This window comes from Paenibacillus sp. LjRoot56 (assembly GCF_964253335.1).
Classification (GTDB): Bacteria; Bacillota; Bacilli; order Paenibacillales; family NBRC-103111; genus Paenibacillus_E; species Paenibacillus_E allorhizoplanae.
In genome coordinates this window covers 827,501-885,171 of the sequence record NZ_CAXURV020000003.1, presented here as the reverse complement: position 1 = coordinate 885,171, position 57,671 = coordinate 827,501, and the positions used below count along the sequence as shown (strand labels likewise).

At 46.2% G+C, this 57,671-nt stretch carries 44 protein-coding genes, 8 tRNA genes and 3 rRNA genes (2 of these 55 running past the window's edge); 45 read left to right on the top strand and 10 right to left on the bottom strand.

What is annotated here, in order from left to right; translation table 11 throughout:
• Window positions 1–205, bottom strand: the start of a protein-coding gene (locus ACSQ8O_RS23065) for a helix-turn-helix domain-containing protein (RefSeq protein WP_436243513.1). The gene continues 566 nt to the left of window position 1, outside the view; 205 of the gene's 771 nt are visible here — the first part of the coding sequence; the start codon lies at window positions 203–205; the stop codon falls past the left edge of the window.
• Window positions 206–348: 143 nt separating this feature from the next.
• Here ACSQ8O_RS23065 and ACSQ8O_RS23060 point away from each other — a divergent pair, with 143 nt between their 5' ends.
• Both ACSQ8O_RS23060 and ACSQ8O_RS23055 read left to right on the top strand, forming a co-directional pair.
• Window positions 349–1,116 (top strand): phytanoyl-CoA dioxygenase family protein, encoded by a 768-nt coding sequence (locus tag ACSQ8O_RS23060; protein WP_436243512.1) that lies wholly within the window; start codon window positions 349–351, stop codon window positions 1,114–1,116.
• Window positions 1,117–1,585: 469 nt separating this feature from the next.
• On the top strand, window positions 1,586–2,260 hold the full coding sequence (locus ACSQ8O_RS23055; RefSeq protein WP_436243511.1) for a hypothetical protein: 675 nt from the start codon (window positions 1,586–1,588) through the stop codon (window positions 2,258–2,260).
• Between the two features lie 410 nt (window positions 2,261–2,670).
• Here the strand turns inward: ACSQ8O_RS23055 and ACSQ8O_RS23050 are convergent, their stop codons facing one another.
• Window positions 2,671–3,282: an SGNH/GDSL hydrolase family protein gene (locus tag ACSQ8O_RS23050; RefSeq protein WP_436243510.1), complete on the bottom strand. Its 612-nt coding sequence runs from the start codon at window positions 3,280–3,282 to the stop codon at window positions 2,671–2,673.
• Between the two features lie 20 nt (window positions 3,283–3,302).
• Window positions 3,303–4,715: an FAD-dependent oxidoreductase gene (locus ACSQ8O_RS23045; protein WP_436243509.1), complete on the bottom strand. Its 1,413-nt coding sequence runs from the start codon at window positions 4,713–4,715 to the stop codon at window positions 3,303–3,305.
• 236 nt (window positions 4,716–4,951) lie between these two features.
• Here ACSQ8O_RS23045 and ACSQ8O_RS23040 point away from each other — a divergent pair, with 236 nt between their 5' ends.
• The 16 genes from ACSQ8O_RS23040 to ACSQ8O_RS22965 all read left to right on the top strand — a co-directional run bounded on the left by ACSQ8O_RS23040 (window position 4,952) and on the right by ACSQ8O_RS22965 (window position 28,525).
• Window positions 4,952–5,992, top strand: a complete 1,041-nt coding sequence (locus ACSQ8O_RS23040; protein WP_436243508.1) for a LacI family DNA-binding transcriptional regulator — start codon at window positions 4,952–4,954, stop codon at window positions 5,990–5,992.
• 112 nt (window positions 5,993–6,104) lie between these two features.
• Window positions 6,105–7,721 carry a response regulator gene (locus ACSQ8O_RS23035; RefSeq protein ID WP_436243507.1) on the top strand — a complete coding sequence of 539 codons (1,617 nt, stop codon included), beginning with the start codon at window positions 6,105–6,107 and terminating at the stop codon, window positions 7,719–7,721.
• Between the two features lie 17 nt (window positions 7,722–7,738).
• The gene (locus tag ACSQ8O_RS23030) at window positions 7,739–9,616 is read left to right on the top strand and encodes a cache domain-containing sensor histidine kinase (RefSeq protein WP_436243506.1); all 1,878 of its coding nucleotides are present in this window, start codon (window positions 7,739–7,741) and stop codon (window positions 9,614–9,616) included.
• Window positions 9,617–9,690: 74 nt separating this feature from the next.
• Window positions 9,691–10,530, top strand: a complete 840-nt coding sequence (locus ACSQ8O_RS23025) for a helix-turn-helix domain-containing protein (protein ID WP_436243505.1) — start codon at window positions 9,691–9,693, stop codon at window positions 10,528–10,530.
• Between the two features lie 108 nt (window positions 10,531–10,638).
• A complete protein-coding gene (locus ACSQ8O_RS23020) occupies window positions 10,639–11,901 on the top strand; it encodes a hypothetical protein (protein WP_436243504.1) in 1,263 nt (420 codons plus the stop codon).
• 15 nt (window positions 11,902–11,916) lie between these two features.
• On the top strand, window positions 11,917–13,203 hold the full coding sequence (locus tag ACSQ8O_RS23015; RefSeq protein WP_436243503.1) for an FAD-dependent oxidoreductase: 1,287 nt from the start codon (window positions 11,917–11,919) through the stop codon (window positions 13,201–13,203).
• A gap of 213 nt (window positions 13,204–13,416) precedes the next feature.
• Window positions 13,417–14,382 carry an ABC transporter permease gene (locus ACSQ8O_RS23010; RefSeq protein ID WP_436243502.1) on the top strand — a complete coding sequence of 322 codons (966 nt, stop codon included), beginning with the start codon at window positions 13,417–13,419 and terminating at the stop codon, window positions 14,380–14,382.
• 12 nt (window positions 14,383–14,394) lie between these two features.
• Window positions 14,395–15,270, top strand: a complete 876-nt coding sequence (locus ACSQ8O_RS23005; RefSeq protein WP_056623537.1) for a carbohydrate ABC transporter permease — start codon at window positions 14,395–14,397, stop codon at window positions 15,268–15,270.
• A gap of 75 nt (window positions 15,271–15,345) precedes the next feature.
• Window positions 15,346–16,902: an extracellular solute-binding protein gene (locus ACSQ8O_RS23000; RefSeq protein WP_436243501.1), complete on the top strand. Its 1,557-nt coding sequence runs from the start codon at window positions 15,346–15,348 to the stop codon at window positions 16,900–16,902.
• Between the two features lie 714 nt (window positions 16,903–17,616).
• Window positions 17,617–19,902, top strand: a complete 2,286-nt coding sequence (locus tag ACSQ8O_RS22995; protein ID WP_436243500.1) for a helix-turn-helix domain-containing protein — start codon at window positions 17,617–17,619, stop codon at window positions 19,900–19,902.
• A gap of 245 nt (window positions 19,903–20,147) precedes the next feature.
• Window positions 20,148–21,116, top strand: coding sequence for an ABC transporter permease (locus ACSQ8O_RS22990; protein WP_436243499.1), 969 nt, complete (start codon window positions 20,148–20,150; stop codon window positions 21,114–21,116).
• A gap of 12 nt (window positions 21,117–21,128) precedes the next feature.
• Entirely contained in the window at window positions 21,129–22,016 is an 888-nt protein-coding gene (locus tag ACSQ8O_RS22985; RefSeq protein WP_056623546.1) for a carbohydrate ABC transporter permease, read from the top strand.
• Window positions 22,017–22,073: 57 nt separating this feature from the next.
• Window positions 22,074–23,711 (top strand): hypothetical protein, encoded by a 1,638-nt coding sequence (locus tag ACSQ8O_RS22980; RefSeq protein WP_436243498.1) that lies wholly within the window; start codon window positions 22,074–22,076, stop codon window positions 23,709–23,711.
• Between the two features lie 105 nt (window positions 23,712–23,816).
• Window positions 23,817–25,700, top strand: coding sequence for a heparinase II/III domain-containing protein (locus ACSQ8O_RS22975; RefSeq protein WP_436243497.1), 1,884 nt, complete (start codon window positions 23,817–23,819; stop codon window positions 25,698–25,700).
• Window positions 25,701–25,740: 40 nt separating this feature from the next.
• Window positions 25,741–26,412, top strand: a complete 672-nt coding sequence (locus tag ACSQ8O_RS22970) for a hypothetical protein (RefSeq protein ID WP_436243496.1) — start codon at window positions 25,741–25,743, stop codon at window positions 26,410–26,412.
• Between the two features lie 61 nt (window positions 26,413–26,473).
• Window positions 26,474–28,525 carry a CBM96 family carbohydrate-binding protein gene (locus tag ACSQ8O_RS22965; protein ID WP_436243495.1) on the top strand — a complete coding sequence of 684 codons (2,052 nt, stop codon included), beginning with the start codon at window positions 26,474–26,476 and terminating at the stop codon, window positions 28,523–28,525.
• Between the two features lie 75 nt (window positions 28,526–28,600).
• On the opposite strand, the gene ACSQ8O_RS22960 is transcribed toward ACSQ8O_RS22965, so the two are convergent.
• Entirely contained in the window at window positions 28,601–29,959 is a 1,359-nt protein-coding gene (locus ACSQ8O_RS22960; protein ID WP_436243494.1) for a PLP-dependent aminotransferase family protein, read from the bottom strand.
• Window positions 29,960–30,116: 157 nt separating this feature from the next.
• On the opposite strand from ACSQ8O_RS22960, the gene ACSQ8O_RS22955 reads away from it, so the two are divergent.
• From ACSQ8O_RS22955 to ACSQ8O_RS22900, 12 genes are all read left to right on the top strand, one after another.
• Window positions 30,117–31,058 carry a DMT family transporter gene (locus tag ACSQ8O_RS22955; protein WP_436243493.1) on the top strand — a complete coding sequence of 314 codons (942 nt, stop codon included), beginning with the start codon at window positions 30,117–30,119 and terminating at the stop codon, window positions 31,056–31,058.
• 373 nt (window positions 31,059–31,431) lie between these two features.
• A 16S ribosomal RNA gene (locus tag ACSQ8O_RS22950) occupies window positions 31,432–32,973 on the top strand.
• A gap of 213 nt (window positions 32,974–33,186) precedes the next feature.
• Window positions 33,187–36,101: ribosomal RNA gene (locus ACSQ8O_RS22945) — 23S ribosomal RNA — on the top strand.
• Window positions 36,102–36,172: 71 nt separating this feature from the next.
• Window positions 36,173–36,289 (top strand): 5S ribosomal RNA (gene rrf, locus ACSQ8O_RS22940).
• The 16S, 23S and 5S rRNA genes sit together here with 8 tRNA genes alongside, the layout of an rRNA operon.
• Window positions 36,290–36,377: 88 nt before the next feature.
• A tRNA-Glu gene (locus ACSQ8O_RS22935) sits at window positions 36,378–36,452 on the top strand.
• Between the two features lie 14 nt (window positions 36,453–36,466).
• A tRNA-Val gene (locus tag ACSQ8O_RS22930) sits at window positions 36,467–36,542 on the top strand.
• A gap of 17 nt (window positions 36,543–36,559) precedes the next feature.
• Window positions 36,560–36,636, top strand: a tRNA-Asp gene (locus tag ACSQ8O_RS22925).
• 36 nt (window positions 36,637–36,672) lie between these two features.
• Window positions 36,673–36,748 (top strand) — tRNA-Phe (locus ACSQ8O_RS22920).
• 17 nt (window positions 36,749–36,765) lie between these two features.
• Window positions 36,766–36,841, top strand: a tRNA-Thr gene (locus ACSQ8O_RS22915).
• Between the two features lie 44 nt (window positions 36,842–36,885).
• Window positions 36,886–36,958 (top strand) — tRNA-His (locus ACSQ8O_RS22910).
• Between the two features lie 63 nt (window positions 36,959–37,021).
• A tRNA-Leu gene (locus ACSQ8O_RS22905) sits at window positions 37,022–37,101 on the top strand.
• A 6-nt stretch (window positions 37,102–37,107) separates the two neighbouring features.
• Window positions 37,108–37,186, top strand: a tRNA-Leu gene (locus ACSQ8O_RS22900).
• A gap of 60 nt (window positions 37,187–37,246) precedes the next feature.
• On the opposite strand, the gene ACSQ8O_RS22895 is transcribed toward ACSQ8O_RS22900, so the two are convergent.
• Window positions 37,247–37,954, bottom strand: coding sequence for a FadR/GntR family transcriptional regulator (locus ACSQ8O_RS22895; protein WP_436243492.1), 708 nt, complete (start codon window positions 37,952–37,954; stop codon window positions 37,247–37,249).
• A 159-nt stretch (window positions 37,955–38,113) separates the two neighbouring features.
• On the opposite strand from ACSQ8O_RS22895, the gene ACSQ8O_RS22890 reads away from it, so the two are divergent.
• Together ACSQ8O_RS22890 and ACSQ8O_RS22885 are read left to right on the top strand one after the other, a co-directional pair.
• Window positions 38,114–39,529: an FAD-linked oxidase C-terminal domain-containing protein gene (locus ACSQ8O_RS22890; protein WP_436243491.1), complete on the top strand. Its 1,416-nt coding sequence runs from the start codon at window positions 38,114–38,116 to the stop codon at window positions 39,527–39,529.
• 31 nt (window positions 39,530–39,560) lie between these two features.
• On the top strand, window positions 39,561–40,859 hold the full coding sequence (locus tag ACSQ8O_RS22885; RefSeq protein ID WP_436243934.1) for a (Fe-S)-binding protein: 1,299 nt from the start codon (window positions 39,561–39,563) through the stop codon (window positions 40,857–40,859).
• Here ACSQ8O_RS22885 and ACSQ8O_RS22880 read toward each other — a convergent pair.
• Window positions 40,856–41,725: a helix-turn-helix domain-containing protein gene (locus ACSQ8O_RS22880; protein ID WP_436243490.1), complete on the bottom strand. Its 870-nt coding sequence runs from the start codon at window positions 41,723–41,725 to the stop codon at window positions 40,856–40,858. The two genes, ACSQ8O_RS22885 and ACSQ8O_RS22880, sit on opposite strands and share 4 nt — an antisense overlap.
• Window positions 41,726–41,872: 147 nt before the next feature.
• On the opposite strand from ACSQ8O_RS22880, the gene ACSQ8O_RS22875 reads away from it, so the two are divergent.
• Together ACSQ8O_RS22875 and ACSQ8O_RS22870 are read left to right on the top strand one after the other, a co-directional pair.
• The gene (locus ACSQ8O_RS22875; RefSeq protein ID WP_436243489.1) at window positions 41,873–42,703 is read left to right on the top strand and encodes an amidohydrolase family protein; all 831 of its coding nucleotides are present in this window, start codon (window positions 41,873–41,875) and stop codon (window positions 42,701–42,703) included.
• Window positions 42,704–42,745: 42 nt separating this feature from the next.
• On the top strand, window positions 42,746–43,759 hold the full coding sequence (locus ACSQ8O_RS22870) for a zinc-binding alcohol dehydrogenase family protein (RefSeq protein ID WP_436243488.1): 1,014 nt from the start codon (window positions 42,746–42,748) through the stop codon (window positions 43,757–43,759).
• A gap of 46 nt (window positions 43,760–43,805) precedes the next feature.
• Here the strand turns inward: ACSQ8O_RS22870 and ACSQ8O_RS22865 are convergent, their stop codons facing one another.
• Window positions 43,806–44,690 (bottom strand): LysR family transcriptional regulator, encoded by an 885-nt coding sequence (locus tag ACSQ8O_RS22865; RefSeq protein ID WP_436243487.1) that lies wholly within the window; start codon window positions 44,688–44,690, stop codon window positions 43,806–43,808.
• Between the two features lie 114 nt (window positions 44,691–44,804).
• Here ACSQ8O_RS22865 and tkt point away from each other — a divergent pair, with 114 nt between their 5' ends.
• The 3 genes from tkt to ACSQ8O_RS22850 are packed head-to-tail and all read left to right on the top strand — an operon-like array spanning window position 44,805 to window position 48,068.
• Window positions 44,805–46,832 carry a transketolase gene (tkt, locus tag ACSQ8O_RS22860; RefSeq protein WP_436243486.1) on the top strand — a complete coding sequence of 676 codons (2,028 nt, stop codon included), beginning with the start codon at window positions 44,805–44,807 and terminating at the stop codon, window positions 46,830–46,832.
• Window positions 46,833–46,866: 34 nt separating this feature from the next.
• Window positions 46,867–47,523 carry a fructose-6-phosphate aldolase gene (fsa, locus tag ACSQ8O_RS22855; RefSeq protein WP_057314236.1) on the top strand — a complete coding sequence of 219 codons (657 nt, stop codon included), beginning with the start codon at window positions 46,867–46,869 and terminating at the stop codon, window positions 47,521–47,523.
• 53 nt (window positions 47,524–47,576) lie between these two features.
• The gene (locus ACSQ8O_RS22850) at window positions 47,577–48,068 is read left to right on the top strand and encodes a YhcH/YjgK/YiaL family protein (protein ID WP_436243485.1); all 492 of its coding nucleotides are present in this window, start codon (window positions 47,577–47,579) and stop codon (window positions 48,066–48,068) included.
• 61 nt (window positions 48,069–48,129) lie between these two features.
• On the opposite strand, the gene ACSQ8O_RS22845 is transcribed toward ACSQ8O_RS22850, so the two are convergent.
• Together ACSQ8O_RS22845 and ACSQ8O_RS22840 are read right to left on the bottom strand one after the other, a co-directional pair.
• Complete coding sequence (locus ACSQ8O_RS22845; protein WP_436243484.1) at window positions 48,130–49,524, bottom strand: MATE family efflux transporter; 1,395 nt, start codon at window positions 49,522–49,524, stop codon at window positions 48,130–48,132.
• 95 nt (window positions 49,525–49,619) lie between these two features.
• Complete coding sequence (locus ACSQ8O_RS22840) at window positions 49,620–49,904, bottom strand: DUF3817 domain-containing protein (protein WP_436243483.1); 285 nt, start codon at window positions 49,902–49,904, stop codon at window positions 49,620–49,622.
• 179 nt (window positions 49,905–50,083) lie between these two features.
• On the opposite strand from ACSQ8O_RS22840, the gene ACSQ8O_RS22835 reads away from it, so the two are divergent.
• The 8 genes from ACSQ8O_RS22835 (at window position 50,084) to ACSQ8O_RS22800 (ending at window position 57,539) form a co-directional block, all read left to right on the top strand.
• Window positions 50,084–50,464: an ATPase gene (locus ACSQ8O_RS22835; protein WP_171636363.1), complete on the top strand. Its 381-nt coding sequence runs from the start codon at window positions 50,084–50,086 to the stop codon at window positions 50,462–50,464.
• A 138-nt stretch (window positions 50,465–50,602) separates the two neighbouring features.
• On the top strand, window positions 50,603–50,890 hold the full coding sequence (gene gatC, locus ACSQ8O_RS22830; RefSeq protein ID WP_056620610.1) for an Asp-tRNA(Asn)/Glu-tRNA(Gln) amidotransferase subunit GatC: 288 nt from the start codon (window positions 50,603–50,605) through the stop codon (window positions 50,888–50,890).
• Between the two features lie 27 nt (window positions 50,891–50,917).
• Complete coding sequence (gene gatA, locus ACSQ8O_RS22825) at window positions 50,918–52,375, top strand: Asp-tRNA(Asn)/Glu-tRNA(Gln) amidotransferase subunit GatA (protein ID WP_436243482.1); 1,458 nt, start codon at window positions 50,918–50,920, stop codon at window positions 52,373–52,375.
• 25 nt (window positions 52,376–52,400) lie between these two features.
• Window positions 52,401–53,849 (top strand): Asp-tRNA(Asn)/Glu-tRNA(Gln) amidotransferase subunit GatB, encoded by a 1,449-nt coding sequence (gatB, locus tag ACSQ8O_RS22820; RefSeq protein WP_436243481.1) that lies wholly within the window; start codon window positions 52,401–52,403, stop codon window positions 53,847–53,849.
• 60 nt (window positions 53,850–53,909) lie between these two features.
• Window positions 53,910–54,401 (top strand): GNAT family N-acetyltransferase, encoded by a 492-nt coding sequence (locus tag ACSQ8O_RS22815; protein WP_436243480.1) that lies wholly within the window; start codon window positions 53,910–53,912, stop codon window positions 54,399–54,401.
• A 71-nt stretch (window positions 54,402–54,472) separates the two neighbouring features.
• Complete coding sequence (locus tag ACSQ8O_RS22810; protein ID WP_436243479.1) at window positions 54,473–55,180, top strand: MgtC/SapB family protein; 708 nt, start codon at window positions 54,473–54,475, stop codon at window positions 55,178–55,180.
• A gap of 94 nt (window positions 55,181–55,274) precedes the next feature.
• The gene (perR, locus tag ACSQ8O_RS22805) at window positions 55,275–55,709 is read left to right on the top strand and encodes a peroxide-responsive transcriptional repressor PerR (RefSeq protein WP_436243478.1); all 435 of its coding nucleotides are present in this window, start codon (window positions 55,275–55,277) and stop codon (window positions 55,707–55,709) included.
• A gap of 129 nt (window positions 55,710–55,838) precedes the next feature.
• The gene (locus tag ACSQ8O_RS22800; protein WP_436243477.1) at window positions 55,839–57,539 is read left to right on the top strand and encodes a glycosyl hydrolase family 18 protein; all 1,701 of its coding nucleotides are present in this window, start codon (window positions 55,839–55,841) and stop codon (window positions 57,537–57,539) included.
• Window positions 57,540–57,581: 42 nt separating this feature from the next.
• Here ACSQ8O_RS22800 and ACSQ8O_RS22795 read toward each other — a convergent pair whose 3' ends face one another.
• Window positions 57,582–57,671, bottom strand: the final stretch of a protein-coding gene (locus ACSQ8O_RS22795; RefSeq protein WP_173121572.1) for a YgzB family protein. 315 nt of this gene lie beyond the right edge of the window; the window shows 90 of its 405 coding nt (coding positions 316–405); its start codon lies beyond the right edge, outside the window — the gene reads right to left on this strand; its stop codon occupies window positions 57,582–57,584.

The window sequence follows — 57,671 nt, the reverse complement described above, 5'->3', positions numbered from 1 at the left end:
GCTTTAACAATGTGCCCGGCGGACAAATGACAAGCTCACCGACCGACACTTCTTGGAAATCTTCTTCTGTACTAGAGCTTAAGTTGTAAGAGAATCCACCGAATTGGGGGGCAAGCAGAACCCAGTCTTTATACATATCTTCTTCCAGCATGAAGCTATCCCTAATTCCGCTGCAATAGTATCGAATCATTTGGATAGGTGGCATCGCGGTTCACCTTTCTATGTGAAGGTTCATTTGCAAAAAAGTATATGAAATATCATAAACCAGTGCATGTGCAATGTAAATAACTCGGAGTACTATTAAGTCATGGAAGCAAATATAAGCAACAAACAAAGGAGATTACACACATGAAAAAAATCAACATTCTTACCACAGAACAGATTCAAAGCTACAACGAGAAAGGCTATCTTGTGCTGCGAAATGTGTTCAGCGAGCAAGAAGCCATCGTGCTTCAAGCGGAATGTGACAAGCTCCTAACGCTAGATGCTTACACGGCACCGAATAATGTGCGAGCAGGGCACAAAGGGTATGCAAACGGTGAAGTGAAAATTGAACGACTGGACCCGGTTCATGATATTTCTGCGGTGTTCGCGGATTTGGTGAAGGATGAGCGGATTCTAACACCGCTTCGTGACATTTATTTGGATGAGCCGCAGCTGTTCAAAGATAAACTGATCTTCAAGCTGCCAGGCGCGAACGGCTACAGCATGCATCAGGATGCTGCTTGGTGGCAAGGCTTCCCGATCAAGGGGCTTATCAGCGTGATGGTTGCGATTGATGGGGCTACCGTTGTGAATGGCGGGCTGGAGCTGTTCCCAGGGTACCACGAGCGTCTTCGCTCAACGCCAGGGGAGCTTAGGAATATGAACGCGCAGGAAATCGCAGAAATCGACCCTAGTACGGGTGAAATCGTTGAGACGAAGCCGGGAGACGTTATTATTTTCCACTCCTTCACACCGCATCAAAGTGGAACGAATACATCGGATAAAAGCCGCAAGCAGCTGTTCCTAACATACGCACCAGCGAAGGATGGCGACCTGTATAAGGCGCATTACCAGCACTACAAGCGTTATGCTTTGAAGGGCAAGGATCTGAATCAGTATTATTTCTTGTAGTCCTTGAACTATTCACACGAATGCAAATACACGTAGGGCGATGCACGAATGTAGATGCACGAATGTAGATACACGTTCAGCGATACACGTTCGACCCCACACTCGCAATAGATGGAAAAAGTACAGCTAATTCCAGGGGATTGTGCAAATTTATCCATTTAAATGGAAAATGTACAGCTAATTTGCGTGTTTGAGTGCGATATCCTTGTTTCTACCGATATTACATGTAGATTCTCCAGTTATTTTAATAAAACAAGAAAATCGCTCCAAATTAGCTACAGGAAATCCAGTTATTTTTTTAAAAAAGTGTATCGGTACCTGCTCAGTTTCCGCAGTATCTAGATAATCAGGACTAGTCATTCACTTAGAATTCCCTTATAATGACAAATAAGTGACGAAGAACGTCCCGTTCCATTCATTCGAGTGGATGCGGGGCGTTTTTCTGTTTATCTAGAGGGGGATGAGAAAAATGAATGTTGCAGAAGAGCATAACATGTTTATTCGGACGCATTTGGACAACCGTAGTGGGGAGCGGCGCGGCAGATTGGAGAGAGGACATGGGCATGGGGAAGCGCTTTTTGCGAAACAAATTTGGTGGATTTTACGTGGTGACTTCGAGCATCTTCACCCTGAATATGAGGTGCTTGATTGGCGCGGGCGTTCCTATTTTGCGGATTTCGCGTGGTTGCCAGGCTTTGTGAAGCTGCTGATAGAAATAAAAGGCTATGCCACGCATGTTCGTGATCTGGACAGGCAGAAATTTTGCAATGAATTGAATCGCGAAACGTTTCTTCATGCGATGGGGTATCAAGTCATTTCCTTCGCTTATGATGATGTTGAGCAAATGCCGGAGCTCTGTATAGCCTTGCTGCGAATGGTGATGGCGAGATATCAAGCGAGTGCAACGCCAGTTCTACGCGCCCACATGGCAGAAAAAGAAGTCCTTCGTCTCGCCGTTCAGCGTGCAGAGCCGATTCGGCCGAAGGATGTGGAGCAGCATTTTGATATCGATCATCGGACAGCGGTCATGATGCTGAAGAAGCTTTGCTCGAAAGGCATGCTCACACCAGCCTATAGCGGAAAGGGGCAGCGCATCGTTAAGTACACATTAGCTGGAAATGTCTTGCTCGCCAACATAGATTAATGGAAAACATACAGCTAATTTATCGAGAAATCATCGATTTATTTAATTATCTGGAAATTATACAGCTGATTTCAGCGAAAACAACTGATTGTGCCATAAAGGCAGAGAATAGATGGACCTTTTCCATCTATTCTCAATAATCAGACTAAAGTTGCTGAATTAGCTGGATAATATCCAGTTATTTCGCAACCTTGCCCAATCCAGCTACTCTCTCACTATCCACTCATCCCGCACCGCGCACCAGAACTTCCACTATTCACTTACCCAGCCCCGCGCACCTGAGATCCCGCTAGTCACTCACCCTGCCCCGCCACATCAGTCCTCTCACTAGTTCTACACCATTTTCCCCCACGAAAAAAAACAGCCACCCCAGGTATCTAACCCCCGAGATCGGCTGTTTCCATACTTTTTTACAAACCCAACAAAAACGGCACAACTATATCAGCAATCCGCCGATGGCCAGCCTCATTCGGATGCAAGCCATCCGAAGTGAAGTGGGGTAGCGTCAGCTTGTTTAGTCCGCTTTCGGCATACAGATTAAGCACAGGCAGCCCATACAGCAAGCCAATCTGCTTGATAGCCTCCACATAGTCAATGAGGCGATGACCGGCTGCGTTGACATAGAAAATGTCATACTGATCTTTATCTCGCTGCAGCGGTGTCCACAAACTCAAACGACATGTTGGATTTTTCGTCAAAATGTCCTCGATCAACGTGGCATACGCACCGTGAAACGTAAACACGTCCTTACTCCCTAACTCCCCGATCGGCTTATCTAAACGAAAATCATTCACACCAGCGAAGATGGTGACGCAATCTAAGGTAGTGTCGATCATCCGACCAACATGAGTCGTCGCTCCATAGTCACGATCACCGCCAGCTGTCATGGGACAGCCACTTTTGCCATAGTTGATCACGCTTGCGAAGCCTAGCGCTTCCTGGACTAGCGGCTGATAGCCATCAGCTTCGGTGATGCTATCGCCGAGAGTCCCCCAGGTTTTCCCCTCCCATTTGTTAAGCATGCCAGAGAGTCCCCTTTCGATTAATTCTCGTTTTCATAATGAACAGACCCGACAGCGACCTCTTGATCTGCATATGCGAGTCCTGGATTGTCTCCCAGATAGGCACCTTGCTCGATCAATTTGCGCTGTAATTCAGGGATGGACACATCACGGAAGCCAATATCCATAACGCTCGCCATCGAAGCTGCAACACCAGCAGCTTCACCCATGGCGAAGCAATTCGGCATTACGCGAAGAGAACCTTGCACTGGACGATCAGACGAAACAGAGCGTCCTGCGACGATGAGATTCGATTTGCCTTGCGGAAGCATACAGCGATAAGGCACGCCGTGGGATTTTCCTTTTGGCAGATGCTTAATCGTCATCGTGGAGCCGGCATTCGCCAAATGGATATCAATAAAGTAGGAATTACGGGCAATATCGTCCTCGAAAGTACGCATCGAGAGGAAATCATCCACGACAAGGGTGTAGTCGCCTTGAATACGGCGAGTTTCACGAATACCGATTTGATCGCCGGAATGAACAAGGAAAATGTTCTCAAAGCCAGGCACATATTTCTTCAAGAAACGGATTTGTGTATCAATTAACTGACGGCCTTCGATCGCAGCACGAGTTAAATCCTCTGCTTTTGTTCCATCGATATTAAAGACGTGGCCAAAATTAAAGCCAACTACAGAGTTCGAAATCCATGCCATGCCTGAAACGCGTTTGCGTCCTTCTGGAAGTTCACCATTTTGCTGGGCTAAGGTCACGAGTTCTTCAAGCTGCGGATGCTGTCCTGTTTCAGCGAGAAATTGACTGAAGCGATCCTTATCTGCACCCGTAACGACATAGCACATCGTACCCGGCTGAAGCTCACCATTCTCGCCCCCAACTTGAAAAGGAACCCCAGCTAATGCTGCAAGATCCGCATCTCCGGATGCGTCAATGTACAACTTTGCTTGCACGACGGAGCGGCCAGATTTATTGCTAATGACAAGCCCGCTGATGCGATCCCCGTCAAGCAGCACTTGATCAGCAACGGTATGGAATAGCACTTGTGCACCGCTGGCAAGTACTTCGGCATCATAGACACGTTTGAGCGTTTCCACATCGATCGGAACCCAGTCCAGCAATTGTTCATAACGGTTAAGGAAATCCTCATCAGCTGCGTGTTTCATTTTTTCTAACAAATCGAGGCCAATACCACGAATAACAGGCTTTTCTCCATCGGTATATGGGCAAAATGCAGGTACAAGTGCAGCAGTTCCCATGCCGCCTAGGTAGCCCCTTTGCTCGATTAAGAGCGTGCTGGCACCATTACGCGCTGCCGCAATTGCAGCGGCAATACCAGTAGCACCACCGCCAACAACGACGACATCAGGGGTGTGACTGACAGTTAGCTTTTGAGCAGGTATGGTTACGGTTAAGTTGTTAGTAGATGAGTTAGTCATTCGAATTTTCCTCCTAGTGGGTGGACATTGGCGAGTCTAAACCGCCGTATTGTTTTCGCGTTTACATATTCAGAAAGCCTTTGTTTTCATTATAGATCGCCGTAACGAAGGAACTAGTTTAATTTTTGTTTCATCCAAAAAGTAAGCGTGATATAGTGGACATGAATAAGTCATGTCAGTTATGTCTTTTAACTTTTGTCCGTTTCAAACAACGTATTGGAGGTGTAATCAACCCCATGCCAACCCGCAAAGCAGTCACAATGAAAACAATCGCGATCGAGCTTGGCTTAACGGTGCAAACCGTGAATAAAGCGCTGAAGGGCAAGCATGGCATGTCGGAGGCGACTCGCCAACTCATTGTCCAAACAGCCGAGAAACTTGGCTATTACACGATGGACCAGATCCGCAGTTTAAGGCTGGATCATATTGCGCCTTACCCGAATGAGCGCCTGCGTTTTCTGCTAGTTCAGACAGCAGAATCCGTGTCATATAACCGCTTGCTGCTGCAAGGTCTACAAGATCGATTCTTCTCCTTCGGACATCGCATTGAGCTGCTCATGCTGCCGCAGCGGCTAAAACAAGAGAAGATGGCAGCTTGGCTAGAGGAAGCAGGAGTCCTATATGCAGACGGTATATTCATTGCACCGAGCATTTTGCCTCAGGAGTGGGAAACGGTGCTTTTTGAGCTTCCCATTCCCCGAATTCTCCTAAGTTTTCCACCGTCGGGTGTCAAAATTGACAGTGTGATCTGGGATGTCTACGAAGCGACTTGCCAGGCTGTGGCTCATCTGCGAAGTCAAGGGCACGAGCGTATTATGTATGTGGGTGACATCCTAATGCAGCGAGGATCTATTCTGCGTTGGCAGGCTTTTGGCTATGCGATGCAAGCTTCTGGCATCACGATCTCGCCTTCCGAGCATTGCATCGGCCCACGTGACAGTAATATGGAGTGGCATAACGAACTCCTCAATCAAATTCAACAACAACAGCCAACTGCCATCATTTGCGGCATCGATCATGAAGTGCCTGTGGTCTATGACACCTGCAAGGTGCTTCAGCTCCGAGTTCCAGACGAGATTTCGTTAGTTGGTTTCCTCAATGAACAACCTGAAGTATTGCCGGAATTTACACGTCCGCTTCTTCCGATCTCACAAACGGGATATCGCGCAGCGGATCGGATGCTGTGGCGGATTGCCAATCCGACATTGCCTTTTGAACATATTCGCATTCAAGGTGAATTCCATATTGGTCTTACAACTGCAGGGATCTCATCTTAAGCCAGCCTATCCGAACCTTAAGATCGCACCAGAAATCATAAGATCCTCCTATGTCTCATGGCTTTGTCCAAGTTATAATATAGAGAACTGCGATTAGGGGGGCCGACACCAGATGTATAAACTTGTCATTGTGGACGATGAACCGACAGTACGTTTCGGGTTAAGTAATTATTTTGACTGGAAGGCATATGGGATTGAGGTTGTAGGCGAAGCAGATGATGGTGACGTAGCGCTTGAGGTGATAGAGCGTGAGAAGCCAGATCTTGTCCTAACCGACGTGCGAATGCCCAATATGGATGGGATTCAGATGTCCAACCAGTTAAGTGAACGCTTTCCTCATATCAAAATTGTGTTCGTTAGCGGTCACGATGATGCGGAGTATTTGAAATCTGCGCTGAAGGTTAAAGCGGTTGATTATATGTTTAAGCCTGTCAATTTGGGCGAATTGGAGATAGTTATCGAACGGTTAGTAAGCTCTCTCAATGCTGAGCAGCAAGAGCGCAAGCTTATTGAAGATATGCAGGTCAAGCTCATACAGAGCATGCCCCTGCTGCAGGAGAAATTCCTTATGTCACTGATTCGGGAAGGTGTCATTTACCCGTCACGTGTGCAGGATCGTATCGATTTCCTTAATTTGCAGCTGCCAATGGAGGGAGCCTATTGGGTCATTGCCATTCGGATCGATGATGCCACTGAAGTTGCACAAACGCGGTCTGAGAGAGACCAACAGCTGCTATCCTATTCGGTTCTGAATATTGTGCAAGAGCTGATTGAGCGAAAGATTGGCGGCTATGTTTTTGAAAATCAGATCGGCGAATTCGTAGGAATTCTTCGTATGGCTCAGGAAGATGATCAGGAAAGCTTGCTGTTCACCCTAGCAGAGGAAGTCCGCGAAAGCCTTCATAATTATTTGAAAATCAGCGTTACGATCGGGGTAGGTGAACGGATTTCCAGACTTGCCAGTCTGCCGCAATCCTATTCGCAAGCGAAGGAAGCGGCCGATCAACGATGGTTTTTAGGCAAAAACCAGATCATTTCCATGGACAATTTAGAACAAGCCGAGGAGAGTGTGTATCGGTTTGATGCCTCACAGCAGGAGCGTATCATCTCATCCTTGAAGTCTGCAGATACCTTGAAAGTGCAGGAAGAGCTGCACGAAATGTACAATGCGCTGTCGCGTAATCGGACAGATGGTATTGCTTATGGACGTAACATCAGTCTTCAATTGCTGCTTCTAGCCAGTCGAATATTGTTGGAGCTTCATGTCCAGAAGCAGAATCTCGAAAGCAAAGAAAACGAGCTCATGGCCAAAGTGTTCCAGCAAGAAACGTTAGGTGCTTTACATCGTCTTGTTGACGTGTTTTTGGTCGAGGTATGTGAACGCATTGGTGAGAAACGAAATGGTAAATCCAAAAATGTGATCGAACGAACACGGGCGATTATCGATAAACGGTATTCGGAGAATTTGCAAGTAGGCGATATCGCGACGGAAGTATTCCTGTCTACGACGTATTTGTGTTTGCTTTTTAAACAAGAAACTGGGGAAACGATTAACGAATATATGACCAAGGTTCGCGTGGAGCGGGCGAAAGAGCTACTGAAGGATCCCGCCAATAAATTTTATGAAGTGTGTTATGCGGTGGGGTATTCGGATCCTAGTTATTTTAGCAAAATATTTAAGAAATATACGGGTTATACGCCGAGCACCTTCCGCGATCAAGTCATGTAAAGAGAGAAGGGCCCATCATGCATGTCAAGAACAGAAGCTGGACGTTTATTACGATGATTTTCAAAAGCGTTCTTGCAGCAAGGCTTTGGCTGATCGCCTATGCGGTGTTGATTATCATACCTGCTTCCATTTTTCTATATGCCTATTCCCAGCGATACTCGCACATCTTGGAAGAAGAAGTGACGCGTTCGATGCTTCAAACATTGAAACAGGCCGAAATTAATTTGGATCATCAGTTCAATAACTTGCGGGATACGTCGAATTCGTTGTTTACGAATCTTAAGCTAGTGGAGTATTTAAATAACTCGTCCTCCTACAGCGAACAAATTGATGCATTAAAAGAAATGCGGTTATTAATTGATAATATCCAGACCAATACGAATGTGTTTCGTGTTCGACTATATGTAGATGAGAAAAAGCTATTTTCTCATGAGAAAGTAAATTTTTTCACAATTGAAACGCTCATGACACGTCCTTGGTATGAGAAAGTAAAGAATGCTAGCGGTCATCTCGTTTGGACAGGTGTTTATGAGGAAAAGTTTATTGAAAATCCTGAGGATACCAAATTCATATTCTCAGGCATTCGCCTCCTAAGAGACCCAAATCATTTCGACAGTGTATCCGGATACTTATCCCTAGACGTAGAAGCGAAGACGCTCGAAAATATCGTCGCAGGCATCTCACTGAACAAAGACCAGAGTGTCTTTATTGTTGCTCCGGATGGCTCCATTGTGTTTCACAACGATAAATCCTTACTAGGGACTAAGTTAGAATCGAAATCGGTTCTACAGGTTATTGAAGCAAATAAGGAAGGTGTATCGCCAATTGTTGAGAATGATACGCAACAATATGTCGTTTACACCACAGTAGACGCCACCGGTTGGAAGCTTGTAGCTGAGGTTCCGAAGAAGGGCATCAACTCACGGGCTACCTCGTTAAATCAATTTTCGAGTGTAGCTACGTTAACAGGGGTGACGATACTATTCCTGATCCTCGTTTTCATTTTATTAGCCTTTATCGTACGAGGGATGAATCGACGCGTTCAGACGGTTATTAAAGCCATTAAACGCGAAGGTGTGGCTGGCCTGGAAGAAAGGTCTGTCTCATCAGATGGTGATTTTAATCTCCTAGAAAAAAGTGTGGATCATCTCATCCATCGCGTGAAAGATTTAATGGAGGAAACCTATAGATCCAAGGTGCAAGAGCGTGAGGCGCAGTTACGAGCTCTGCAAGCGCAGATTAATCCCCATTTCCTCTACAATACATTGGATACGATTAATTGGATTGCCATTGGACATAAAGCGCACGATATTAGCCAAATGATTGACGGGCTTGCTCGTTATTTTAGGCTTAGCTTGAATAAAGGGAAAGATGTCGTAACGGTTACAGATGAGCTGGAACTTGCGAAAGTATACTTAGAAATTCAGCAGACGCGTTTTCCCAAAAGCTTCGAGTTCGTGTTCGAGCTAACTGGGAAGGATGAATCGGATGAAACCCCGAGAGTAGGACTTACATTAGAATCGTATCTCATTCCTAAGCTCACTTTGCAACCGATTGTAGAAAATGCGCTACTTCACGGCATACGTAAATCAAAAGGGAAAACAGGTAAAATTACGATTCGCGCTTCGATAGAAGGGGATGATCTGCTTCTGTCCGTTACCGATGATGGCATTGGTATGGATCCTGATTTTGCCCAAACCTTGCTAACAGAACCTAGACCGGCCATGCGAACAGATGGTTCTGGAAGCTCCTATGGCTTATACAACGTGAATGAACGAATTCGTTTGTTCTCGGGTGAATCCTACGGGTTGAGCATCCAATCTCAGCTTGGGGTAGGAACCACGATCACAGCAAGATTTCAATTGCAACGGCAAATCATAGAATCAAGCAACTAGCACCACCACTATCATTGTGCCGAGCGTCGAAAGGAAGGATAAGATTGGTTACGGAGTCCATCCTAAATCAAGATTTGAGACCACATATTAGATATACGGATCTGTTGCATTTTAAACAGTGGAATACGCATGCAAGAATCATAACGGATTATTTGTTGCTTTATGTACAAGACGGTTCAGCACAATTAACTATTGATGCGAATACGTATCTATTGAAGCCTGGGCAGTTCAGTTTGATTCAGCCTGGTGTTGTTCATCAGCTCGAATCGGAGTCGCCATTGACGGTCATGGCGCTCCACTTCGAGCTCTTTTCATCTGGAGGTGGAGAGCGACTTCCTATGATTGTGCCGTTGGAGAGAGGCACTCATCCTGAATTAGTCAATTTGCAGCCAGACTTAACAACTTTTGCTGATATTGCCGTTCCTGTTGTGTTTAAGTCTTCTAGGAATGAGTGGATGGCAGATGTCTTTCTGCAAATTATCGAGCACTGGAACCGTCAACATACACTGGCCAGGCTTCAAGCGCATGTGTATGCCGCAGAAATTATTCTGGAGTTACTAAAAGAATATACGTCCCAAGACAGCTCTGAACATAAAAACGCCATCTCCTTAAACTGGGTGCCCGCGTACATGCAGTATAGGTTATCTGAACCGCTTTCGGTAGAGGAAATGGCCCGTAAAGCGTTCATGTCTCGTTCCTATTTCTCCATGCTATTCCGAAACCAATTCGATATGGCGCCTCATCAATACTTGCTTAAACTAAGGCTCGAACATGCGACGGAGCTTTTACGAGGCACCTCGATGCCGCTTCAAAACATCGCCGATAGCTGTGGGTTCTCGAGTGTGCATCATTTTTCAAAAATGTATAAACTTCGCTTCGGATGTCCGCCAAGCCATAGGAGACATAAGCAATGAAAAAGACGTTTTGATACATTTATTAAGAATTTTGACAAAGCCAAATCATGCGATCTCGCCTTATAATGATGCCATACACCATATCCATTCAAGCTTAGGGAGGCCAATATGATCTCGTATGCAGGTATTGCCAATCCGTTCGGTACAGGGACATATAGTGTAGAGATGAACTCGAAATTGCTGCGTAGATACAGGTACATCCATGAGCAATTGTTCTTTTGTGCAGCAGGACAGCTTCCGGCGAGAGAGAATTGGCATTTGAAGGCTGCGCTAGGCAAGCATCTATATGAGGATGCAGAAGCGGCAGGTTCCCTACGTCGAAGAATTCTGGAACTAAGAACCTCCCCTATGCTATTGCAAAAACAGCCGAACGTCACACTTGCTTTGCTCTTTGACGAGTTGATTCATGCGCGAAGCGATCTGGAGCTGCTAGTCGGAGTGTACAGGGTTGTGAAACGGGCTTTGCTGAAAGCGTTTACGCAACATATGACGGATACACAGCAGCTCGTTGATTATCCGACGGTTCGCTTGCTCAAGGCACTTTCCTCCGATTTACGTGAACAGATCGCTTGGGGTGAAGGCATGATTGAGACGTTGCAGCAAGAAGGGGAGTCCTTGGAGCTAGCGGCGGAATTCGAAAGCAGAATCACAGGATATTTGGATGCAGCTGGGGGTATTAGCGGCGAACAGGGCACTTCCACACATGTCCCTGCCCGATGGCGGTCCGGCAACGTTTATGAGATGCCGAAACAAGCCATTCGTGATGCTAAGAAGATGGGAACACCTACCATGGGACGTACGGCCGTGCCGAACTTGCCTGAGGATCCATTGAAAATTCGACTAATCGGAATGATGAAGGCCAGACAAGAGGAAATGTCCGCGGTGGAGAATCTGGCGAGCGTCATTTATGACCAGAAGCTTATGCCATGGGAGTTTTACGAGGATTTGGCGCGGCATCTGTGGGATGAAGTGCGGCACGCGTTGTTCGGTCAAGCGGCGCTCGAGGCAGAGGGCATTGATTGGATGTCGTTACGTCAATACGTGGGCGGCTATGATCCACTCATCGAGAAGCTTCCGGCACAGCGATATGCGCTCTTAAGTATTGGTTTTGAGGAAAAGGCGATGCGGCGCCCTGGCAAAATTGCGGAGTACGAATTCTGTCGTGACGAAGCCAAGCACCCATTGATGGAGCGGTTCCAGGATTACGACTGGGCAGACGAAGTGACGCATGCCGCGTTCGGTCGCAAGTGGACGCCAGAATTGTTCGGTGAAGATCTGGATTATGTAAGGCAGGTTGCAGATGTAGAGTTGGCAGAGCGGGAGAAAATTTTCCAAGCATGGGCGAAACAGCAAGAGGCTGGCAATCAATAACTTAATGGAAGAAGGATGACAATGAGCAACCAACCAACTCAAACTTATGATTTTCAAAGACAGATCGAAACGTACGATTCAGCTGATGTCGTTGTTATTGGCGGTGGACCTGCTGGAACGGCAGCTGCCATTAGCGCAGCGAGACTAGGGAAGAAAGTCACTTTGCTGGAAAAATCGGGCCAATTAGGCGGTATGGGGACGCTCGGAAACGTCAGTATTTTTATGCCGATTGGTAACGTAACAGGTATTTACCGGGAGATGATTGCCGAAGCACTGGCCGACCATTTGCCGAAAGATCACGATGTGTCGATTGCCCCGCAATATTCGCCTTTCATACTGAGACAATACTTAAATGAGAAAATGAAGAAGGAAGGCGTACAGGTCATTTATCATGCGGAGTTTATCGGCACGGTGAAGGAAGACAGAAGCGTGAAGGCTGTCATCGTATCGACGCGTGAGGGTTTGAAAGCTTTCGAAGGCAAGCAGTTCATCGACTGTACGGGAGATGCAAGAGCCGCATTAGATGCGGGTGTACCTTATACGTCGGGACGTGACGAAGATGGCCTGACTCAACCCATGACATTGATGTTTATGATGCAAAATACAGGAAAGCCAGTAGCCCAAATTTTGCCTGAAGGCTGCTATCGATATGATGAAATATCGGATCTGCCGCAAGGCCGACGCTTATATTGGGAACGAAACAATGACGGAACATTGCTTGTGAATATGACACGTGTCAAAGGCAATGGGGCGAAAATTGAAGACGTCAACTACGCGGAGACTGAGGCATTGAGACAGGTATTTTCCGTCGTCAATTACTTACAGCGCAACGGATTTGAAACCTACGCGCTCTCGCATATCGCGAATCAAGTCGGCGTCAGGGAGACCAATCAGATTCAAGGTCTCTACACACTAACGGAGCAAGACGTCGTGCGCGGAACACGCTTTGCGGATGTGGTCGCACAAACGAACTACGAAATCGATATTCATAGTCCCGATGGACAAAAAACGACGGATGAGCGGAAGGTCGATGGCTATGACATTCCCTACCGATGCATGGTGACAGAGCAACTAGATAACCTGCTGGTAGCGGGACGGTCGATTTCAGCCACGCATGTAGCGATGTCCTCCATGCGGGTACAGGCGACTTGCTACGCTCTAGGGCAAGCGGCTGGAATCGCGGCATCCATCGCCACAGACGATGCCTGCTCTGTCCAGGACGTTTCGATCGAAACGCTTCATAGCGCGCTGAGCAGTCAGGATGTTGTCTTTTATAAGCAAGGGCAAGTGTCACATCACTAATATGCAATAACTGGATAACAATCTATAAATATCCTTTTATTACCATATATTAACCCTATAATCGTCATAAGACAAGCCGCCTCTTCGGTCAAGAGGTCGGCTTTTTTTTGCTAAACATCATAAGATTGCACCAGAAACAGAAATATTACCATCTACAAGTCCACTTTGGCGACCTATATAATTGACCTATAAGAACACGGAGGTGAGCCATTCATGAGTGTTACACTAACAGAGGCTGAACGAAAAACAGCTCACGCCAAGCCGAAGATCAAAGGTAGCGGCCGTTGGAAGCTGATTGTCACTAATTATGATTTATACCTTTTATTAATCCCAGGGATACTATTTTTGCTTATATTCAAATATGCGCCTATGTATGGGATTATCATCGCATTTCAAGACTTCAATATTTTCGATGGGTTTATGGGAAGTAAGTTTGTAGGTCTGGATCAATTCGAGAAGCTGATCCACTCCGAAGAGTTTTATCAGGTTTTCGTGAATACCTTGTTGATCAGTGTTTACAAAATTGTGCTTCTTTTTCCGATACCGATCATCATTGCACTTTTCTTAAATGAGGTTCGGAAGGCTTTTTTCAAGAAGACGATTCAAACAATTATCTTTCTACCACATTTCTTATCATGGGTCATCATATCAGGGTTATTTATTAATATCCTGTCCCCATCAGGCGGTCTAGTGAACAATGTGATTGAGTGGTTCGGAGGGACACCGATTTCCTTCTTCCTGGACAATCAATTCTTCCGAAGTGTAATCGTATTCACCGCAGGTTGGAAAGAATCAGGCTGGAACGCCATTATTTTTATCGCAGCCATTGCAGGTATTGAGCAGGAACAGTATGAAGCTGCATCCATTGATGGTGCAGGCCGCATTAGACAAATGCTTCACATTACGTTGCCAGGCATTGTACCAACCATCGTTTTGATCTTGATTTTACGTATGGGTTACTTGCTTGAAGCGGGTACGGAGCAAATATTAACGATGTACAATTCTGTCGTGTATCAATCAGGTGATGTGATCGGGACTTTCGTCTATCGTCAAGGGCTCGGTCAACAAGATTATAGTTTTAGTACAGCAGTCGGGTTGTTCAACTCTCTTGTTGGGTTTATCTTGATCGTTGCAGGTAATGAACTTAGCAAAAAGCTGATCAAGCGAAGCATATGGTAGGGGGGGCAGAGCATGCATAAGAAAACACTGAGTGATTGGACTTTTGACATTTGTATTTATCTTGTTTTACTCCTGTGCGGCTTAGCTACTTTGCTGCCACTAGCGAATATTTTATCCAAAGCAATTAGTGAAGAATCAGCTGTAGTTTCCGGTAAAGTTGGCATTATCCCAGTCGGCTTCCAGTTAGATACGATGAAATATGTGGTGTCGTCCAGCCAATTCCTCCATTCCATTGGGATATCGCTCCTAATTACGGTTGTAGGAACAGTGATTGCGATTCTGGTGACAGCTTTAACAGCTTATCCATTGTCCAAAAGGCATCTGCCCGGTATTTCTTTTATTATGGTGCTGTTCATATTCACGATGATGTTTAATGGTGGTATTATTCCAAATTACTTACTGATGAAGAAACTACATTTAATCAATAGCTTATGGTCGCTGATGCTGCCTGCACTGATTAGTGTGTTCAATATGCTTGTAATCAAAAGTTACTATGAATCATTGCCAGAGTCGCTTGAAGAGTCTGCCAAAATGGATGGCGCTCGCAATTTCACGATTCTTTGGAAAATTGTTCTACCGTTAAGCGTGCCTGTCATCGCAACGATTGCTCTTTTCTATGCGGTTTACTTCTGGAACGATTATTTTCATCCCATGCTTTACATTAATGACGCAGGTCTTAAGCCATTACAGCTCTACTTGCGAGATATTGTCATGGATGCAGATAGCTCCAGTGCTGTGAACAAGAGCGTTGACGATATGATGAACGTATCAGCGGAAGGCATTCGAGCTGCGACCGTCATCGCTTCAATCATACCGATGTTGCTTGTTTATCCGTATTTACAAAAGCATTTTGTCAAAGGTGTACTTATTGGATCTGTAAAAGGGTAAATCTGCATTAACGCCTATGATGCGAGCATCAAGGGTTTAATGATATATTAAACAGAAGACTAGGGAGGTTTACACATGTTAAAAAATAACAAAAAAATGATGCTAGTAGCTGTTGCAGCAAGCTTATCAGTAACATCTCTTGTCGCTTGCTCTTCCAAAAGCACGGATACAGGAAGCAGCACAGCAGCCCCAGCTAGTACAACAGCCGCAGCTACTGCTTCTGCTGGACCTAAACCAGAATTGAAATCGCTTCAAGTATGGCAAAAGGATGACTATAATACGTATCCAGTTGCAAAATACTTGGAACAAGCAACAGGATATAAAGTGCAATATGATATGCTGCCACAGGACAAGCCGGCGGACAAGTTGAATATCTTGATTGCGTCTGGGGAATCTTATGATGCTATTACGACAGGCGGATCAACAGACTTCAAAGCGTTATATGCGGATTATGCCAAAAAAGGTGCTTTAACTGACTTGGGTCCGTTGATTGACAAATTTGGACCGAACATTAAAGCGGCCATTGCCCCTTCTGCATTAGAAGCTGCCAAAATAGATGGGAAACTTTATGCGATCCCAACAACAACGCTCTCATTTGCAGGTGAAAGTTTGTACATTCGTCAAGACTGGCTTGAAAAAGTAGGAATGAAAGCGCCAACAACGACAGACGAGCTAACGGCTGTTCTTAAAGCCTTCAAAGAGAAAGATCCTGGCGGAAACGGTGACAAGAATATTCCTTTAACGGTAAAGGGTGAAGCTCCAATTATTCCTAACATTGCCGGTGCTTTTGGTGTACCGAATTTTTGGAATGATGTAAATGGTAAGCTGACGCCACGATTGCTAGACCCTGCTTACAAAGACTATGTAACGTATGTTTCGGATCTCTTTAAACAAGGTTTGCTCGACAAAGAGTTCGCAGCCAATAAAGATGCTACTGCCAAAGAAAAATTCTCAAGCGGTAAAGCAGGCATGATCATGCTTCACTGGGCGGATGTCCCTGTCGTAACAGATGCATTGGTCAAAAATATTCCTACCGCTAAAGCTGCTTTTATTCCAACGTTAAAAGGGAAAGATGGAAAAACAGGTCTAAGTGCTTCAGCAGGCTTCGATCGTATTACTTATATTCCTAAAGCTTCCAAGCATCCGGAAGATGCGATCAAATGGATGAACGCTAAGCTTGAGAAAGATACGTTCAGAACGATGGCAATCGGTGAAGAAAATAAACATTTTACACTTAAAGATGGTGCGTATACGCCAATTCAACCGATTTTTACGGATGAGCGAAATCAAGCCAACAACTTCTTAACGGGTACAGACGATAGAATCTATCAAACGTATTGGCAAGCCCGTGTTCGTAAGGATATGCGTTTGTTCGATGCTTGGAATTTCATGAATACTGTTCAACCAGCAAATACGAGAGCTGCAGATCCGTTAGGCTTTGCTCCATTCTTACCTGAATTCTCGAAGAACTTCGCACAGCTTAACACGATGGTAAGCGACTATACGACCAAGCTTATCTTTGGTGCTGAACCGATGACGGGTATTGAAGCTTTCCAACAGAAATTCAAAACGTCAGGCGGAGACGCAAGTTACAAAGAAGTAAATGATTGGTACGCAACTGCTAAGAAATAATGAGAAGTAAGAGTGTGGAATGATATCAGTAGAGTGTGGCAATATTCCTATGTGTTATTGGAGTATTGCCATATTTTCTTTTTTTTGTAATTGGAAGCGATTAACTGGAAAACCTACATGTAAATTTCATCCAATCGGCGTATTTTAGAAAATACCTGGGAAATATGAACCTAAAAAAACCGTCAGGAATGATTCTCCTGACGGTTTTTATCGTGAGATCAATAGAGGGTAGGAATAGGAGGACAGACTACGGTATCGATAAACCGTGAATCTATGCCATAATACAACCAAAATGATCCAGTCCATCTAAAACCTGATGTTCCGAAGGACTCTACACGAATCGGGTAAAACCAGAAACTATCACCATTTTTTAACCATACATAGGTGTACTGATTCACACAATCGATCATATACGAACCAGAAGCTTTTGAAGGAGTATATACTGGCGGAGGAGGCAGTTGTTGTAAACTCATCGTTTCATTCCACTCCCTTAAAAGTAGGTACTTATCATGCATGATTCATAATATGTAGGTGAGTGACCAGTTGTTTGTGCAGATGCCTACCTGTTCTCCTTCGCTTTTTTCCTCCCCCCATGACAAGTCACAAATTTATGCTATAGTAGAAGAAGCGATTTGTGAAAACGCTTTATAAATTTTACGCTTACTCTCATCACATCCAGCCTTTCAACCATCCCACCTTGCAAGGAGATGTTCCATGTTCAATATCCGAGCTAGGATGAGCACCATCTACTCACGAATCCTCTTGTTTAACATCTTGCTCGTGATCATCCTTTCATTAGCCCCTCAGCTCATTTATATTCATTATTTCTCTACCGCCTATAATCAAGAAATCAATAGACAGAGTACGCAAGATGTCAATAAGCTGAAATATGCCGTAGATGAAACGATCCTAGATCGCGTCATTCGTTTAGTGAATATTTATTTCTCGGATATTCCAAGCAATGAGGTGCTCGCGTATCCGCTCACGCACGATATTAGCGGCAATGGCTACAAGATTGCTGAAGTTAGCAACTTTTTGACGGACATCCCTTACAAGCTGAACTTCTTGCAATCCGTTGAAGTGTGGTATACAGCGGGGAACGTGTATATTAATGATAAATATAGTTCGTATTTGGATTCGGCAGGCTCTCTCAAAAGCTTGGATGAAGCATGGATTAATGTTCTGCGTACCATGACCACCCCGAATCGGTGGCTGCCTCCTCGTGTAACCACACCATCAAATACGTCGGTCATCACCTATCTTTCGAATATTCCACTGATTGATAGCCTTGCGAATCGGCAAGCTGTCGTCGCCATCAACATCAAAGAAAGCGCGATTCATAATCTCATTCAATCCTCTCCAACAGATGGTGAAGTGTTATTTATTGTAGATGAGACAGGTAAAGTACTTGTCCATAGTGACAGCCAATGGGTTGGTCACAATTTCAGCCAGAAGGACTACGTCACAACACTCCTGCAACATCCAGAATCAGGTACGTTTGAAGCATCCGTCGATGGTGTTCAAAGTGTCGTTTCCTACGCCAAGTCCAAATATAACAATTGGAAATATGTCTCTGTCATTTCGATCGATACCCTGTATCAAAAATCGAAGCAGCTCAAGCATTATTTACTGATCACAACAATCATCCTACTCACTGTCAGCTTGCTATTCTCGATCTATATGACCCATTGGGCTAATAAGCCGCTGCGCAGCATCATTCAAACCATTCGCAATCTGGGAAGCTCAGACGGTCAAGAGAAGCACGCGAAGAACGAATATGCGATGCTCCATCAGGTGATTGATCGTGTGTCCCATACCATCACTGATTTGAATCATCAAATGGAGACAAATAAACCAATTATTCGCGATAAGTTCATCATGCGGCTGCTGCAAGGCGACCTCGATCAAACCGATCCGCAAGTAGCGAATATGGAGAAGATGCTCGAGTTGCATTTTGACCGAGAGAAGACGGCATGTATGGCGCTCAAGGTTTTTGGCACTGAGGGGATAGGCCTGAAGAACGAGATGATGATCCAGTACAGCATGCTGCAGCATGTGGAAGAGCTTGGTGATTACTGGCTCTGTTCGACCATGGATAACGCAGGCCATATTATTGTGATACTTAATTATTCCAATGCTTTGGATAAGGAGAAAATTCACAGCAGTATCAGCCAACAGATGAAAGGGAAATTTGTGCTCGGATTCGGAAATGAGTACGATCACGCCTACACGAATATCGCACAATCCTATACAGAAGCATGCGAGTGCTTGAATTACGCCTTCATCATGCCAACGGAGTCATGTATTGCGTATGAAGATCTGGCAATTGCGCAACGCAAAGAGCATGGCAGTGGCCTGCAAATTATCGAGCAGCTATCAGTCGCCGTACGTAATAGGAATCAGGAGATGGTGTTCTCTATCCTAGATATATTGCGGAAAGCACTTGTTTCGGGCAGATATCATATTGATTATTGCCGCAATACGGTATTTGATGCGATTTCGATCATCCGGACAACCGCCATTTCAATGGATATCGATCTAGAGCGATTCCTTGGTTATGACATTCGGGATTATGGCCGGAAAATGGACAATGTTGCTGATTTAACGGACTGGCTCACCGGTGTAGCTGTGCAAATTATGGAGTACCACACCACCAATGTGACCGACGATGACCCAGGTACCGCACTAGAACGTCAGATCCTTGCCTACATTGAGCAAAATATCTACAACGAAATTTCCCTATCTTCCTTAAGTGAGGGCATTCATATGAATTCCAGCTATGTGAGTCGAATTTACAAATCGGTCATGGGATCGAATTTCTCCGAGCATTTGGCTGGGATCAAAATGAAACACGCCGAAAGCCTCCTCAGAGAAACGGACTTATCGATAAAAGAGATTGCAGCGAAGCTCGGCTATACGAGCCCTCGTTATTTTGCGAATGTGTTCAAAGAGAACTTCGGATGTACACCCAAGAGCTATCGAGATAGCCTCGAAAGCTAGTCTCCCCAAGAGAGCTGCGATGCATTATGCATGGCAGCTTTTTCTTTCCCACCAAAGCAAAAAAACAACACAGGTAAAAATATCTGTTATGCAACCGCATAACCAGAGCCTTCATCCACGTTTCGCAACAAGAAGTAAAAAAAACAGCACTTCCGTAAAGTTATTGGGCGTTGTCGATCTCCCCGCATAGGCCGTACGATAAGGGCATCAAATCGCACACAAGATTTCGGAACAGGAGGCATGGCATGGAAAGTAACGCAATTATCGCAGCACGGGAAGTTAAAGAGCATGTGCAGCCGCAGCTCAATAAAGAACGTGCAATCAAGCTGTATTGGAAACAAAAATACTTTTTCTTTATGTTAATACCCGTGATCGCCTACTACCTCGTTTTCCACTACGCCCCCTTATATGGGATTGTTATTGCTTTTCAGAATTACTATCCACTAAAGGGCGTTGCAGGCAGTGAATGGGTAGGGCTAGATCATTTTAAGGAGCTATTCACGGGTCTATATTTCTTACCTGTACTGAAGAATACCCTTATCATCTCCACGTATAAATTGATTTTTGGCTTTCCGGCGCCGATCATTCTCTGCCTCATTCTGAATGAAGTTCGCCTTGTATTTTTTAAAAAAGCCGTTCAGACCATCACCTATTTACCGCATTTCATTTCCTGGGTAATTCTCGGCGGTATCGTGATCGAATTTCTGTCACCAACACGAGGTTTGATCAATGCCATCATCATGGAATTTGGCCATAAACCGATTCTTTTTGTGACGAGTGAGACCTACTTTCGGTCCATCCTAGTCCTCTCCTCCATATGGAAGGAAGTAGGTTGGTCAACGATTATCTATCTGGCTGCGATCACAAGTGTAGATCCTGAGCTGTATGATGCAGCGGATATGGATGGGGCGGGTCGTCTCCGGAAAATATGGAACATCACGATGCCATCCATCATGCCGGTCGTAACCATCATGTTCATTTTCGCGGTAGGCGGCATCATTAATGACGATTTTGATCAAATTTATAACTTGCTGAATGCCTCTGTCCTCTCGGTTGGAGATGTTATTTCCACCTATACGTATCAGGTTGGGCTTGTGAAAGGCGATTACAGTTTCGCAACAACTGTCGGTTTGTTCAAAAATATCATTGCCTTTGTCTTAATTCTTCTCACCAATTATGTAGCCAAGAAAACGAATGACTATTCCCTATGGTAGGTGATTTCCGAAATGGCAGCACAACGCAAGAAAAAGAAACGAACCCTTGAGGATATCTTGGTAGATACGATTGTCTATACAACGCTCATCTTGCTAAGTGTGCTGACGATTATTCCCTTCATGCAGGTGGTCACGGTGTCGATGAGTCCGCCAGAAGTCGTGAGCAGCTACGGGATTCATTTGATTCCGCTGAAATTCGATTGGGATGGTTATCGCAAAATTCTAGCATATCAGCAAATCTGGACCGGGTACCAGAATACAATCGTTCGCGTCATTCTAGGTATTGTCGTCTCCATGACCCTAATGATTCTAGCGGCCTATCCCTTGTCTAAAAAGAATTTGGTACATCGCAAGTTTTGGACGATTTTTATGGTATTTACGATGTTTTTCAGCGGGGGCTTGATCCCGACATACTTGATTGTCAAAGGCGTCGGTCTCTATAACAGCGTATGGGCGCTTGTGCTGCCTGTCGCAATCAATACCTTTACCATGCTGATTATCCGCAATTACTTTATGTCCCTCCCGGAGGAGATTCAAGAGTCAGCCCGTATTGATGGGGCGAATGAGTTCGTTATTTTAACGCGCATCATATTGCCGATTTCCATCCCAATCCTCGCTACAGTGGGTCTATGGACGATGGTCTACCATTGGAATGAATGGTTTAACGCCATGATTTATCTCAAGGATTCGAAGAAGGCGGTCCTGCAGCTTGTGTTGCGCAAGATAATGTTTGAAGGCTCCGAGCCACAGGCAGTTGAGGCAGCGAATACAATTTACGCCAACACCGACACGATGAAAATGGCTGCACTCATGGTATCTCTGATTCCTCTGCTTGTTGTTTACCCGTTCCTGCAAAAATATTTCGTCAAAGGCGTCATGATTGGCTCATTGAAAGGTTAACCCCAGCCCCCTCACAGGGGATGGTTCACTAACATATATGTCTAGGAGGGTCAAAAAATGAAGCGAAAAGCAATTCGTCATGTAGGCAGCTTGGTGAGCGCAGCTTTATTAGTAGGGAGTTTGGCAGCATGCAGCAGCGGCACAGAGAGCAGTACGACAAGTACCCCAGCACCCGCAGCTACAGGTGCAACGGCAACAGCAGCAGCTAAGAGTGAAACACCGGTCACAATCGAATGGGCAGGCTATAACATCAACGATGTTGCCCCAGATCCGAACTCCGAAGTCTTGCAGGAAGTATCCAAACGCTTTAATGCGAAAATCAATGTCTGGACAGCGGATTCTCAGAAATATAGCGAAGTGTTCAACGTCCGCATGGCATCGGGAGAGATTCCGGATATTTTGAGGCTGAAGGGCTTTGAATTATCGAAACTTGTGGACAGCGGGGTAGCGGCGGAAATTCCGGTAGATACGATTAAGCAGAAGGCACCTAACTACTACAAATTAATCATGGACAATGACACCGCAGGATCTGCCTTCCGTTCCAGCACGTATAAAGGCAAAAACTATGGGTTGTCTGCTTTCAATTTAGATGGCACCTACCCGACCAGCCTCGTATGGCGTACGGATTGGCTCAAAAATGTTGGCATCACCAAAGTGCCTGAAACATTAGCTGAGTTTGAGGATGCGATTTACAAGTTTACGAATAATGATCCAGATAAAAATGGCAAAAAAGACACGTACGGCCTCTCCAGTACGGCGATGCAAACGGTGCTTGGTGCCTTCGGACCGATCCCGACGGATGTCATCAAAGGCACAACACCTTACTCAGCCCTTTGGTATACCGTGAAGGATAATAAAGTGACGATGGATGCCATTCAACCAGAAATGAAAGAAGGCCTTAAGCTGCTGGCCAAATGGTACAAAGACGGCGTCATCGATCCTGAGTTTGTAACTGGTGAGAATAAGGGAGGGTACTGGGCGACTTCTCATGCTTTTATTAACAATCGTGTTGGCGTGACGGGTAACGTTATGTACTACCACTGGACACCCCCTCTTACAGAAGGAGATAAAGGTGGACCGGTTTATCAAGAATTCTTGAAAGTGAAGCCAGATGCCAAATATGAGGAAACATGGTCATTCGGTAAAGCCATCAAAGGGCCTGATGGCAAAGCGTATGGTGCGAACATTTGGGGCTATAACAATGAATCACTTGTGATCACGAAGAATGCTGCGAAGGATCCTAGAAAATTGGACACAATTTTAAAAATGCTCGATACACTGGTCACTGATAAGGACTATTACATGTTGGCTAACTACGGTGTCAAAGACAAGGATTATGTCATTAACGCAGACGGCTCTGTCGCTTCCAAACTCAAAAATCCAACTGAAACAGCACAACGCGGTGTGGGTACCTTTGGGATGGTTACGAACAATCCGGATGTGGTGAAGCAGTTGTTCAAAGCCAAATTTGCCGTTGCAGATAAAGTGAAAGGAACAGGCACGCCGCCATCTTATCTTCCAAGCGTAGAGGCTTCTGGCAAGTACACAGCTGATTTACAGAAGCTGACGACGGAAAACTACATCAAAATTATTACAGGCGAGCAAACCGTTGATTCCTTTGATGACTATGTCAAAAAGGCACGATCAGCCGGTGCTAATGAGATTGAGAAGCAGTACACCGAAGTCATTAAATAGTTCATATATGAAACCAATTCTCTGAATTTGAAGACTGTCACATTCGTAGCCAAACTGCAAATGAGGCAGTCTTTTCTTTACCCCAACAAGGAGGAGCATAGCGACATGAAGCTGACAGATTTCATTACCATTTCCAATGTGGAAACTCATATTTTAGGCAAAAGCATGGCGGGACGCATCTTCCCAGCACGCGATGATCGCGAGGCTTGGGCCAACTTGCCCACGGACTTACAGCAAGCTTGGCTGACGCAAGCAGAGTCCTGCCTTGGATATGAATGGCCATCTTTGCGTGCGACCGCATTTATGGCCTATTTTGAAGAGGGGAGCCGTAAGCCGTACGATTCCGTTGAAACAGAAAGACGAAATGCGCTTTGCACACTCCTGATCGCAGAATGCATCGAAGCCAAGGGCCGCTTCCTTCGGGAGATCACGAACATCATTTGGCTCCTCTGTGAGCAGACGACGTGGTGCGCTCCGGCCCATCATTATTTATCCCTTCAGCCGGGTGAGCTGCTTTCGGATGTGAAGGAGCCTTTGTTTGATCTCTCTGCTGGTGAAACTGCAGCGCTGTTGGCGTGGACGTCTCATTTGCTAAAGACCCCGTTAGATGCCCTTTCTCCTCTAATTCGCGCGCGCATCCAATTGGAGCTGGAACGCCGCATAATTGCCCCATACACCGATCGATCTGATTTCTGGTGGATGGGCTTTGGCGAACGAGAAGTTAACAACTGGAACCCATGGTGCAATGCGAATATGTTGACTGTCTTACTACTGATGGATATGGAGCCAGAACGGAAATCAATGCTTTTTGACAAGGTGCTGCGCAGTTTGGATCGATACTTAGAGGTGCAATTCGAAGATGGTGGCTGTGATGAAGGTTCAACGTACTGGGCTAGAGCAGCTGGGATGCTCTTGGTCAATCTTGAGCTATTGTACAGAGCATCGAGTGGAGCCCTGCAGGTTTACGATCAACCCATAATTAGAAAGCTTGGGCAATTCGTCTACAACATGAACATTGACGGTCATTACTATGTAAACTTTGCGGATGGCTCCGCGATTGCTTCACAAGATTACAGCATGATCCACTTATACGGTTCGCGAATCCAGGATGATCAGCTGCGCGCATTGGGGCAGATTGGCTTCCGCGCCTATCAGGTGACGGATCGAAGAGGGAAGGGGATTTCCTTTTTCCAAGAAATGATCAGCCTGCTTAGCTATGCAAGTATTCATAAGGAGACAGCGCTGGCACCCCCTCTCGTCCAAGATGTATGGCTTCCGAATCTGCAAGTGATGGCTGCAAGAGAATCGGCAGGCTCATCGCAAGGCCTGTTTGTTGCAATCAAAGGTGGTCACAATGACGAAAGCCATAATCATAATGACATCGGTCATTTCGTGGTTTATGTGCATGGAAAGCCGTTTTTGATTGATATTGGGGTGGAGACCTATACCCAGAAGACATTCAGTCCTCAGAGATATGAGATTTGGACGATGCAGTCTGGCTATCACAGTGTTCCGGTTATTAATGGTTTTGAGCAAAAGGAAGGCCGTTCCTTCCGCGCGGAGGGCGTAAATTATGAGAACAGCGAGGACACTGTTCGTTTCGGTTTAGAGCTAGCCAGTGCCTATCCGGTTGAAGCGGGTGTGCGAAGCTGGCATCGAAGCCTAACGCTGCAAAGAGGGCTGAACCCAGCCATTGAACTACGGGAATCGTGCTTGCTTTTCGAGCCTACCGATCAAGTGCTGCTTTATATGATGTCCAGTCAACTTCCCCAACTTCTAGACCAGGGCAGCATCCGTTTGCAGGATAGCGATCAGAATCAGCTACTGCTTCAGTATGACAATGAGCAATGGGAGGCCGTGTTTGAACACATTACGATAACAGACGAAAGCTTGACGCGGGTGTGGGGCGACAGCCTGTATCGCATCCAACTTAAACTTCGTCATGCGGTACAACAAGGTAATTGGGTGTTTCGAATGACGGAGCAGTAGGAATTGACAAATCCAAAAGCGTTCAAAGAGGAGGTGGATTATGAAGCCTATCAAGCTTGTCTTATTACTATTTATCTTTGTGGCTACAGGCTGCACCGAGTGGCAGAATCATTCGTTAGCGGGTCCCTCGTACGCCACTGTCGCTTATATCAATGATGTACCGATAGATGAGCGCGAGTTTCAGCTGTTCTTGAATGATGCGAAGGCTCAGACTGCTGGCTACTTCAAGAAAAACTATAATGCGGATGACTCAGCCTCTTTCTGGACAACGAGCTTTCAAGGGGAAGTGCCTATCGAGAAAGCGAAGCAACTAGCCTTAGACCGATTGAAAGAGGTCAAAGTTCAACAGCTTTTAGCCCTGCAATACAGCCTTGTGAATGACCTTAGTTATACAACTTTTCTCGAGAATTGGGCTATGGAAAATCAGCGAAGGGAAAAAGCCATTAAGAATAACCAAGTTATCTATGGTCCTAAGCAGTATGACGAGCGCGGTTATTACACCTATCTCTTTTCCAATTTGGTATTGAAAGTGCAAGCGGTATTTAAAGAAGAGACAGCACCGAAGGGAGGTGACAGCGCCAGAAATGGCTTAACGGATGATCAAAAGCAACGCGCGCAGGACGCAAGTTACGCAAAGAAAGTGAAGCAATTGATGGATGCTGCACAAGTGAAGCTTGTGGACCACATTTATCATGAAATGATGCTGCAATAAGCCGTCTGATTTAGGTTTATACATGTAAGCGCTTATATTCCAAGATAGAGGAGAATGATTAATGAGAATATCAAAGGCATTTCGATTGTGCCTATCGGTCGGCCTAATTTTTACACTCCTATTGACGGTCGTAGTATCCATGCCTGCATTAACGACCACAACGTATGCGAACAATACGACCTACTATGTCGATTCGGCTGGAGGCAGTGATAGTAACAATGGGCTGAGTACGGGGGCAGCATGGCAAACGTTAACCAAAGTCAACAGCACGACCTTTCTGCCAGGGGATAAAATCCTTTTTAAATCAGGCTCCGTATGGACGGGACAATTGCACCCGCTAGGGTCTGGAGCTTCTGGGTCCCCCATCATCATTGATAAATACGGCACAGGTAATAAACCGATTATTAATGGGAATGGATTAACCGGGGGCACGGTGTATTTTTACAATCAGCAGTATTGGGAACTCAATAATTTGGAAGTAACGAACACTTCCACTTCGGCAGGTGACCGATACGGGGTCAAGGTTGAAGCACACGATGTGGGAACCTACAATCATTTTTACATCCGAAATATGTATATCCACGATGTCACTGGAACGAATACTGATGCGCTAAAAGTGACCGGCGGTATCTTTGTGACCGTGTCGGGAACCGCTGTAAGAACAAAATGGAACGACGTTCTTATTGATGGCAATACGATTGAGCGCACAGATCGCACGGGAATAAGCAATGGCAGCTCATGGGGTAACAATGACGGGGCAGGCAACTTCGAGCCCTACACGAATCTTGTCATCAGCAACAATACTCTGAATGATATCGGCGGAGATGGGATCGTCATGCGGGCTTCCATCAATGGTTTGATTCAATATAACGTTGTAAACAAAGCCCATGCACGGGATACTAATTTCGACGTTGCCATTTGGGCGATTAACAGTACCAGTCCTGTCATGCAATATAACGAAGCCTACAATACCAAAACAACGAATGACGGCCAAGGCTTTGACTGTGACTTTAACTTGACTGGCTGTACGGTACAGTACAATTATAGTCATGATAATGAGGGTGGCTTTCTGCTCGTCATGGGGAATGGATCAATTCGTAACGACAATATGATTGTTCGCTATAATATTTCCCAGAATGACCGCGCGCGTATTTTCCAATTCAATAGCGGCTACACGCCGTTGAATAGCCAAATCTATAACAATACCTTCTATATTGGTTCCGGTTTAAGCACGAGCATTACAACTGGGCTAGCCGGAAGCAATCCGATCTATTTTAAAAATAACATCGTCTACAACGCAGGTAGCGGCGGCTATTCCGTCAAAGCGAATGACGTGTATGATTACAATGTTTTCTATGGTAACCACCCGGCAAGTGAGCCAAGTGATGCTCATAAATTAACGACAGATCCGCTCCTCGCAGGGGCAGGCAGTGGTGGTATCGGTTTAAGCACAGTGAATGGCTATAAGCTGGGAACAGGTTCGCCTGCCTTGTCCTCTGGGGTCCTAATCAGCAGCAATGGAGGCAAGGACTACTGGGGTAATACTGTCTCATCGTCGACTGCACCGAATCGCGGTGCGTACAATGGTGCTGGTGTCGTCCTGACTACCCCTAATACATGGATAGCTGTAGATGATGCGAATGTGAGAGATGGCACTTACGCCACAACGAATCAAGCTGGAACAACGGCTGTTACGGTTGATACGAAGAACGACTTAACCAGCTACAGACGGGATGGTTATTTTAAATTTGATTTTAACAGTTATAGCGGTACCGTCTCTAACGCAACGATCACATTAAAGCCAATCACAGCTGCAATGAGCGGCATCCAAAACGAGGTGGCACTCGTTAGCGACAACAGCTGGACAGAAGGTGGCATCACTTGGGATACGAAGCCTTCTTCCAGCACCGTATTAGGTACGTATACGATCGTTGCTGGTACGCCGATTACCATTAATGTAACTTCTCAGGTACAAGCGGCGATGTCTACTGGCAAAAAGCTCTCCATCCGCGTATACAGCACGTCAGCAGTAAATTCAAATGGGAATGTCTCTTTTGCATCAAGTGAGAGCATCACAAGCACGGATCGACCTAAGTTAACGATAACACCATAATCACATAAGGGCTGAGTGTTTGGAACAGTGTCGTCAGGAATTGACGCGGTGTCCGGTGCTCAGCTTTTACCTTTTTTAGACCCGCCGACCCTGTTTCAATAGGTGTTTGATCTCATTGGCTATGAGGCTTACGCCCCTGTCTATGCGCTCTTCTGATACGCGTGTGATGCTCAGATTCATGAGCTGCAGCGGTTCAAAACTAGGCAAATAATTTGAAGTAAGGTTCTGAATCAACACTTGCTTCTTTTGCAATCTTTCCAACAAAACCGGAATCGGCAAATGAGGATGGAGCACGATATGCGTGTGTACACCGGATTGGCTTGGGGAAGCTACAATATAGCTATCCTCATTATAGGTATGAAGAGATCGATGCAACTGTTGTAACCGTCTTGAATAGGCATCCCTGATGGCATGTTTACGCCGTTCAAACATGCCGCTCTGAATATAAATCTCCAAGGCTGCTTGTGAAAGCATGGGGCTGTCGATATCGGAAACCTTTTTGAACATACGGAATACATCACTCAGAACAGGTGGGAGAACGGCAACTCCGACCCTTAACCCGGGAAACAGGATTTTAGCATAGCTTTTTAAATAAATGACATGAGAAGAATCATAGGTGTAGATCGGATCTGATTTCGAATCAAGCTCAAGATCTGCCAAATAATCATCTTCAACAATATACACATCGTATCGTATGGCTAGCTTGGCAATTGCTTTCTTCGTGTGCTCAGAGTAGGAGCACCCAAGCGGGTTATGAAAACGCGGCATCGTATAGAAGAACTTTATATCCTCCGTACGGAAGAGATGTTCTAAGTGATTTAAGTCGATATCACCTTGAGGTGACCGACGAATTCCATGTACTGGTAGCTGATAGCTTTCGACTAATTGGATAAATAAGTGATAGCTAGGCTGCTCCATCAGAATTCCGCGCTTTTTGTTCGGAAAAGGCATCAATGCCAAGATGGCGAGGGCCTGCTGCACACCAGAAGTGATATGAATGTGTTCAGGCTTCGTGAATACCTGGTAGTTAGCCAAATGCTTACATAGAAGCCGCAATAACGAGGGCAAGCCTTGCGGTGTACCGTAAATAAACAATTCATTTTTGTACATATCAAAAGCTTTATCCACACAATGTTTAAAGTCCAAGTAAGGAAACAGCTCGGGATCTGGTGCAGCAGAGGAGAAGTCAAAGACCCTATTTTCAGGTAGCTGCAGACTTGCTCCTCGTTGTTGAACTGCGTAATAGCCGCTTTGTGGGATCGAATAAATGAGATGGCGACTTTCCAGAAGGGTAAAAGCACGAATCACCGTGCTCTTGTTGCAAGCATACTGAAGGGAGAGGTCTCTAATAGAAGGAAGCTTCTGTCCAGCTTTAAATTGCCCCTGTTCGAGTTGCTGTTCAATGTCATTCACAATAAGCAAATATTTATACATGGGCGTTGAATCTCCGATCTTCATCTTAAAATTGTACCGGTACAGTTGCTGTGTAAAAGGATTGCTGCGCATGGCTTACCGACTTATGCTGATATCAGAGAATGTTTCAGTCAGCTATAAGACTAAACTTATTCTATTTTGATAAGGAGTTGGAGAGATGAAATCCCACAACGGTCTAAAACTTGCTTATTTACTAGCTGTACTCAATGCAGTCATCATCGGTATCTCTTTTTTGTTTGCCAAAATAGCGCTGGACTACGCGCAACCCCTCGATACACTGATGTACCGATTTGCCGTATCGTTTCTTGGAATATCGCTGCCAGTTGCTTTGGGAATCGTAAAATTGCGTTATCGCGGCAAGCCTATTGGTAAAGCACTTTTACTCTCATCCATGTATCCACTGGGCTTCTTCACCCTACAAGCATATGGTTTACAGCACGCAACGGCCGCTGAGGCGGGGATCCTCTACGCATTTACACCTATCGTCACTATGTTGTGCGCATCGATCTTTTTGAAAGAATCCACCAATCGGATTCAGAAGCTCGCGATATTTTTCTCGGTGTTCGGTGTTGTATTTATCTTTCTAATGAAGGGAGCTGAGTTAGACATCTCTAATATAACAGGAATCTCCTTGTTAATTCTCACTAGTGTTTCATTTGCGGGATACAGCGTAATGGCACGCTCCTTATCCAAACAATTTAGTCCGTCTGAAATCAGTTACTTGATGCTGAGCACAGGATTTGTAGTGTTTCTAATCTCCTCTTTGCTTACACATAGGAAGTTAGGATCTTTCGAGAGTTTACTAACGCCTTTGTCTCATCCACTCTTTATCGTGTCTATTCTATTCTTGGGCTTGGTGTCTTCTCTGGTAACGGCTCTGGCGTCGACGTATGTCTTGTCCAAAATCGAAGCTTCCCAAATGAGCGTCTTCACGAATCTTTCCACTCTGGTTACAATTGCCGCAGGAGCGTTATTCCTAGAAGAGGAAGTAACCCGGTATCATGTGATTGGCTCCGTATTAATCATTGTTGGCGTACTCGGTACCCAATACTATAGTGGACGTACCAAGGAAATTCGTAAGTTGAAGAGATCTGTTTAATTGCAAAACATCGGAGCTATAACTGGTGGCGGCTGATGCGAATAAACAAATTTGTAATTGGAAAAATAAAACATTGCCATGTGTTTGCCTTCCATGCTATATTATCACTTCGGCCGCAAGACAGACAGGCTGGCAACGAAAAAGAATTAAAAAAGAATTTCAAAAAAAGCTTGCAAATAAAAAATGAAAATGGTATATTACTTTTCGCTGCTTCGGTAACACGGTAGCGAATGAAAGAAATTGATCTTTGAAAACTGAACAACGAGTGAGTAAGCACAGTCGAGTAATCGACTATAAAAGAGATTGCAAAATCTCGCTAGCTTCAAATGAGCAATTAAGCTTTCAGATATACGGACGAGCAATCGTCCAAACTATTATGGAGAGTTTGATCCTGGCTCAGGACGAACGCTGGCGGCGTGCCTAATACATGCAAGTCGAGCGGGTTTATCCTTCGGGATAAGCTAGCGGCGGACGGGTGAGTAACACGTAGGTAACCTGCCTTTAAGACTGGGATAACTATCGGAAACGATAGCTAAGACCGGATAACTGGTTTTCTCGCATGAGAGAATCATAAAACACGGAGCAATCTGTGGCTTAAAGATGGGCCTGCGGCGCATTAGCTAGTTGGTGAGGTAACGGCTCACCAAGGCGACGATGCGTAGCCGACCTGAGAGGGTGAACGGCCACACTGGGACTGAGACACGGCCCAGACTCCTACGGGAGGCAGCAGTAGGGAATCTTCCGCAATGGACGCAAGTCTGACGGAGCAACGCCGCGTGAGTGATGAAGGTTTTCGGATCGTAAAGCTCTGTTGCCCTAGACGAACAGCATGAGGAGTAACTGCCTTGTGTGTGACGGTATAGGAGAAGAAAGCCCCGGCTAACTACGTGCCAGCAGCCGCGGTAATACGTAGGGGGCAAGCGTTGTCCGGAATTATTGGGCGTAAAGCGCGCGCAGGCGGTCATTTAAGTCTGGTGTTTAAGCCCGGGGCTCAACCCCGGTTCGCATCGGAAACTGGACGACTTGAGTGTAAGAGAGGAAAGTGGAATTCCACGTGTAGCGGTGAAATGCGTAGAGATGTGGAGGAACACCAGTGGCGAAGGCGACTTTCTGGCTTATAACTGACGCTGAGGCGCGAAAGCGTGGGGAGCAAACAGGATTAGATACCCTGGTAGTCCACGCCGTAAACGATGCATACTAGGTGTCGGGGATTCGATTTCTCGGTGCCGAAGTTAACACAGTAAGTATGCCGCCTGGGGAGTACGCTCGCAAGAGTGAAACTCAAAGGAATTGACGGGGACCCGCACAAGCAGTGGAGTATGTGGTTTAATTCGAAGCAACGCGAAGAACCTTACCAGGTCTTGACATCCCGATGTAACGCCTAGAGATAGGCGCCCTCTTCGGAGCATTGGAGACAGGTGGTGCATGGTTGTCGTCAGCTCGTGTCGTGAGATGTTGGGTTAAGTCCCGCAACGAGCGCAACCCTTGATCTTAGTTGCCAGCACTTCGGGTGGGCACTCTAGGATGACTGCCGGTGACAAACCGGAGGAAGGTGGGGATGACGTCAAATCATCATGCCCCTTATGACCTGGGCTACACACGTACTACAATGGTCGGTACAACGGGAAGCGAAGCCGCGAGGTGGAGCCAATCCTTATAAGCCGATCTCAGTTCGGATTGCAGGCTGCAACTCGCCTGCATGAAGTCGGAATTGCTAGTAATCGCGGATCAGCATGCCGCGGTGAATACGTTCCCGGGTCTTGTACACACCGCCCGTCACACCACGAGAGTTTACAACACCCGAAGTCGGTGGGGTAACCCGCAAGGGAGCCAGCCGCCGAAGGTGGGGTAGATGATTGGGGTGAAGTCGTAACAAGGTAGCCGTATCGGAAGGTGCGGCTGGATCACCTCCTTTCTATGGAGACTCGGATCTGATAGATCCAGTCAAGTATCTTCGGATACAAATCGTTTACTCACTCGTGTTCAGTTTTGAAAGAGCAATGCCGGAAACGGTAAGCCTTTCAACAATCTTGTTCCTTGAAAACTAGATAACGAAACAAAAACGTAAAGTAAGAACTTAGGTTGTGTGACCTTTTGGTCTCACATAAATCTTTATTAGTTTTTTCTAGGTTAAGCTAGAAAGAGCACACGGAGGATGCCTAGGCACTAGGAGCCGAAGAAGGACGTGGCGAACGACGAAATGCCTCGGGGAGCCGTAAGCAGGCTTTGATCCGGGGATGTCCGAATGGGGGAACCCAGCTGTGGTAATGCGCAGTTACTCTAAAGTGAATACATAGCTTTAGTAGAGGCAGACCCAGGGAACTGAAACATCTAAGTACCTGGAGGAAAAGAAAACAAAAGTGATTCCGTCAGTAGCGGCGAGCGAAAGCGGAATAGCCCAAACCAAGGAGCTTGCTCCTTGGGGTTGTAGGACCTCGATATGGGGTTAGTTTGGTAGGCGAAGTGATCTGGAAAGGTCCGGCATAGAAGGTAAAAGCCCTGTAGCCCAAACTGAACGAATCCCCTAGAGGTATCCTGAGTACGGCGGGTCACGTGAAACCCCGTCGGAATCCGGCAGGACCATCTGCCAAGGCTAAATACTCCCTAGTGACCGATAGTGAAGCAGTACCGTGAGGGAAAGGTGAAAAGCACCGCGGAAGCGGAGTGAAAAAGAACCTGAAACCGTGTGCTTACAAAAAGTCAGAGCCCTCTATATGGGTGATGGCGTGCCTTTTGTAGAATGAACCGGCGAGTTACGTTCCCGTGCGAGGTTAAGTTGAAAAGACGGAGCCGCAGCGAAAGCGAGTCTGAATAGGGCGCTTTAGTACGTGGACGTAGACCCGAAACCGTGTGATCTACCCCTGTCCAGGGTGAAGGTGAGGTAACACTCACTGGAGGCCCGAACCCACGAATGTTGAAAAATTCGGGGATGAGGTGGGGGTAGCGGAGAAATTCCAATCGAACTCGGAGATAGCTGGTTCTCCCCGAAATAGCTTTAGGGCTAGCCTCGGATGTTGAGTTGTGGAGGTAAAGCACTGATTGGGTGCGGGGCCCGCCAAGGGTTACCAAGTCCAGTCAAACTCTGAATGCCACAAACTTAAATCCGGGAGTCAGACAGTGAGTGCTAAGATCCATTGTCAAAAGGGAAACAGCCCAGACCATCAGCTAAGGTCCCCAAGTGTGTGTTAAGTGGGAAAGGATGTGGAGTTGCACAGACAACCAGGATGTTGGCTTAGAAGCAGCCACCATTGAAAGAGTGCGTAATAGCTCACTGGTCGAGTGACTCTGCGCCGAAAATGTAACGGGGCTAAACACGCCACCGAAGCTATGGCTTGCACGTATGTGCATGGGTAGGGGAGCGTTGTATGTACGTTGAATTCTGACCGTAAGGACAGGTGGAGCGCATACAAGTGAGAATGCCGGTATAAGTAACGAAAAGATCAGTGAGAATCTGATCCGCCGAAAACCTAAGGGTTCCTGAGGAAGGCTCGTCCGCTCAGGGTAAGTCGGGACCTAAGGCGAGGCCGAAAGGCGTAGTCGATGGACAACAGGTGGAAATTCCTGTACCACCGTAGCCGTTATGAGCAATGGAGTGACGCAGAAGGATAGTGACGCGAGCTGATGGATGCTCGTCCAAGCAGTGAGGCTGGTGTGTAGGCAAATCCGCACATCGTAAGGCTGGGCTGTGATGGGGAGGGAAATTTAAGTACCGAAGGTCATGAGTTCACACTGCCAAGAAAAGCTTCTAGCCAGGCGAAGGTGCCCGTACCGCAAACCGACACAGGTGGGTGAGAAGAGAATTCTAAGGCGCGCGGAAGAACTCTCGTTAAGGAACTCGGCAAAATGACCCCGTAACTTCGGGAGAAGGGGTGCCTCGGTAGGGTGAATAGCCCGAGGGGGCCGCAGTGAAAAGGCCCAAGCGACTGTTTAGCAAAAACACAGGTCTGTGCGAAGCCGCAAGGCGAAGTATACGGGCTGACGCCTGCCCGGTGCTGGAAGGTTAAGAGGAGTGGTTAGGGGCAACCCGAAGCTATGAATTGAAGCCCCAGTAAACGGCGGCCGTAACTATAACGGTCCTAAGGTAGCGAAATTCCTTGTCAGGTAAATTCTGACCCGCACGAATGGCGTAACGACTTGGGCGCTGTCTCAACGAGAGATCCGGTGAAATTTTAATACCTGTGAAGATGCAGGTTACCCGCGACAAGACGGAAAGACCCCATGGAGCTTTACTGCAGCTTGATATTGGACTTTGGTACGATCTGTACAGGATAGGTGGGAGCCTTTGAAGCCTGAGCGCCAGCTTGGGTGGAGGCATCGTTGGGATACCACCCTGATCGTATCGGAGTTCTAACCTGGTACCGTGATCCGGTATGGGGACAGTGTCAGGTGGGCAGTTTGACTGGGGCGGTCGCCTCCTAAAATGTAACGGAGGCGTTTAAAGGTTCCCTCAGAATGGTTGGAAATCATTCGCAGAGTGCAAAGGCATAAGGGAGCTTGACTGCGAGACCTACAAGTCGAGCAGGGACGAAAGTCGGACTTAGTGATCCGGTGGTACCGAATGGAAGGGCCATCGCTCAACGGATAAAAGCTACCCTGGGGATAACAGGCTTATCTCCCCCAAGAGTCCACATCGACGGGGAGGTTTGGCACCTCGATGTCGGCTCATCGCATCCTGGGGCTGAAGTAGGTCCCAAGGGTTGGGCTGTTCGCCCATTAAAGCGGTACGCGAGCTGGGTTCAGAACGTCGTGAGACAGTTCGGTCCCTATCTGTCGCGGGCGTAGGAAATTTGAGAGGAGCTGTCCTTAGTACGAGAGGACCGGGATGGACGTACCGCTGGTGTACCAGTTGTCTCGCCAGAGGCATCGCTGGGTAGCTATGTACGGAGGGGATAAGCGCTGAAAGCATCTAAGCGCGAAGCCCCCCTCAAGATGAGATTTCCCAGTATGTAAGACCCCTTGTAGACGACGAGGTTGATAGGTTCGAGGTGGAAGTGCGGCAACGTATGCAGCTGACGAATACTAATCGGTCGAGGGCTTAACCAAAATTCCTAAGAAAGTACTTTACGTTGAAGTTTCGTATCTAGTTTTCAAGGCGCAAACAAACGCTTTGACTGTTTGGTGATGATGGCGGAGGGGACCCACGCGTTCCCATCTCGAACACGACCGTTAAGCCCTCCAGCGTCGATGGTACTTGAACCGCAGGGTTCTGGGAGAGTAGAACGTTGCCAAGCAGTCACCTGATATAGGGATCTTTTAGTGGAGCTAAAAGTCTCTCTACATTGGGTATTTTTTTTGCCGAAGCTTTCGGCGAAAATTTTAGGCCCGTTGGTCAAGTGGTTAAGACACCTCCCTTTCACGGAGGTAACAGGGGTTCGAGTCCCCTACGGGTCACCATTTTTTATAAGTATGAACGCTTAGCTCAGCTGGGAGAGCACTACCTTGACAGGGTAGGGGTCGGCGGTTCGATCCCGTCAGCGTTCACCATAATAGTCTTTTAGCATGGAGCTGTGGTGTAGTGGCCTAACATGCCTGCCTGTCACGCAGGAGACCGCGGGTTCGAATCCCGTCAGCTCCGCCATTTTTCACAAGGCGAGTAAGTTTGAAATCATACCTTGGCTTTGTAGCTCAGTCGGTAGAGCAGAGGACTGAAAATCCTCGTGTCGGCGGTTCGATTCCGTCCAAAGCCACCATTTTTCTAAATGAATAAGCCGTTGTAGCTCAACTGGTAGAGCAACTGACTTGTAATCAGTAGGTTGGGGGTTCAAGTCCTCTCGACGGCACCATTTTTCCTAAGAATGTTTGGGGAAAAGAAATTTTTTCGAATGTGGCGGTCGTGGCGAAGGGGTTAACGCACCGGTTTGTGGATCCGGCATTCGCGGGTTCAAGTCCCGTCGTCCGCCCATTAATTTCTCAGTGAAGTCAGCTTCGGCTAGCAACTTCATCATTTGCCTGATTGACAACATGCGCGTATGGCGGAATTGGCAGACGCACTAGACTTAGGATCTAGCGGGTGACCGTGGGGGTTCAAGTCCCTCTACGCGCATTATATGCCGGCATGGCGGAATGGCAGACGCGCTCGACTCAAAATCGAGTCCGAAAGGGTGGAGGTTCGAGTCCTCTTGCCGGTATCAAAAGCAACACACACGAAAAGCCTTACACTGTAAGGCTTTTTTTGTTGTTCATATATGTTATTCTTTGCTTTTCTGTGCTAATTGTTGAATAACCTGATCAACTTTCGCAATATGCTGGGACATTCTCTCTGCAGCAAGCTGCTCGTCTTGAGCGGCAATTGCCTCAACAATATCGCGATGTTCCTGTAGAAGCTGTTCGGCCGAAGCACGCTCTGCAAAAAACCACAGGCGCCGCGAAGCCTTCATGCTCTGTTGTAATCGCTCCGTCAAGGACTCCATCATCCCTATGAATAGAGTATTCTGAGATGCCTTAGCGATCTCCAAATGGAAGCGGATGTCAGCATGTTCACTTTCTTCCTCATTGCCAAGTGAGGATTCCATATCACGCAGGATTCCTTTAAGAACTGATAAATGATGCTCAGTGCGGCGGCTAGCCGCTAAAGTTGCACAGCCAGCCTCGATGAATCTACGCACCTCCTGCACTTCCTGAAGTGTCTCACTATGGTCAAATAGACTACTCGATTCCGTCGGTAATGACGTAACGACATAAGTGCCTCCCCCATGTCGAATATCGACCCAGCCCATAGCTTTAAGCCCACTGAGTGCTTCTCTGATCGTAGACCGGCCGACTTGGAAGCTTGCAGCAAGATCAACGACTGTAGGAAGCTTAGAACCAGGAGCATAAGTTCCTTCCTCAATTTGAGCTTTAATATGTTGAAGCACGATTTCCGAGCCCTTTTGTGGTCGGATTTGCTGAAAAACCATGAGTATCCCCCTGAAAATCGTAGATAAAGTTCTATACATCTATTACATCATAAGCTAAAATAGAAGGAAAGTCATCTGATCACATGATCACTTACAAAAGCATTAAGAATTATTAAGGAATGTAGCATACTAAGTAAGCGCTCAAAGGGAGGATTCTTCATGCTCGATAATCAAGTTAGACAACAATTACAGGCCATTGTAGGCGAAGCCTTTTATAAAGATGATATGGAATCACTAGTTACCCATTCCTATGATGGGACACCGATGCTCCAGTCCTTACCTGACGGTGTGATCTATCCGAAAGATACTGCACAGGTTTCAGGTATTATGAAGGTGTTGAATGAGCATCGCATTCCCCTGATCAGCAGGGGTTCGGGTACGAATTTGTGTGGAGGTACTGTACCTGTACAAGGTGGGATCGTCATGGTTATGCATCGTATGAATGCGATTCTAGATATCGATCTGCAGAATCTGACAGCCACCGTGCAACCGGGGATCATTACGAAGCAATTCATCGAGCATATTGAGGGATTAGGCTTATTTTATCCACCAGATCCAAGTTCGATGGCGATTTCCACGATTGGTGGCAATATTGCAGAGTGTTCAGGCGGTCTTCGCGGTTTAAAATATGGCACCACCAAAGACTACGTGATCGGCCTTGAGTGTGTCCTTGCATCAGGTGAAATTATGCGTACCGGTGGCAAGCTGATGAAGGATGTAGCCGGGTATGATTTAACGAAGCTGCTGGTCGGCTCTGAGGGTACACTTGCAGTTATTACAGAAGCTACCCTTAAACTGATTCCTCCTCCAAAAGCGAAGAAAACAATGTTGGCGATGTACAAGGATTTATACGGCGCGGCGCGCACCGTTTCCAAAATCATCGAGAATCGCATCATTCCAGCAACCCTGGAATTCATGGATAATCCAACAATTCGTGTTGTAGATGATTTTGCAAACCTTGGACTTCCGTTGGATATGGCTGCTATTTTGCTTATTGAACAAGATGGCGAGCCAGAGATGGTTGAGCGTGACATTGCCCTCATCTCTGAGATTTGCAGGGAGGAGCAAGCAGATGAAGTCAGCATCGCGAGCACACAAGAGGAAGCGCTGAAGCTACTAACAGCAAGACGTAGCGCGTTTACTGCTCTTGCTCGCTTACGTCCGACGACGATACTTGAGGATGCCACTGTACCTCGCTCCAAGATCGCGGAGATGGTTCTAGAAATCAATCGAATAGCTACCAAGCATGATGTTCAAATTTGCACATTCGGTCATGCAGGAGATGGCAATCTACACCCTACCGCAACAACCGACGCAAGAGATCATGATGAAGTTCATCGTGTGGAAGCTGCGTTTGAAGAGATTTTTGAGGCAGCAATTCAATTAGGCGGAACTATTACAGGTGAACATGGTGTTGGGTTAGTGAAAGCACCATTCTTGGAATGGAAAGTAGGAAGCAGCGGGATCGCCATGATGAAGGGGATTAAGGATGCTTTCGATCCGAACCATATTTTAAATCCAGGTAAAATGTTTGCCAAAGAATCCAGACGCAGGGTGGTGATTGATCGTGTCTAAGGGCCAAGGAACAACACTTCAGGAAACGTTAATGCAGAAACTGGACTACGACCAATTAACCAATTGCATGCGTTGTGGGTTCTGCCTGCCAGCTTGTCCGACATTTAAAGAAACAGGGATTGAGGCGGAATCCCCGCGCGGCCGTATCTCTCTAATGAAAGCAGCAGTGGATGGTCTCATGGAGCCAGGGATACGATTCGAAGATCAGATGAACCACTGCTTGGGTTGCCGCGCGTGTGAGCCGGCCTGCCCAGCAGATGTGAAATATGGCCAATTAATCGAACAGGCACGCGATGCCATTGAAGTGCATACGACCCAGCATAGATGGTGGGTAAAAGGTGTGCGGAAGCTCGTATTCAAAGAGCTATTTCCATCCCAACAGAGAATGCAGCTGCTCGGGACAGGGCTTCATTTTTACAAAATGTCGGGTATCCAAAAGTTAGTTAGAAAAACCGGTGTAGTCGGTCTATTCTCGAAGCATATGGCTACGATGGAGAAAATACTTCCGGATGCTTCAGGCAAGGGAATTGTTGAACGGCTTGGTACGTTTATACCAGCAAAAGGCAAAAAGCTTGGCACTGTAGGGATGTTCCGTGGATGTTTGATGGATGTGTTATTCACTGAAACGAATATTAGTACGGTGAAGCTTTTGACCGAGGCTGGTTTCGATGTCGTCATTCCTGAATCGCAGAACTGCTGCGGGGCTCTTCACGCCCATAGTGGAGAAACAGATCAAGCGAAGCAAATGGCCAAAAGTAACATTCGCGCTTTCCAAGAGGCAGGAGTCGATTACATTATTTCGAACGCAGGAGGTTGTGGAGCGATTCTTGTTGAGTACGATCATCTGCTTCATGATGAGGATGAGTGGAAGGAAGCCTCCACTTGGTTCGCCAAACGTGTGAAGGATATCAGCTCCATTCTGGTGGAGAAAGGGCGACCTCTTCGTTTTGCCGAAACGCTATCACAACAAGGTCCAACACGTGTCACGTACCAAGAGTCCTGTCATCTTCGCAACGTAATGAAGGGCAGCCAACCAACGAAGCAATTACTGCAAAGGGTTAGTAACACCGCGTATATCGAAATGAAGGATTCTGGTTCATGCTGTGGATCCGCGGGTATTTATAATATGACTCAGCCCGACATGGCCAATCAAATCTTAGAGCATAAGATGGAAAATGTGAATGCAACAATAGCATCCTACGTGGTCACGAGCAATCCAGGATGCTTACTGCAAATGAAGTTAGGTATTGATAAACATGGGCAAACCGGGCATATGGAAGCAGTTCATATTGCAGACTTCCTCTACGATCGGTTAGTGAAGCAAGATTAGAATGAACGGAAGGATTTTCGAGCCGCAGCGGGCGTAATGCCAAGCACTCTTTTGAACATCGCATGAAAATGAGGTAAACTCTCAAAACCGCACATGTCCGCGATTGTACCGACACTAGCATCACTTTCTTGAAGCAGCTGTTTGGCACGGATGATGCGCTTAGTTATGAGATAGGTACTAATATTCATGCCAATGAACTGTTTAAATACCCTGCTGAAATGAGCGGGCGTGACGGAAACTTGTTTTGAGAGTGCTTGGAGTCCGATATCTTCACAGAAATGCTGATCAATATAGAGTATGATTTCTCGCATCCAAATAGGGCCGACAAGCGTGTCCAATTTGGGTGACTTGATGTCTGTGGTCATTTCACGCTGGATTGTAAGCAGCAATTGAAGCAAATGAATAAGGATAGATTGGCATTTACCAATGGTTGGCTGTTTAAATTCGTTTTCAATAACATCCAAAAGTAATTCTAGATGCTGACTCTGTGGTAAGCGCATCTCGAACTTATAGTTACGAAGTGTCGCGGCTTGTTCAAAGCATTGTAAATAGGAGAAGTCATCTCCTAAAGAGGGCAACTGTACGATACTTGGAGAGAAGTAAATCGCAGTGGACGTCACAGGGGACTCTTTATCTGGTGTCGCTCGATGAATCGTATTCCCTGGAATAAGAAAGAGATCACCTTGTTTCATTTCATAGAAGGTATGATCGATAAAAAAAGTGCCACGCCCCCGATACACATAGACAATTTCGTACCAGTCATGGAAATGGTCAGGAAGCTCGCTAAGCGAGCTTTTTGTATTTTTATGGGCAAAAGACAAGGGGAAGGCGTCATGATTATCGAAAATTTTACGAATAGGATCCACAATAACCACTCCATTCTTCTACAAGATAGTTTGATAATATCAAAAAACCGTATAGTTATGCTAGATATCGATATTTCATATCGGAAAATTAATGATAAAATAAAAGAAAGCGATATCAAATTAGTGTGAAGGATAAGGAGAATCGTCATGCGCATCGATGCACATCAGCATTATTGGAAGATCGACCGAAGGGATTATGGATGGATTACTCCAGCACTTCCTGTGTTAAATCGTGATTATTTACCAAATGATTTGGTGCCACATCTGGGGCAATTCAACTTTGATAAGAGCATAGTGGTTCAAGCTGCGCCAACTTTAGAAGAAACCGATTATTTACTAGCTTTAAGTGAAAGCACGGATTCGATCGCCGGCGTTGTTGGATGGCTTGATTTGGACGATCCTGATTATCTTATTCACTATAAAAAAAGCAGTCAGCATCCGAACTATCTAGGCTTTAGGGTTATGATTCAGGAGCTGCCTGATGCACGTGTTATTCTTCAACCCCATTTTGTGGACGCCTTGCGATATTTCGCTAAGGAAGATGTACCCGTTGATTTGCTCGTCCTTGCTCATCAATTAGAACCTGTCATCGAGCTGTTGGAACTGGTTCCGGGTTTGCGAGCGGTCATTGATCATATTGCGAAGCCGTCGATTGCTGAAGGTGTGATTGAACCCTGGAAAAGCCAAATGGCGGCTATTGCGAAGCACCCCAGTCTATATTGTAAGGTTTCAGGTATGGTGACTGAAGCCAACCATTCTGATTGGAAGCAGGAAGATTTTACGGTGTATGTCCAGCATATTTTGGAGATTTTTGGAACGGAGCGTGTGATGTTCGGAAGTGATTGGCCAGTCTGTCTACTCGCGGCTGAGTATGAGGACGTTGTCGATGTTGTGAATCAATCCTTGCCAGAAAGCTGGTCGGAAAAGGATAAAGCTCGCTTATTCGGTCTAAATGCAATGGAGTTCTATAAATTATGAAATATCGCAATAAGAATGTTCGAGTGTTGGAGGAGGGTAAACATGAAAGCGATCGTCTGTGAACAAATCGAGCATTTGAAGTATGTTGAGGTAGAGGAACCAACTGTAGGTGTGGGAGAAGCACTCGTTCGCATTCAGCGAATCGGTATATGTGGGACGGATTTGCATGCGTTTAAAGGGAATCAGCCTTTCTTTAGCTATCCGCGTATTCTAGGGCATGAGCTGGCAGGGTATGTAGAGGAGCTTGGTGAGGGAGTAACGGATGTGGCAGTTGGGGATCTTGTAAGCGTCGTTCCCTATATGCATTGTGGGCAATGTATTGCTTGCCGCAATGGCAAAACAAATTGCTGCACAGACATGAAAGTGCTTGGCGTACATAAGGATGGAGGCATGGTAGAACGTCTAGCTCTCCCTGTGAGTCATCTAATCAAAGCCGAGGGGTTATCTCTTGATCAAGCTGCAATGCTAGAACCACTTAGCATTGGTGCACATGCGGTGCGAAGATCAGAGTTGCGCGCGGGGGAAACTGCGTTAGTTATCGGAGCAGGTCCGATTGGGCTTGGGGTTATGATATTGGCGAAGCAGCTTGGCGCTAATGTTATAGCGATGGATATTAATGAGGAGCGATTAGCATTTTGCCGGGAATGGGCAGGCGTCGATCAGACCGTGAATGCGCTCCAGCTTCCGAAGGAAAAACTTGCAGAGCTTACGAATGGCGAATTTCCTACCGTCGTCTTCGATGCAACAGGGAATGCCAGGTCGATGACGGATGCTTTCGGTCTTGTCGCTCATGGCGGTAAACTTGTTTACGTCGGACTAGTGAAGGCAGATATTGCTTTTCATGACCCTGATTTCCACAAGAGGGAGCTGACGTTAATGGGGAGCCGTAATGCGACCATGGAGGATTTTGATACGGTGCGAAGTGCATTTAAGTCGGGAAGCATCGACATTGAGCGGTATATCACGCATCGTACCTCCTTCGAGGAAATGGTGGAGCAATTCGAAACGTGGCTGAAGCCGGAGTCGAAGGTGATTAAGGCGATGGTTTGTTTGTAAAAAGGGGACACACTCGGTGGAAGCTGAGTGTGTTTTTTCGGCTACATTACCCCGGATTCTCTAACTCAGCTACAAATGCAGCAGCAGCAGTCGAGAGCGGCATGTTCTTCAACGTGATAATTCCTATTTTGGTTGAGGGGATCGTCGCCTCAAGATTGACCTCAAATAAACTACCCTCTGCTAATTCTCTGGCGACAAACTCCTTCGTAACAAAGGAAACGCCGAAACCAATCTTAGCAAATTCAATGAGTAAGTCCACACTGCCCAGCTCAATCTCCGGCTCCAAAAGTAAGCCGTTATCACTGAACAAACGAGTGACGAATTTCCTGGAGGAGCTATTACTAGAAAATAAGATAATTGGATAGGCGAGAAGTTCTGCCAACGTAACCTTGCCCTCAGACAGTTCGCGGTACTTGGGTCCCGTTACGAAGCAGTCCTGAATGGTGATACCCTCACGAACCTGAAGCTGATCATCATGAATAGGTGTTCTCACAATACCGATGTCGATTTTGCCTTCTTTTAAATTTTTTACAATCTCCGGTGTCGTCCCGTGAACCAGATTAATCTGGATATGCGGATATTGGACGTGAAACGATTCCAGAAAGGGCAGCAAATAGTGCTTGCATAAGGAATCACTGCCGCCGATTTTGATTTCTCCGCTAGAGAAATTTCGCAGCTCACTGAGCTTTTCCTCCGCTAGGGAAATGAAGTTGTAGGCTTGTTCAATATAGGAGTATAGGATTGCGCCCTCTTTGGTTAGATCAACGCCTTTAGACGTACGAGCAAACAAAGGAAGCCCTAGGCTTTCCTCCAATAATTTGATGGAGTGAGAGACACTGGGCTGCGTGATATACAGCTCTTTGGCAGCTTTGGACAGGCTTCCGGATTTCGCTGTTAAATAAAATACTTTATACAATTCGAAATTAACCATATAGACACCTTCTATAGCGAGTATTGAAACTATCAATTATTTGAATGCACCATCTCCTCTTATAATAAAGAGATAAGGTAACAAAAACAACCATATAGATGGAGGCGTATCTCATTGAATGGAACAACAGTTGGAATTGAAGAATTAAGCATTAATGCGATTAGAACGCTTACAATTGATGCTGTCGAGAAAGCTGCAATGGGTCACCCAGGCATGCCGATGGGCGCGGCGCCAATGGCGTATGCGCTATGGACACGCCATTTGAAGCACAATCCAGTTAGCCCGAAATGGGCGGATCGTGATCGTTTCGTCTTGTCTGCAGGGCATGGCTCCATGTTGCTTTACAGCTTGCTTCACCTAAGTGGGTATGATGTATCTTTGGACGATATCAAGGAATTCCGCCAATGGGGAAGCCGCACACCTGGGCATCCAGAGTACGGTCATACAGCTGGTGTAGAAGCTACGACAGGTCCGCTTGGTCAAGGTGTTGCCATGGCTGTTGGTATGGCGATGGCTGAAGCGCATCAAGCTTCCGTATATAATAAACCGAATTTCCCAGTTGTTGACCATTTCACTTATGCAATTTGTGGAGATGGCGACTTGATGGAAGGTGTATCCTCTGAAGCAGCTTCTTTAGCTGGACATCTAAAATTAGGTAAACTTGTCGTCCTCTACGATTCCAACGATATTTCGCTCGATGGTGACTTGAACATGTCGTTCTCCGAGAACGTCAAGATGCGTTTCGAGTCTTACGGCTGGCAATACCTCCGCGTGGAGGAGCAGAACAACGTCAACGCCATCTCTGCGGCGATCGCAGAGGGCAAGGCGGATCTCAATCGCCCAACGCTGATTGAGATCAAAACAACCATCGGCTTCGGCTCGCCGAACAAAGCCGGCAAGGGCGGCCACGGCGGCACGCATGGCTCGCCGCTGGGCAAAGACGAGCTGCTTCTGACGAAGCAAGCTCTGGGCTGGCCCCTCGAGCCGGACTTCTACGTCCCGGCTGAGGTTTACACCCACTTCGCCCACCACAAGCAGGTGGGGGCTCAAACAGAAGCAGCCTGGGAGCAGCTGTGGAACAACTACCAGGCTGCTTACCCCGAGCTCGCTAAGCAGTTCGAGCTCGCGAACAGCGGCGACCTTCCGGCGGATTGGAACGCCGATGTGCCGCGCTACACCCCAGAAAGCGGCGCCATCTCGACGCGTACCGCATCTGGCAAAGTGATTAACGGCTTGGCGAAGCGGGTACCTCATCTAGTAGGCGGCTCTGCCGACCTAGCGAGCTCCAACTTCACTATGATCGGCGATGCTGCGGCATTCAGCGCAGCCGATTACAGCGGACGCAACTTCTGGTTCGGCGTCCGGGAATTCGCCATGGGCGCAGCGCTGAACGGCATGCTGCTTCACGGCGGACTGCGTGCTTTCGGCGGCACGTTCCTCGTGTTCAGCGATTACTTGCGCGGTGCGATTCGCCTATCCGCGTTGATGAAGATCCCGGTTGCGTACGTCTTCACGCATGACAGCATCGCTGTCGGTGAAGATGGCCCGACGCATCAGCCGATTGAACAGATCCCATCCCTGCGGATGATTCCGGATCTGACGTTGTTCCGTCCTGCGGACGCGAATGAAACAGCTGCGGCGTGGGAGTACGTCCTTCAAGCGAAGGAAGGTCCGTTCGTATTCGCACTTTCCCGTCAAAATCTACCGGTGCTTCCAGGTACGGATAAGCTTGCTTTTGATCATATTCATCAAGGGGCTTACGTTCTATCTGATGTTGCTTCTGGCGAGACTACGGACATTCAACTCATTGCGACTGGCTCAGAAGTGAGCTTAGCACTTGACGTGAAGAAGCAGTTGGCGCAAGATGGAATTGGAGCTCGTGTTATTTCCATGCCAAGCCGTGAATTATTTGAGCAGCAGCCAGAAGAGGTACGGAATGCAATTATTTTACCTCACGTTCGTAAGAATGTTGTGATGGAAATGGCTTATCCGGCTGGATGGGAAGAAATTACGGGACAAGAAGGCTTCGTTGTCGGCATCCGCAAGTTCGGAGCATCAGCGAAAGCAGATCGCGTAATTCGTGAATATGGCTTTACCGCAGAAGCAATCGTTGGGCAAATCAGACAGAAGTATTTCCAATAAGCACCCATAGCGGGAGAAAAGGTAGGGATACAGGATGAAATTGTTTATCGACACAGCGAATGTAGAAGAAATTCGTAAAGCGCACGCGTTAGGTGTAGTTGCAGGTGTAACTACAAACCCTTCATTGATTGCAAAAGAAGGAAGAGACTTTTTTGAAACAGTGAAAGAAATCATCTCTATCGTTGGTGATGTTCCGATCAGTGCTGAGGTTGTTTCCTTAAAAGCAGAAGAAATGGTTGAGCAAGGTAAGAAGCTTGCGGCATTAAGCCCGAATGTTGTTATTAAGCTGCCAATGACATTGGATGGTCTGCAAGCAACAAGCGTGTTCAGATCACTTGGCATTCCAACGAATGTAACGTTGATTTTCAGCTCAACCCAAGCTTTGCTAGCTGCACGTGCGGGTGCAACGTATGTTTCTCCGTTCATCGGGCGTTTGGATGATATCAACCAAGTTGGTATGAACTTAATCAAAGAAATCAGCCAGATTTTCCAAGTACACGGCATCAAATCCGAAATTATTTCTGCGAGTGTACGTCACTCTGCTCATGTCATTGAAGCAGCGCTTGCGGGATCACATATTGCGACAGTCCCTTATAAAGTGATAGAATCAATGAGTAAACACCCGCTGACAGATGCGGGGATCGAGAAGTTCCTTGCTGATTGGGAAGGCGCTAATCAAGAAAAGTTCTAAACAAGAGATGACTCGCCCTATGGGGCGGGTCTTTTTAAAAGGAGAAAATAGCGATGATTATCAGCGATGTAAAGCATTTTGAGCAAGAACGGCATTTATGGCCAGCAGCTGTAGCACGAGGTATCGACTACATTTTGAATCGGAATTTGGGAGAGCTAGAGGTAGGACGGTATGATTTAGAGGGCGATAATGGCCACTTGATGTATGCCAATGTGCAAGAATCCGTGACGCGTCCTAGGGAAGATCAAATGCCTGAGTCGCACGTCGTGTATACGGATATTCAGTTTTTGGTGAGCGGGGAGGAGCGTTTATGCTTCTACAAGCTGACTGATGAGGCAATTATTGTGGATAACAAGTTTGAGACACATGATGTCGCTTTCTACGAATCCCAACACGCATTGCCTGAAACGGATATTTTGCTCAAACCTGGTATGTTTGCCGTATGCTTCCCATCAGATATTCATCGGCCTAATTGCCTCATTACAGAATCAACGACGAATAAGAAGATTGTGATCAAAATCCATAAGGATCTATTGCATCTTTAGGTGGAAAAGTCTGCTCAAGCCAATTTACTTGGCTAGGCAGACTTTTTGTTTAAGCTTTTGTTTAGGTTTTACTAGCCATCATTCTAGCTTGTTTCCATTTCCCGAAACGGTAATAAAGCAGGTTCAAAGTGGCAGCAACGCTAAAGCTGACAGGGAAACTCCACCAAATCACATCGAAGCCATATTTGTGCGATAGCACGGTGGCAAGTGGGATACGAACGAGTAACAGTGCAACGAATGCAACGATAAGAGGGAACACCACAGATCCCGCAGATCGAACGACACCAGCTACGACATTGAAGACGCCGAAAATAATGAAAGACCAAAGCGTAATATTGTTAATATGAACGCCAATATCAATCGCCTTTCCTTCAGGTGGCAGGAAGAACGAGACGACTTCCCGATTGAACAGGTGCAAAACGGCTACAATCAATCCAGTCATCAAGATATTAACGCCTACGCCTGTCCAGGTAATCCGGTTGACACGATCCCATTTCCCAGCACCGATATTTTGCGCAGCCATCGAGGTTACAGCTCCACCAATAGCCATAGCGGGCATTTGGACGTAACTTGATATTTGCATTGCCACACCGAAAGCTGCGGTGGATTCTGAGCCATAGGCATTCACGAGATGAACCAGCATCAGATTACTTAGAGAAACCACGACCATATTTAAGCCCATGGGCAGCCCTTTTTGTATCAGTGTTCGAATAATCGTCCAATTGATTCGTAGCAAAGGAATGTCCTCTTTGGTAATTCGAAGAAAATACTTCTTCTTATACAAGTAAGCAATGAGGAGCACGAAGCTCACTAGTTGCGCGATAAAAGTCGCTACGGCGGAGCCGGCGATCCCCATTTTCGGGAATGGCCCCATCCCTTGAATCAGCAAAGGATTGAGTGCGACATCGAGGATTGCTGATAAAAGTAAGAAGTAAAACGGGGTTTTAGCATCCCCCGAGCCACGCAAAATGGCCATAATTAAATTATAGCCGAACATGAACGGAACACCTGCGAACATAATTCGCGTATACGTCACAGCAAACTCTTTGACATCAGGCGGAGTATTCATCCAGTCTAGGATCGTGGAGGAGAAGATCCATCCCAGTAAGGCGACGATTATGGATAAAACGAGGAAGAAGACTGTGCTTGTTCCGACTACTTTCTTGGCCTCTTGAACTTTCTTAGCTCCAAGATTTTGACCGATAAGGATGACTGCAGCCATGGCAATCCCGAAGATGGAACTAATTAAGAAGAACATGATAATGTTCGCATTCGATGTTGCTGCAAGGGCGACTTCACCTAGATATTTCCCGATCCAAATCGTATTGATCGACCCGTTCAAGGATTGTAGAACGTTCCCTAATAGTATGGGAAGTGAAAATAAGATCAATGTTTTCGTAATCGGGCCTTCAGTTAAAGTAGGACGAGCTTTTTGGGATGATGATGACTCCGTCATGATTTCCTCCGTAAATTTCACTTGTTCGATAGAATAGTTTTCTCACTACTATATCAGTTTCATGCTTCTTTCTGAAATTTTACGAAGTGATGCGTCTAGCGTCGGATCCAACGATCGAATAAGAACGGACCGAATGGAATAAATGCCGCAATGAAAGCTGCGAGTACGCGTCCAAAGGACCAACGATGTTGAAAAATGACCCAGGCAATCGATAGCAGATAGAGCGCAAATAGAAATCCATGAGCAAGCCCTACGACAAAAACAGCTTGCGGCAAATCGAACGCGTATTTAAGTGGCATGGCGATACCAAGTAGAATGAGAAAAGAGGAACCCTCTGCCCAGCCGACATAGCGCAAGGCTTGTAAAGAACGTTGTAACATAGTAAGCAACTCCTTTTATGGATGAAAGTAAATTCATCCTAAGCTAGGAATATGAATGGAGTATGAACAAGAGATGTCAATTGGACACAATCTAGTTTTTTTAGTACGATAGGCAATAGAACGTATTCCATGCATTCATAGACTCATTTGAGAGTTATATATAGGTAGGGGGAAAGCAGATGCTTCGTCTTGGCGAGAAAATTATCTTCATTGCTGATCGTTTAGAACAGAATCTGCCTATTGGCGGATATGGCTATTTAATTGCGTATGACCGAAATAACGATAACATTTTCGATTATGTCGTACGTGTCCCTAAAGAGAACAAACATTACTATGTGACTGCAACCGATATTGAGCTGGAAGAAGTGCTTCTGCAGCAAGAGGCGGAGCAAGTCGAGAGAGAAGCTTTAATAGATTATGCTCTCGCAACGAACAATGAAGCCTTGTTCCGTAAAATAATGAATGGCGAGTCCGCCACAGAGCCAGAGAAGGAAAGGGACAAGGAAGTACAGTCCCGTGAAGAATTCATCAAACAAATCGGGCTGAAAGCTTGGATTTAACCATAGAGAGCGTCGGTGGACATGCACCGTCGCTTTTTTCATACAGCATGCTTAATCCTTATTCTGGATTGAGTTCGCAAAATATCTGGGATATAATGAAAAGAATGACTAAATGCTGATACAAGGGGTGCAGAATACGTGAGCATAACGAAGAAAGATGTCGATCATGTCGCTAAGCTGGCTAGACTCGATCTCAATGATACCGAAAAAGATCTATTTACAGATCAGCTTAATGCTATTTTAAAATATGCCGAGCAGCTCAATCAATTAAACACCGAAGGTGTTGTACCAACTAGCCATGCCATGCCATTAGTAAATGTCATGCGTGAGGATGTTGCAAAGCCGTCTTTGCCAATTGAAAAAGTCATGCTGAATGCCCCAGATCATGAGGATGGGCAGTTCAAGGTTCCAGCTGTTTTAGAATAAGTTAGAGATGAAAGGGAGTGCCTGTCGTTGTCTTTGTTTGAATTAAACCTACAACAAATCCATGCGAAACTGCAAAGCAAAGAACTCAAAGTTTCGGATCTCGTGGATCAATCCTATACAAGAATTGGGCAAGTGGAGAGCAAGGTTCGCGCTTTCCTTACATTAGATGAAGAGAATGCACGTCAGACGGCTGCTAAGTTGGACGAGCAGCTATTAAGCAATGCTACACGCAGTGATGTATTCGGTTTGCCAATCGGAATCAAGGATAATATGGTAACCGAAGGTTTGAAAACAACCTGCGCAAGCAAATTCTTATCCAATCATATTCCGATTTATGATGCGACAGTCGTGAGCAAGCTCAAGGAAGCACAAGCGGTTACCATCGGCAAGCTCAACATGGATGAGTTTGCGATGGGTGGCTCCAACGAGAACTCCGCGTTCCACCCAACCCACAATCCGTGGAACACGGATTATGTGCCAGGCGGTTCCAGCGGTGGCTCGGCAGCGGCAGTCGCTGCAGGCGAAGTATACTTCGCGCTGGGCTCCGACACCGGTGGCTCGATTCGCCAACCGGCGGCGTACTGCGGTATCGTCGGTCTGAAGCCGACGTACGGACTCGTGTCCCGCTATGGTTTGGTCGCTTTCGCGTCCTCCCTCGACCAAATCGGGCCGCTTACGAAGAACGTAGAAGATGCTGCGTACGCGATGCAAGCTATCGCAGGCTACGACCCGAAAGACTCCACTTCAGCGAATGTGGAGATCCCGAACTATCTCAGCGCATTGACAGGTGATGTCAAAGGACTGCGCATTGGGGTACCCAAAGAATACATGGGTAAAGGAATCGACCCCGCTGTAAAAGAGAAAATTCTTGAAGCGCTCAAAGTACTTGAAGGTCTTGGCGCTGTATGGGAAGAAGTAACGCTTCCGCATTCCGAGTATGCGGTAGCAACGTATTACTTGCTGGCTTCCTCCGAGGCTTCTTCCAACTTGGCACGCTTTGACGGCATCCGTTATGGTGTTCGTTCAGATAATGCACGCAATCTGTTGGATCTCTATAATCTATCCCGCAGTGAAGGCTTTGGTCCTGAGGTTAAACGTCGGATCATGCTTGGCACCTACGCACTGAGCTCAGGCTACTATGATGCGTATTACCTGAAAGCCCAACAAGTACGCACACTGATCAAGCAAGACTTTGATCAAGTGTTTAACAACTATGACATCATCATCGGGCCAACGGCACCAACGACAGCTTTCAAAATCGGCGAGCAGAGCAGTGATCCACTCACGATGTATTTGAATGATATCATGACGATCCCGGTCAGTTTGGCAGGTATTCCTGCAATTAGCGTACCATGCGGATTCGTGAATGAACTTCCGGTTGGCTTGCAAATTATCGGCAAAGCATTGGATGAAGCTACCGTTTTGCGTGTAGCCCACGCTTTCGAACAGCACACAGACCACCACAAGCAGCGCCCGCAATTGTAAGTTATTAACGAAGGAGGCATTCACTTTGTCGGCAACAGATACCCAATTTGAAACCGTAGTCGGTCTTGAAGTTCACGTAGAGCTTCATACCGCTTCCAAAATATTTTGTAGTTGTGCAACCTCATTCGGAGCACCTCCGAATACGAATACATGTCCTGTATGCTTAGGCCATCCAGGCGTCCTGCCAGTTCTTAACCGCCAAGCGGTCGAGTATGCGATGAAAGCGGCAATGGCGCTCAATTGCACAATCGCAACGGACAGTAAATTTGATCGCAAAAATTACTTTTACCCTGACTCACCCGATGCTTATCAAACGTCGCAATATGATAAACCGATCGGCGAGCATGGCTGGGTCGATATCGAAGTTGGAGGAGTTACCAAACGTATCGGAGTCACGCGTGTCCACTTGGAAGAGGATGCAGGTAAGCTGACGCATATTGATGGCGGCTATGCTTCTCTCGTTGACTTAAATCGTGCAGGAACCCCGTTGATCGAGATCGTATCCGAACCTGATCTGCGCTCACCCGAGGAGGCTCGTGCTTACCTTGAGAAAATTAGAGCGATCATGATCTACTGTGATGTGTCCGATGTGAAAATGGAAGAAGGCTCGCTTCGTTGTGACGCGAATATTTCCATCCGGCCGTTCGGGCAAGAGAAATTCGGCACACGTGCCGAACTTAAGAACATGAACTCCTTCCGTGGGGTGCAGCGTGGCCTTGAGTATGAAGAGTACCGCCAAGCCGAGATTCTGAGAAGCGGGGAAGAAGTCATTCAAGAAACTCGCCGTTGGGATGAAGCGCAAGGTAGAACTCTCGCCATGCGCGGCAAAGAAGATGCGCACGATTATCGTTATTTCCCAGATCCGGATCTGGTTAGTCTCTACATTGATGATGCTTGGAAAGCACGTGTGCAAGCTTCGATTCCAGAATTGCCAGATGCCCGTAAAGCAAGATACAGCAATGAGTATGGATTGCCTAGCTATGATGCAGCTGTTATCACGGCTTCCATGCAAATGGCTGACTTCTTTGAGGAAAGCTTGAAGTATACGCAAGATGCCAAAGCTGTCTCGAACTGGATCATGGGTGATTTGCTTGGTTATCTGAACGCCAATTCCCTTGAATTTACCGATGCCAAAGTTACAGGCAAAGGGCTAGGCGAAATGATTGGTTTAATCGAGAAAGGCACGATTTCCAATAAGATTGCCAAAACGGTGTTTAAAGAAATGATCGAAACCGGTAAAGAGCCGCAGAAGATCGTTGAAGAGCAAGGTCTTGTTCAAATCAGTGACGAAGGTGCTATCAAAGCAATTGTCGAGCAAGTAGTTGAGAATAGCCCGCAATCCGTTGCAGATTTCAAAGCTGGTAAGGAAAAAGCCGTAGGCTTCCTTGTTGGACAAGTCATGAAAGAAACCAAAGGTAAAGCGAATCCAGGACTCGTCAATAAATTAATTGTGGAGTGCCTGAACAGCAAATGATAAGTTAAAAGTGGTGATCCTCTTAGCAGGGCACTACTTTTTTCAATTTTCGATGTAGGAGTGATTGCACTGTCCATCCAGAAACTAGTTTTACAAACGAATGAAGAAATCTTGACCCTGCTTGCGCTTCAAATCGCTTCTTACCGTGTAGAGGCTGAACTGATCGGTTTTGATGATATCCCTCCTTTGAAGGATGGTATTCAGTCGATACGCGAAGCGAAGGAAACCTTTTATGGATTCTTTGTCGATGATCATGAGGGACGTTCACTCGCAGGCGCCATTTCATTTGAGCGAGAGGGTTGTATTGTGACGATTTGCCGTATGATGGTTCATCCCAATTTTTTCCGCAGGGGGATTGCTAGCGCCCTTTTACAGCATATAATGAAAGAACAAGAGCAGGCAGGAGCGGCTCGATTTATCGTATCCACTGGAACTGCGAATTTACCGGCAATACGTCTCTATGAGGGGTATGGTTTTATCCTAAAACGTGTCTTTACTGTTCCTCCTGGAGTTAGTCTAACAACTTTTGAGCGTCCTGCCACAGGTCACTAGTGTCAAATCTAGTCTCCAATCACCTGCTACTTGATAATGTTTTTGATTTGATATAAAAAGGGAGCGTTTACATGGGGAATCCTTGGGTTATTGATCAGCTACATATCACAATTAGACTAGTATTAGCGCTTTTCCTTGGTGGCTTGATTGGATTTGAAAGAGAAGTTAGCTCTCATGCAGCAGGGCTCCGGACACACATTTTGGTATGTGTTGGCTCAGCGCTCGTGATGCTGCTTTCAATGTACGGTTTTAGCGCGTTTGTGAATGAAGTTAATGTGCGTATTGATCCATCCCGTTTGGCGGCTCAGGTCATCAGTGGAATTGGTTTTCTAGGTGCGGGGACGATTATGTTCAATGGAAGATCAATTACGGGACTTACGACGGCAGCATCGCTATGGGTCGTTGCGGGAATTGGTCTTGCGATTGGAGCGGGTTTTTATTATCCAGCTGTCTTAGTTTGCTTCATGGTATTAATATCCTTATTTATTCTAAATAAAGTAGAGCATAAGTATTTCAATGGGAAAAAAGTACGTATTTTAAAAATCCAAGCAATTGATCAACCAGGTACCCTTGGGTTAATTACTACAATCCTAGGTAAACGTAAGATAGATATTAAGCAAATTAAACTTGAAGAATCAGAAGACCGCAGTAAGGATAATCATGTTCAAATTACGTTTCATGTAACTATACCAAAGCCATCCGTTATTGGATTAGTACTCGAAGAAACCAATCAAATTCAAGGGGTAACTGGTGTGGCCATCGAAAATAGTAAAAATTGAAGGTTTGTTTCCATGAACCATCATTGACAAAAGTCGAAGAACACACGTACAATATAATGTAAGGTTTTAATGACTAAATCAGGTGGTGAGTACCATGGCAGCACATTTAGAACAGGCTTTAGCAAAGTTGAAAACAACAGGTGTTCGGATGACGCCCCAGCGGTATGCGATTCTTTCCTTTTTGCTGGATTCCATGACTCATCCGACAGCGGATGATATTTACAAATCTTTAGAATCGAAATTTCCTAACATGAGCGTTGCGACTGTTTACAATAATCTTAAAGTATTTATCGAATCGGGACTTGTTCGGGAATTAACTTATGGGGACAGCTCGAGTCGTTTTGATGCGGATATGACAGATCATTATCATGCGGTTTGTGAGGTATGCGGGAAGATTTCTGATTTTGAATACCCTCCACTGTCAGACATCAAGACAACAGCAGCGTTGCATACAGGTTTCCAAGTTGGCGGTTATCGATTGGAGATTTATGGTGTGTGCCCGGATTGTACGGTTACTACCAAGCATTAACTATACGCAAAATTCCTCATTATGTGGTTTCCTGTTGTATAATGAAACGTGTTCAGCCCTTCCTTTGTGAAGAGTGGACACGTTTTTTCTTTTTTATCCTTACCCAATTGCACATAAGGAAGTGAAGTGTTGAAATCATCCAAAAAAGTAATACTGATTAGCGCATTGTGTTTAGGGATGTTCGCGGCAGGCGCGGGAACATTTCTGATCCAACAGCTAGCACCCAATCGAACGCATGTTGAGCCGGATTTCCACGAACTGACAAAGCCGATTTTTTATGAAGGCAATTATTATAAATCAAGTGCGATTGGAGAGAAGGAAGGTCTGAAGCTTCCGCTGGATTTCGTTCAGAAATGGATCGATCCGACCATAATATATGAAAAAAGCAGTGATTCCGTCATCATAACCACCAAAGATAAAGTGATGCGAATGAAGACGACGGAGCTTTCAGCACTCATGAATGAGAAACCAATTTCTTTATCCTTTCCCGTCGAGAAGAAAGAAGATACCATGTACTTGCCTGTTGAACCTCTGAAGCAGCTGTATGCATTTGAAATAAGGGAATCAACAAAGTCAGGTGCAATCTTGCTCTTCAAACAAGGCGATGTTATCAAGTGGGGGAACCATACAGGGAAGAAAGAGACTCAATTAAGAACGGAAGCTACAATCAAGGCACCGATAGTTGCGACGATTGCTGTGAACGAACAGGTCATGATTACGGGGCTTGAAGAAGATTGGTACAAAGTGCAGCTAGAGAGCGGACCGATTGGCTTCGTTCGCAAGAGTGAAATCACGGAGGATCATGACGAAACGATACCGCTGCAAGAGCAGTCAGTATCCACCTATGTGCCTTGGAAACCTATAACCGGTAAGTTAAATATGACCTGGGAACATGTCATTACGAAGAACCCAGATACCTCCAAGATCGACGAGATGCCTGGTTTACAAGTGATAAGTCCGACTTGGTTCTCTGTCGCAGATAGCGAGGGGCGCATTAGTAACTTAGCAGATGCCTCTTATGTTAAATGGGCTCACGACCGTAATTACCAAGTATGGGCGTTATTTAGTAATGGCTTCGATGCGGATCGCACGACTAAGGTACTAGCAAACTATGATCTACGAATGAAAATGATTAAACAACTTCTCGGCTTTGCCCAGACTTACAAGCTACAGGGTATAAATATCGATTTTGAAAATGTTTATCTCAAGGATAAAGAGAACCTGGTACAATTCGTGCGAGAAATGACTCCTTTTATGCATGAGCAAGGTTTATCGGTTTCCATCGATGTAACACCCAAATCAACCAATGAAATGTGGTCTGTTTTTTACGATCGTCCAGCTCTAGCAGAGGTCGTCGATTATATGATGTTGATGGCCTATGACGAGTACTGGGCAACGAGTCCGAAGTCTGGGTCGGTATCTTCCTTGCCATGGGTGGAGAGGTCCGTTACAGCGCTTCTAACGACGGATAAAATCCCGCCATCTAAGCTTGTCCTCGGCGTGCCATTCTATACACGACAATGGACTGAAGAAACGAAGAACGGTAAATTAACCGCAACATCCAAAACATTAACCATGGAAGCCGCACAAACCATCATTAAGGATAAAAAGCTAACTCCTACATTTTTAGCGGATACAGGTCAAAATTATGTGGAATACAAAGACGGAAGCAAGTTAATTCGTATTTGGCTGGAAGATGAAGTTTCAATTAAAGCTAGGTTGGCTTTGGTTGATAAATATAATCTAGCCGGTGTGGCCACTTGGAGAAGAGGTTTTGAGAAGCCTGCAATTTGGGATGTGTTGAAGGATAACTTGCCTATCTTAAAATAAGAAGAAAGCCGAACCCTATTAATGGGCTCGGCTTTCTTACTATTAGTGAGGCTTGTGCTCATGCTCGCGACTTGGCTCAAAGTGAGCCGTTTGTGTAGCCGCCGTTTCATTTTCACCAACTGGCTCATACTG

Bases quoted from the DNA above. Each gene is read 5' to 3' on its own strand.
- ACSQ8O_RS23060 (WP_436243512.1), top strand. From the start codon at position 349: ATGAAAAAAATCAACATTCTTACCACAGAACAGATTCAAAGCTACAAC.
- ACSQ8O_RS23055 (WP_436243511.1), top strand. From the start codon at position 1,586: ATGAATGTTGCAGAAGAGCATAACATGTTTATTCGGACGCATTTGGAC.
- ACSQ8O_RS23050 (WP_436243510.1), bottom strand. From the start codon at position 3,282: ATGCTTAACAAATGGGAGGGGAAAACCTGGGGGACTCTCGGCGATAGC.
- ACSQ8O_RS23045 (WP_436243509.1), bottom strand. From the start codon at position 4,715: ATGACTAACTCATCTACTAACAACTTAACCGTAACCATACCTGCTCAA.
- ACSQ8O_RS23040 (WP_436243508.1), top strand. From the start codon at position 4,952: ATGCCAACCCGCAAAGCAGTCACAATGAAAACAATCGCGATCGAGCTT.
- ACSQ8O_RS23035 (WP_436243507.1), top strand. From the start codon at position 6,105: ATGTATAAACTTGTCATTGTGGACGATGAACCGACAGTACGTTTCGGG.
- ACSQ8O_RS23030 (WP_436243506.1), top strand. From the start codon at position 7,739: ATGCATGTCAAGAACAGAAGCTGGACGTTTATTACGATGATTTTCAAA.
- ACSQ8O_RS23020 (WP_436243504.1), top strand. From the start codon at position 10,639: ATGATCTCGTATGCAGGTATTGCCAATCCGTTCGGTACAGGGACATAT.
- ACSQ8O_RS23015 (WP_436243503.1), top strand. From the start codon at position 11,917: ATGACAATGAGCAACCAACCAACTCAAACTTATGATTTTCAAAGACAG.
- ACSQ8O_RS23010 (WP_436243502.1), top strand. From the start codon at position 13,417: ATGAGTGTTACACTAACAGAGGCTGAACGAAAAACAGCTCACGCCAAG.
- ACSQ8O_RS23005 (WP_056623537.1), top strand. From the start codon at position 14,395: ATGCATAAGAAAACACTGAGTGATTGGACTTTTGACATTTGTATTTAT.
- ACSQ8O_RS23000 (WP_436243501.1), top strand. From the start codon at position 15,346: ATGTTAAAAAATAACAAAAAAATGATGCTAGTAGCTGTTGCAGCAAGC.
- ACSQ8O_RS22995 (WP_436243500.1), top strand. From the start codon at position 17,617: ATGTTCAATATCCGAGCTAGGATGAGCACCATCTACTCACGAATCCTC.
- ACSQ8O_RS22990 (WP_436243499.1), top strand. From the start codon at position 20,148: ATGGAAAGTAACGCAATTATCGCAGCACGGGAAGTTAAAGAGCATGTG.
- ACSQ8O_RS22985 (WP_056623546.1), top strand. From the start codon at position 21,129: ATGGCAGCACAACGCAAGAAAAAGAAACGAACCCTTGAGGATATCTTG.
- ACSQ8O_RS22980 (WP_436243498.1), top strand. From the start codon at position 22,074: ATGAAGCGAAAAGCAATTCGTCATGTAGGCAGCTTGGTGAGCGCAGCT.
- ACSQ8O_RS22975 (WP_436243497.1), top strand. From the start codon at position 23,817: ATGAAGCTGACAGATTTCATTACCATTTCCAATGTGGAAACTCATATT.
- ACSQ8O_RS22970 (WP_436243496.1), top strand. From the start codon at position 25,741: ATGAAGCCTATCAAGCTTGTCTTATTACTATTTATCTTTGTGGCTACA.
- ACSQ8O_RS22965 (WP_436243495.1), top strand. From the start codon at position 26,474: ATGAGAATATCAAAGGCATTTCGATTGTGCCTATCGGTCGGCCTAATT.
- ACSQ8O_RS22960 (WP_436243494.1), bottom strand. From the start codon at position 29,959: ATGTATAAATATTTGCTTATTGTGAATGACATTGAACAGCAACTCGAA.
- ACSQ8O_RS22955 (WP_436243493.1), top strand. From the start codon at position 30,117: ATGAAATCCCACAACGGTCTAAAACTTGCTTATTTACTAGCTGTACTC.
- ACSQ8O_RS22895 (WP_436243492.1), bottom strand. From the start codon at position 37,954: ATGGTTTTTCAGCAAATCCGACCACAAAAGGGCTCGGAAATCGTGCTT.
- ACSQ8O_RS22890 (WP_436243491.1), top strand. From the start codon at position 38,114: ATGCTCGATAATCAAGTTAGACAACAATTACAGGCCATTGTAGGCGAA.
- ACSQ8O_RS22885 (WP_436243934.1), top strand. From the start codon at position 39,561: ATGCAGAAACTGGACTACGACCAATTAACCAATTGCATGCGTTGTGGG.
- ACSQ8O_RS22875 (WP_436243489.1), top strand. From the start codon at position 41,873: ATGCGCATCGATGCACATCAGCATTATTGGAAGATCGACCGAAGGGAT.
- ACSQ8O_RS22870 (WP_436243488.1), top strand. From the start codon at position 42,746: ATGAAAGCGATCGTCTGTGAACAAATCGAGCATTTGAAGTATGTTGAG.
- ACSQ8O_RS22865 (WP_436243487.1), bottom strand. From the start codon at position 44,690: ATGGTTAATTTCGAATTGTATAAAGTATTTTATTTAACAGCGAAATCC.
- fsa (WP_057314236.1), top strand. From the start codon at position 46,867: ATGAAATTGTTTATCGACACAGCGAATGTAGAAGAAATTCGTAAAGCG.
- ACSQ8O_RS22850 (WP_436243485.1), top strand. From the start codon at position 47,577: ATGATTATCAGCGATGTAAAGCATTTTGAGCAAGAACGGCATTTATGG.
- ACSQ8O_RS22845 (WP_436243484.1), bottom strand. From the start codon at position 49,524: ATGACGGAGTCATCATCATCCCAAAAAGCTCGTCCTACTTTAACTGAA.
- ACSQ8O_RS22840 (WP_436243483.1), bottom strand. From the start codon at position 49,904: ATGTTACAACGTTCTTTACAAGCCTTGCGCTATGTCGGCTGGGCAGAG.
- ACSQ8O_RS22835 (WP_171636363.1), top strand. From the start codon at position 50,084: ATGCTTCGTCTTGGCGAGAAAATTATCTTCATTGCTGATCGTTTAGAA.
- ACSQ8O_RS22810 (WP_436243479.1), top strand. From the start codon at position 54,473: ATGGGGAATCCTTGGGTTATTGATCAGCTACATATCACAATTAGACTA.
- perR (WP_436243478.1), top strand. From the start codon at position 55,275: ATGGCAGCACATTTAGAACAGGCTTTAGCAAAGTTGAAAACAACAGGT.